The sequence below is a fragment of the Bacillus cereus group sp. BceL062 genome (assembly GCF_051780025.1).
Lineage (GTDB): Bacteria > Bacillota > Bacilli > Bacillales > Bacillaceae_G > Bacillus_A > Bacillus_A toyonensis.
This window is the reverse complement of sequence record NZ_JBPWGY010000005.1, coordinates 281,365-337,974: the sequence shown is the minus strand read 5'-3', so window position 1 is coordinate 337,974 and position 56,610 is coordinate 281,365. Positions and strand designations below refer to the sequence as shown.

Sequence of the window (56,610 nt, the reverse complement as noted above, 5' to 3'; positions counted from 1 at the left end):
AGTGACGGCGCAACATATGCCAATATTAATCGTATTCAAGAAGAGATTGATCACTTTGAAGCAGTAATTAGTAAAATAAATTGTCAAGTAATTGATGTATCGAATAAAGCGATTGAAGAAACAGCAAATATTATTGTGAATGCAGTGCAAAACCAAAAAATGTTTTAGCACATTTACCGAAGGTGAATGTGCTTTTTTCGCTCATATGAAATACGATACTTGTTGGATTAGTAATAGATTATAGCGGAGTGGTTATACTTATATTCTTCTGTTTTTTTATTATGTGAAAAGCATGGTTTAGTTATCCTAAAGTAGAAGACGAAAAAATAAAGGGATATGTAGCGTAGTTGAAGAAAATATATTATAATAAAAAATTGTGATAAAAACCTATATTTTACGTTTAGACTTTAATTTTTCAGAATAAACTAGGGATAGGATTTACAAAAAAGACATGTAATTACATTAAATCGACAAAATCTATACAAGAAAACGCACATTATGGAAGGATTCACAGAAGGGATGTAGAATACAGAAATATGCAAAACATCAATAACGTATTAGTTGATGCAGATGCATATCCCGTGAAGGATGAGATTGTGCAAGTTGGAACTGAATTTCATGTCGAAATTGTGTTTGTCGCATCGTATACTCATCGTTCAAGAAAACAGCAAGGCAATTGGATTTATGTAGATTCTGGACAAGATGAAGTTGATTTATATATATCAACTTGCAAAGGTAACAGATCTCATGATCATACAGTATATGAGGCTTGCTAGTCTTCTTGTAAAAAAGGTGTATATGTATTGTCTTCAAGAGGTGCATTTGTAATAGATGAGCATATGAATACAATTTTATATAGTAGTATGTATCTGCGAAGTTACGCAGACAAAGGGCCTATAGAAGAGGTCCGAAGTCGTTTACACAATGTGATCGACAATACTTTCTAACAAGTTTAGAAAAAATATTGTCGAATTATAAAGGAATTTTTTAATTTATATCGAATACAAAATACGACACGGAGATGGAGTTATGGGCAACAGAATTCCCGAAGAAGTTGTTGAACAGATTCGGACGTCATCCGATATTGTAGAAGTGATTGGTGAATACGTTCAACTTAGAAAGCAGGGACGTAACTATTTCGGCCTTTGTCCATTTCATGGTGAGAATTCTCCTTCATTCTCTGTTTCATCTGATAAGCAAATTTTTCATTGCTTCGGATGTGGAGAAGGTGGAAATGTATTTTCCTTTCTAATGAAAATGGAAGGACTTGCTTTTACCGAGGCTGTTCAAAAGTTAGGTGAAAGAAATGGAATTGCGGTTGCAGAGTATACATCAGGGCAAGTACAACAAGAAGACATATCTGATGACACTGTCATCATGCAACAGGCTCACGAACTTTTGAAAAAGTATTATCATCATTTATTAGTAAATACGGAAGAGGGAAATGAAGCACTTTCATATTTATTAAACCGTGGTATTACGAAAGAGATGATTGAGAAGTTTGAAATTGGTTATGCATCACTTGCTTGGGATGCTGCAACGAAAATTTTACAAAAAAGAGGTTTATCGCTGTCTAGTATGGAACAAGCCGGTCTTCTAATAAGAAGTGAGAAGGATGGTAGTCATTATGATCGCTTCCGTGGAAGAGTTATGTTTCCAATCCATACGTTACAAGGTAAGGTGATAGCGTTTAGTGGAAGGGCTTTAGGAGATGACACTCCGAAATATTTAAATAGCCCTGAAACACCGATTTTTCACAAAAGTAAATTGTTGTATAACTTCCACCAAGCAAGGCCGTTTATTAGAAAGCGTGGGCAAGTAGTCCTTTTTGAAGGGTATGCCGATGTACTAGCTGCGGTAAAGAGTGGTGTGGAAGAAGCTGTTGCGACAATGGGAACAGCTTTAACTGAAGAACAAGCAAAACTTCTGCGACGTAACGTTGAAACTGTTGTTCTTTGCTATGATGGTGATAAAGCAGGACGAGAAGCGACGATGAAAGCAGGGCAATTACTGTTAAAAGTTGGTTGCCAAGTGAAAGTCACATCCTTGCCAGATAAGCTTGATCCTGATGAATATGTGCAACAATATGGGACAACCGCTTTTGAAAATCTTGTGAAATCAAGTATAAGTTTTGTTGGTTTTAAAATAAATTATTTGCGTTTAGGGAAAAATTTGCAAGATGAGTCTGGCAAAGAAGAATATGTGAAAAGTGTTTTAAAAGAGTTGTCGTTGTTACAAGACGCGATGCAGGCAGAATCATATTTGAAGTCGTTATCGCAAGAGTTTTCTTATTCAATGGAAACACTTTTGAATCAATTGCACCAATATCGCAAAGAACAAAAGGTACAGCAAAAACAAATAAAGCAGGTTTCTAAGCCGTCTCAAGTTGTTCAAACAAAACCGAAGTTAACAGGTTTTGAAAGGGCAGAAAGAGAAATTATTTATCATATGTTGCAAAGTGCAGAAGTAGCCGTTCGCATGGAATCCCATATAGAAGATTTTCATACAGAAGAACATAAAGGGATTTTATATGAACTATACGCATATTATGAAAAGGGAAATGAACCTTCAGTCGGAACATTTTTAAGTTGGCTCTCTGATGAAAAGTTGAAAAACATTATCACTGATATTTCGACGGATGAATTTATTAATCCAGAATACACAGAAGAAGTGTTACAAGGCCATTTAGAGACGCTTAGACGTCATAAGGAAAAACTTGTAAAGATGGAAATCATCTTTAAAGTAAAACAGATGGAAAAAACAGATCCTGTAGAGGCTGCTAAATATTATGTAGCATATTTACAAAATCAAAAAGCGAGAAAATAGCTTTTTTGGTAAAGATTTAGTATAATGAATGTTTGTATCTCGCGTAAGGAGGGGAACAGATGGCTGACAAACCAGCTCGTTCTAAACAAATTGAAACTGAAATGACCCTTGAGCAAGTGAAAGAACAACTCACTGAGGTCGGAAAAAAACGTGGCGTTCTTACATATGAAGAGATCGCAGAACGCATGAATGGATTTGAAATTGAATCCGATCAAATGGATGAATACTATGAATATTTAGGTGAACAAGGGATTGACTTAGTTGGCGATAACGACAACGAAGAAGGTCCTAATAATCGCCAAATTACAAAAACGGAAGAAGAATTCGACCTTAATGATTTAAGTGTGCCACCAGGTGTGAAAATCAATGATCCTGTTCGTATGTACTTAAAAGAAATTGGTCGCGTTGACTTACTATCCGCTGAAGAAGAAATTCGACTTGCGACGCGTATTGAAGAAGGCGATGAAGAAGCAAAACGCCGTCTTGCGGAAGCGAACTTACGTCTTGTAGTAAGTATTGCAAAGCGTTACGTGGGCCGTGGTATGCTTTTCTTAGACTTAATCCAAGAAGGAAATATGGGTCTAATTAAAGCGGTTGAAAAGTTCGATTATCGTAAAGGTTTCAAATTTAGTACGTATGCAACTTGGTGGATTCGCCAAGCAATTACACGTGCGATTGCAGACCAAGCGCGAACAATTCGTATTCCAGTTCATATGGTTGAAACGATTAATAAGTTAATTCGTGTACAACGTCAATTGTTACAAGATTTAGGACGTGAACCATCTCCTGAAGAGATTGGTGAAGAAATGGATCTTGCGCCAGAAAAAGTACGCGAAATCTTAAAAATTGCACAGGAGCCAGTTTCTCTTGAAACACCAATTGGTGAAGAAGACGACTCCCATTTAGGTGACTTTATTGAAGACCAAGAAGCAACATCGCCTGCGGACCATGCAGCGTATGAATTGCTAAAAGAACAATTAGAAGATGTGTTAGATACACTAACAGATCGTGAAGAAAATGTTCTACGTCTTCGTTTCGGTTTAGATGATGGACGAACTCGTACGCTAGAAGAAGTTGGGAAAGTATTCGGCGTAACGAGAGAACGTATCCGTCAAATTGAAGCGAAAGCACTTCGCAAATTAAGACATCCAAGTCGTAGTAAGCGTCTTAAGGATTTCTTAGAATAGGCTAACTTTAAGTTTACTTCACTTTTGTGAAGTAAACTTTTTTATTTTGTTAATTTTTGTTAAAATTTAGCTATCGGCAACGATTACAATTTCTTGTAATTTATTTTACAGAATTGTCTTTTGATTTGCAAATGCTCATTTTTCGATTTTTCGATTAATTTTGTTTATTCTATACAAAAAAATATGTAGAAAAGCGAAAAATATGATGAGAAACGTTAATAATTATCGAAATAATAAGCGATATAACAATAAAAAACAATAAACTGAATTTATGGAATATTTTCAACAAGTGATAGTTTACTCTTTTCTGATAGAGCGTTTTCAAGTACAATGGAAATGACTGAATCATCTAACTATTTAGAGGTATAGAGGGGGGAGAAGAGATATGAAACGTAATCCGCTGATTCCGTTCGCTCTTATTGCAGCATTAGGTATTATCGTTATGTTTGTATTTTCATTTCAGGGGCTAAATAAATCTAAAGAGTTAGCTGATGCAAAAAATGGCGGGAAGCCAGCGCAAACAGCATCAAAGCCAGAGGATATTGTGAAGCAAAGCTGTACGAGCTGTCATGGTGATCAGTTACAAGGGGCGGTAGGGCCTAATTTACAAAAAATTGGTGGAAAACTTTCAAAGGATGAAATTAAAGAAATTCTTTCGAAAGGAAAAGGTAACATGCCGGCCAATTTAGTACCAGCTGATCAAGCGGCTAAAGTAGCTGATTGGCTATCTAAGAAAAAATAAGGTTCCATAAAACAAGCCTTTTGCTTTTGCAAAAGGCTTGTTTTTCTATACTTTCTAAAATACGATGAGTAATAGAGAATGGAATTGTTGTTATGGGCTTGCAACAACTACTATAAATTCATTATCATGGAGACAGACTGACAAGAGAAGGAGTAATGGAAATACATGAATGAAGTAAAGCTTTCAAAACGATTAGAAGAAGTTGTGCGCGAGATTCCAGTAGGATCTACAGTAGCTGATATTGGGTCGGATCATGCGTATTTACCGTGTTATACAATTATAAATAATATTGCTACAAAAGCAGTTGCAGGAGAAGTTGTAGATGGGCCGTTTCGTTCTGCGCAAGCAACTGTAGCTGAAAGTGGCTTACAAGATAAAGTGGACGTTCGTAAAGGGAATGGATTAGAAGTAATTACACCAGGGGAAGTAGATGTAATTACAGTTGCTGGTATGGGTGGAGCACTAATTCGTGACATTTTAGAAAGTGGTAAAGAAAAGTTAGAAGGTGTAACACGTTTAATTTTACAGCCGAACATTGCAGCACATCACATACGTGAATGGTTTATTGAAAATGGCTGGGAGCTTATCCGTGAGAAAATCGTAAAAGAAGACGGGAAAATTTACGAAATTTTAGTTGGGGAACGAGGAAATATTGCAGCACCTTACTCGGATAATAAACAAGCTGAATTATTTATGGGTCCATTTTTAATAAAAGAAAAAGGTGAGGCTTTTGTTGAAAAGTGGGAAGGAGAATTGAAAAACTTCCAAAATATCTTAAAACAATTAGAACGTGCAGCAGATTCTGAAGAGACAAAAACGAAACGTGTAGAAGTAGAAGCGAAAATGAAAATGATAGGGGAGATTTTATCATGAGTAAAATTCCAAATGGCCATGAGGTTATTTCTTTATTTGAAAGTATGTACCCGAAGCATTTAGCGATGGAAGGGGATAAGATTGGCCTGCAGATCGGGGCGCTTAATAAACCCGTGCAGCACGTATTGATTGCTTTAGATGTAACGGAGGAGGTTGTAGATGAAGCAATTCAATTAGGAGCGAATGTCATTATTGCGCATCACCCTTTAATTTTTAATCCGTTAAAAGCGATTCATACAGAGAAAGCGTATGGGAAAATTATTGAAAAGTGTATTAAGAATGATATTGCCGTTTATGCCGCTCATACAAATGTAGACGTTGCTAAAGGTGGAGTAAACGATTTACTCGCTGATGCGTTAGGATTACAAAATACAGAAGTATTAGCTCCAACATACGCAGAAGAAATGAAAAAAATTGTTGTGTTTGTGCCAGTAACTCATGCAGAAGAGGTTCGTAAAGCATTAGGAGACGCAGGTGCGGGTCATATCGGCAATTATAGCCACTGTACGTTCAGTAGTGAGGGAGCAGGCGCGTTTGTACCTCAGGAGGGAACAAATCCTTATATCGGGGAAACTGGGCGGTTAGAACGTGTGGAAGAGGTACGTATCGAAACGATAATTCCAGCTTCACTACAAAGAAAAGTTATGAAAGAGATGTTGGCAGCTCATCCATACGAAGAAGTGGCATATGATGTATATCCTCTTGATAATAAAGGTGAAACGTTAGGGCTTGGAAAAATAGGCTATTTACAAGAAGAAATGACACTTGGACAGTTTGCTGAACATGTGAAACAATCATTAGACGTGAAGGGCGCAAGAGTTGTCGGCAAGTTAGGTGATAAAGTGCGTAAAGTTGCTGTACTTGGTGGGGATGGTAATAAATATATAAACCAAGCGAAATTTAAAGGGGCAGATGTATATGTAACAGGTGACATGTATTATCATGTCGCTCATGATGCGATGATGCTCGGTTTAAATATAGTTGATCCAGGACATAACGTTGAAAAGGTAATGAAGCAAGGTGTGCAAAAGCAACTGCAAGAAAAAGTAGATGCGAAAAAATTCAATGTACAAATTCATGCTTCGCAGTTACATACAGATCCATTCACATTTGTATAAGAAAAATAAAAACCGTTGCTCATGTAGGCAACGGTTTTTATTATTGTTCTTTTTTCACTTTTACACGAGGTAAGATTTTTTGAAGTGGTACTTTTCGAATTCTTTCCCACGTAGCCGGATTCATTGGGTCATATTGATCTAAGAAAGCGATAACCTCTTTTGTAATTGGTGTTGGAGTAGAAGCACCTGCTGTAACAGCTACGTTTTCTACACCTTGTAGCCATTCTAATTGAATTTCACTTACATCCGCAACACGGTAAGCTTTCGTACCAGCAATTTCTTGTGATACTTGCGCTAAGCGATTCGAATTGTTACTTTTTGGATCACCAACAACGATTGTTAAATCTGCAACATCCGCTTGTTTAGCTACAGCTTCTTGACGAACTTGAGTTGCTAAACAAATTTCCTTATGGAATTCTGCTGTTGGAAATTTTTTCTGAATGTCCTCCATTAAATGTTGAACATCCCATTGACTCATCGTTGTTTGATTCGTAACTAAAATTTTATCCGTTGGGATTTCTAATGTTTCTAAATCATCCGCTCTTTCGATAAGGTGAACGATATCAGGTGCAATACCAACCGCGCCTTCTGGTTCTGGATGGTTTTTTTTGCCGATATAAATGACATGATATCCTTCAGCTTTTTTTGCTTCAATAAGGTCATGTGTTTTTGTAACATCTGGACAAGTTGCATCGATTGTCGTTAAACCTTTTTCTTTTGCACGTTGTTTAACTTCAGGAGAAACACCGTGAGCAGTAAATATAACAGTACCAGAATCGATTTGATCTAAAATATCTAAGCGACTTGGTCCGTCTAACGTAATGATTCCATCTTCTTCAAAAGCGTCTGTAACATGTTTATTGTGAACAATCATACCTAAAATATAAATAGGTCTCGGTAATGATTTATCTAATGCAGCGTTACGTGCAATTACCATTGCATCGACAACACCGTAGCAATAACCACGAGGGGAAATTTTAACAATTTTCATATGAGTAATCCTCTCCTTCTAAACAAGGGATACTTTTGTGCATAGTCCTTTACATTATAAAGGAGGAGAGGATAGAAAACAAAGGATTGTTACACATATAGTTTTGGTTTTGTTGCTATTTTTTGAACAGGCTCCTCTCGTACTTCTGTTTCTATGGCTGGCTCAATCACTATTTTTTTTCTTTTTCTTTTTTTTTGTGGAGGAGGGGGAGTTGCTACCTCAACCTTTTCTGTTAGATCTTCAGTTTGATCTTCTTCCGTACTTTTTCCAGAGGTGAGGATTTTAACAATGCTTGGTAGGTTACGCATAATGGGACCGTACTGTTCGACGACAGGGCTTACAGATTGAACGACTTGTGATACTTTTTCGATATTGTTTATCATATTAGTTGGATTCGAAATTAAATTCGAAAAAAAACTGCCGATGCCGCTGCTAGATGCTGCTGTAGTGGCTGCACCGCCGCGCGTTTCGTTTGATTCATACATTTGAGGGGGAATCATTTGCTCTGGATACTGCTGCATGTATGGTTGATATTGCTGTGAGTATTGATGCGGGTATTGTTGTTGGTATTGTTGTTGGTATTGTTGTTGATATTGTTGTTGATATTGGGGTGGCTGTTGTTGGTGCATCATTGGCGGCTGTCCTTCTATTTGTCGATAAGGCGGAACCATTTGCATGAAAGGTTCGGTGGGATCGTGTTTTTTAAAGAGTTTAGCAAGGAACCCTTTCTTTTTTTGTGCCATCGGTGGTAGTTGTGGAATGGGGTATGGTGTATAAGGTTGTTGGCCTGGATGTGGATACATTTGCCTTACGGGAGATTTTGGAAACATGTGAGAAATCCTCCTTTCTTCAGTTAGGTATATACACATACAATATGCAATAAGAGTGAAGAAGGTTAGTTTTTGAAGTAAAAACCTAAACTAAAGATGGATTTTACTTGTAGATTTCGATATAATGTAGACTTGACTGATTTGTGCGCGCAGTAGAAATTTAGAAAGAAGGTGTAACTTATGGCACAACAAACTTTTACACAGTATGATTTTAAACCATTTTTAATAGATGCAATTCGTGAACTACGCTTTACAGAGCCGACAGGAATTCAACAGAAAATTTTCCCGGTCGTGAAAAAAGGTGTAAGTGTAATTGGACAATCCCAAACAGGTTCTGGGAAAACACATGCATACTTACTTCCTACATTAAACAGAATTAATCCAAGTCGTGAAGAAGTACAGCTTGTTATTACAGCGCCTACTCGTGAGTTAGCACAACAAATTTACGAAGAAATCGTGAAATTAACAAAGTTCTGTGCAGAAGATCAAATGATTACAGCACGTTGTTTAATTGGTGGAACTGATAAACAACGATCGATTGAAAAGTTGAAAAAACAACCTCATATTGTAGTTGGAACACCAGGACGTATTAAAGACTTAGTAGAAGAAAAGGCGCTATTTGTTTATAAAGCGGATACTATTATCGTCGATGAAGCGGATTTAATGCTTGATATGGGATTCATTCAAGATGTAGATAAAATTGCAGCACGTATGCCTAAAAACTTGCAAATGCTAGTTTTCTCTGCAACAATTCCTCAAAAATTAAAACCATTTTTGAAGAAATATATGGAGAATCCAGAACATATTCATATTAATCCGAAACAAGTTGCAGCAGGAAATATTGAGCATTACCTTGTGCCTTCAAGACACCGTAATAAAATTGAATTAGTGAAAAATATGCTACTTCAATTTAAACCGTACTTAGCAATTGTGTTTACAAACACGAAGAAGAAGGCTGATGAAGTAGCCGATGGATTAGCTGAACGTGGGTTAAAAGTAGGGCGTATACACGGTGATTTATCACCACGTGATCGTAAAAAAATGATGAAACAAGTTCGTGATTTAGAGTTCCAATACATTGTCGCAACAGATTTAGCGGCACGCGGTATTGATATTGAAGGAATTAGCCATGTTATTAACTATGAACTTCCATCGGATTTAGATTTCTTTGTTCACCGCGTTGGAAGAACTGCACGTGCGGGTCATTCAGGGATTGCAGTGACAATTTATGATCCAGCAAATGAAGAAGCGTTAGATAGTTTGGAAAAACAACGTCATATCGAGTTTAAGCATGTAGATTTACGCGGAGATGAGTGGGCGGATTTAGGTGACCGTCGTCGTCGTAAGAGTCGTAAAAAACCAAATGATGGACTAGATGTTATGGCAACGAAAGTTGTTAAAAAGCCGAAAAAAGTAAAACCAAACTATAAGCGAAAACTTGCAACAGAACGTGACAAAGTGAAGAAAAAATATAGCAATAAAAAAAGATAAGGGATTTCCCTTATCTTTTTTTATCCAGCTATTTGTGAGATTCGTAATCAATATGGGTAGAAAAATATGGATTAAAGCTTCACTTAATCCAGTTCATTTAAATGAAGAGTATAGTCTGTTTAAATAGTCATATAAATTTGTGTAGTGCGTTTTTTGTGAACAAACAATTCACTACATATTTCTACAAATTATGCTATCATTATAACTATTGTATATTGAAGAGGTGATTGTATGTTAAAGATTGGATCTCATGTCTCAATGAGTGGTAAGAAAATGTTATTAGCAGCAAGTGAAGAGGCTGTTTCATACGGTGCAACGACGTTTATGATTTATACAGGTGCACCGCAAAATACACGAAGAAAACCAATTGAAGAATTGAACATAGAAGCAGGACGTAAACATATGGAACTGAATGGTATTAAGGAAATTATCGTCCATGCACCATATATTATTAACGTTGGTAATACGACGAAGCCAGAAACATTCCAATTAGGTGTAGACTTCCTGCGCATGGAAATTGAAAGAACAGCGGCATTAGGTGTTGCGAAACAAATTGTTCTTCACCCAGGAGCGCACGTTGGTGCTGGAGCAGATGCGGGTATTCAACAAATTATTAAAGGGCTTAATGAAGTAATAACGCCTGAACAGACGGTTAGCATTGCGCTAGAGACGATGGCTGGAAAAGGAACAGAGTGCGGTCGTAGCTTTGAGGAAATTGCAAAGATTATTGATGGTGTAAAATATAATGAGAAGCTATCTGTATGTTTTGATACGTGTCATACGCATGATGCGGGTTATGACATTGTAAATGATTTTGACGGTGTATTGAACGAATTTGACAAGATTGTTGGTGTAGATCGATTACAAGTGCTTCATATTAATGATAGTAAAAATGTGCGTGGGGCCGGAAAGGACCGTCACGAAAATATCGGTTTTGGTCATATCGGTTATAAAGCATTGCATCATATTGTACATCATCCGCAGTTAATGAACGTGCCAAAAATTCTTGAAACACCATATGTAGGTGAAGATAAAAAAGATAAGAAGCCACCATATAAATTAGAAATCGAAATGCTGAAAAACGGTACTTTCGATGAGGGGATTCTTGAAAAAATTAAAGCGCAATAAGGAGGGGGGTATCCCCTCCTTATTTTAGTAGTTGCTGAAATAAAGTGTTTACTTGTTGCGCGGTAGCAGGGGAAGTTACTTTTGCGATTTGTTTTAAGAGTTCTAGTCGCTCATTATTATCATAAATGTTAATATTCTTTCCTTTCATAAGTAAAACAATTTGATCAGCTTGTGCAGTTGTAATTGAAACTTCATATTCTTTACTATATTTCAATAACTCTTTTGTAGAAATATGATTTAATTTTTTATTCACAATTTGTTTAATGAGATTCATCGAGTTATCCTCCTTCATACGTTCTTCTATCGAAATATATGAGTGCGTAGCTTGTACATATTCTTATAGAGTTTCTTTTTTCATGAGGAAAAGAAGCGTATGTTATAATGTAAGGACAAAACTACAGAAAAAGAATATAAGGAGGACTTATGGAACAAAAGCAACATCGAAAAGAAAGCGTTATCCATCTCATTTATCGTTTAGTAATGATTATTTTTGGGGCAGCGTGCGCGGCGGTAGCGATTGAATTATTCTTAATGCCAAATAAAATTATTGATGGTGGAATTATTGGTATTTCTCTTATATTAGATTATCTTACTCCTAATATTTGGTGGTTAAGTTTTTCTACTTTAGTTGTTATCCTCAACATTCCGTTTATGTACTCTGGGTATAAGCAAATCGGAAAAACATTTATGTTATCCTCAGCATTTGGGATTGTAGCTTTAGCATTTATTGAATCGACATTACATGCTGTTCCACCATTTACAACTGAGCCCATTTTAGCAACAGTTTTTGGTGGCCTTATTTTGGGGCTTGGTGTAGGACTTGTTATACGTCATGGCGGATCAATGGACGGAACAGAAATTATGGGGATTTTATTAACGAAGAAATTACCGTTTTCTGTTGGTGAATTCGTAATGTTTGTGAACTTATTTATTTTTGCATGGGCAGCATTTGTATTTGGTGTCGAACAAGCTATGTATTCTGTTATGACGTACTATATTGCATTCAAAACAATTGATACGGTAATTCAAGGTTTAGATGAAACGAAAGCAGTTTTAATTGTATCAGATCAGTATGAGGAAGTATCAAATGCCATTTTGCATCGTCTCGGTCGTGGAACTACAAAGCTTGTAGCCAAAGGTGGTTACACGGATAAAGAAAAAGAAGTTATTTATGCAGTTGTAACGCGTTTGGAAGTGACGAAGTTAAAATCAATTGTGCATGAAATTGATGAAAATGCGTTTGTTACGATTATGAGTACACAAGAAACAAATGGTGGTAAGTTTAAATCAGCTATCCACTAAAAAGTTACTTGGAATATTTTTCGAAAGCAGAGAATTTTTCTCTGCTTTTTGTTATAATAGTAAGGTTTCTTGAAAAAATAGATATAATTTAGGCAGATTGGTTTACAACTATAATAAGCTGTACTATAATTCAAATAGATATAAATCGGAATCATTCTGAATTAAAATAGGTGAGATGCTATGAATAATATATTGGAAATAGAAGGATTAACGTTTCGATATGAAGATCGAAATGTGTTAGAAAATATTAATTTGCAAGTTCCGAAGGGAGCTTTTTTAGGTTTAGTTGGGCCAAATGGTTCTGGGAAATCCACTTTACTAAAATGTTTATTAGGCGTTTTAAAGCCTAAACAAGGGAGTATTCGCTTGTTTGGTGTTGATAGCAAGAAGTTTAAAGAATGGAACAAACTTGGCTATGTATCCCAAAAGGCAAATAGTTTCAACTCTGGTTTTCCAGCAACTGTTTTTGAAGTTGTGTCAATGGGGCTCGTTTCGAAAAAAGGTCTTTTTCGCTTTTTCACGAAAGACGACAAGGTGAAGGTAGAAAAGGCGATTGCTGATGTAGGGATGAGTGAATTTCAAGGTCGCAATATTGGAGAGCTTTCTGGTGGACAACAACAACGTGTATTTATTGCTCGTGCGCTCGTTAGTGATCCTGAATTACTTATTTTGGACGAGCCTACTGTTGGGATTGATGTGAAAAATGTGGAAAGTTTTTATGAGATATTAGAGGATTTAAACAAAAGGCTCGGGATCACATTGATTCTTGTTACTCATGATATGGGGGCTGTTACCGAGAAAGTAACACATGTTGCATGTCTAAACCAACATTTACATTTCCATGGGAATGTAAAGGAGTTCCGAGAGTTAGAAGATGCAGAAATGTCCGTCTTATATGGACATCATGTCCATCGTTTAAAACACGAGCATGAGCATCACGGGAGGATATAATGATACAAGATTTTTTACAATATGACTTTTTACGTAATTCTTTATATGCAGGTATTTTAATTGGACTTGTTGCACCGCTTATCGGTGTGTTTGTTGTTATTCGTCGTTTATCTCTTATTGCAGATGCATTAAGTCACGTGACGTTATCAGGTATTGCAGCAAGTTTACTACTTGAAAAAACAATTTTTACAGGTGGCTTTTTAAATCCCCTATATATGGGGATGATTTTCTCGATTGGGGGAGCGTTACTAATTGAAAAGTTACGAACTGTATATAAGCATTATCAAGAATTAGCAATTCCGATTATTCTTTCAGCAGGAATGGGAATTGGAGTTATTTTCATTTCACTTGCAAATGGATTTAACACAGACTTATTTAGTTATTTATTTGGTAGTGTAAGTGCTGTAACGAGTACGGATTTAATTATTATTGGGATTGTAGCAATTGTTGTTATTGCGACAATTATTTTATTATATAAAGAGCTGTTTTTATTATCATTTGATGAGGAATACGCAGTATCAACTGGTCTAAGGGCAAAGTGGATTCACTTTATCTTTATTATATTAGTTGCTCTTGTCATTGCAGTATCAATGCGTGTAGTAGGTGTTCTTCTCGTATCCTCATTAATGACGTTACCAGTTGCAGCAAGTATTCGTATTGCTAAAGGATTTAAACAAACAATTTTCTTTTCCATTTTATTTGGTGAAATTGCAGTAATTGGTGGAATGTTTGCTTCGTATCAACTTGATCTAGCACCAGGTGGTACAATTGTTATGATAGCAGTTCTTATTTTAATCGGTGCGATTTTATGGAAGAAGAAAAAAACTGCATAAAGTAGGGATAGGTATGAATCTAACAGAAGCTTTACGCCTAATGAAAGAAAAAGGATACAAACATACTGGGAAAAGGGAAGAGATGCTCAGATTATTTGCAGCTCACAATCGTTATTTAACAGCAAAAGACGTTTTAGAGCATATGAAGGATGATTATCCAGGTCTTAGTTTTGACACGATTTATCGTAACTTAACGGTTTTTGCTGAAATCGGCGTTTTAGAACAAACAGAATTAAATGGTGAAAAACATTTTCGTTTTACATGTTCCATTATGGAACATCATCATCATTTTATTTGTTTAGATTGCGGGGGAACGAAAGAGATTACTTCCTGTCCAATGGATTTTATGAATAAAGATTTTAACGGTTATGAAGTAACAGGGCATAAATTTGAAATATACGGCCGTTGTCCAAAATGTGCAAAATAAAAACTCGTCGGTTATATAACTGACGAGCTTTTTTGCATAAAAAAGAAGGTTGCTCACAAATATTGTGGGCAACCTTCTTTTTATTGTCCTTGTGTTTCTTTTTCTTTATCTCTTTCAGCAGCCATTTCAGCAGCAATTACATCGATTTCTTTTTTCAGTTCTTCTACCATTGTTTCTTCTGGTACTTTACGAACAACTTGCCCTTTACGGAATAATAATCCTTCTCCACGTGCACCGGCAATACCGATATCAGCTTCACGAGCTTCACCAGGGCCGTTTACAGCGCAACCAAGTACTGCAACTTTAATTGGTACTTGCAGTGTAGAAATATATTCTTCCACTTCGTTAGCGATGCTAATTAAATCAATTTCAATACGACCGCAAGTTGGACAAGAGATAAGTGTTGCTGCATTAGATGCAAGACCGAATGACTTTAATAGTTCACGTGCAACTTTTACTTCTTCAACTGGATCAGCACTTAATGAAATACGAAGTGTGTTTCCGATGCCTTTACTTAAAATTGCTCCAAGACCAGCGGCACTTTTTACAGTTCCAGCAAACAATGTGCCAGATTCTGTAATACCTAAATGTAATGGATAATCAAAAGCGCGAGCAGCTTTTTCATATGCTTCAATTGCTAAATTAACATCAGAGGCTTTCATAGATACGATAATATCGTGGAAATCTAAGTCCTCTAAAATTTTAATGTGATGTAGTGCGCTCTCAACCATGCCATCTGCAGTTGGGTATCCGTACTTTTCTAAAATGTGACGCTCTAATGAACCAGCGTTTACACCGATACGGATTGGAATGCCGCGCTCTTTTGCTGCATTTACAACAGCTTCTACTTTATGGCGACGACCAATGTTACCTGGATTGATACGTACTTTATCAATGCCACCTTCAATTGCTTTTAAAGCAAGGCGATAATCAAAATGAATATCAGCAACAAGTGGAATGTTGATTTGTTTTTTAATATCAGCAATAGCATTTGCTGCGCGTTCATCTGGAACGGCAACACGAACAACCTGACAACCAGCTTCTTCTAAACGTTTAATTTCAGCAACTGTTGCTTCAACATCATGTGTTTTTGTTGTTGTCATACTTTGTATAATTAATTCATTATTACCGCCAATTGTTAAATTACCGACTTTAACTGGACGTGTTTTTGTACGATGAGTCATTTCATTCACGAATAGATCGCTCTCCTTATAAAAGAAGTTTCTTATTTAGTCCCTCATATCAATGATAGTATACGTGATATAGGGCTATAGAAACCGAAGTGCTCGGTTTCACTTTTACTATTGTATCAGCGCCTTTATGTAATTGACAAGGATTAAGTGATCGCTTATTGATATAACGGGAATTTATAAGTCTTTCCAATTTGAATTTTTGTAGCAGATGTACTTTTATTTAATTGTTTAAAGTCATCAATTACCTTTTCAATAGAAGGGATTTTTTTCTTATTAATTTGTTCTGTAATCGAAAGAACGGTCTCACCAGTTTTTACTTCAATTGCTTTATAAGTAACATCTGTTTCTTCCTTTTTGCTTTGTTTTGTAGTTGTTTCTTCTTTTTTTATAGTTTGAGCAGCTGTTGTTTTTTTGTATGAACTTAACATCGGTAAAGTACCGATTTTTATATCGTAATAAAATATATAACCGAGAACAAGCACGAATAAGAATATACCTAATCTCTTCATATTCTTCACTCCTTTGCTAGGAATATATGCTTGTCCAAAAAAAAAATGCCTATTTAGGCATTTTTTATCGTTCTTATTTTTCTTTCGGTTGTGGAACTTCTTTAAGTGTTAAGTATAGAACAATTAAAACAACTGCGATATAAATGAATGTTGAACCAGGTACGACGATTTTAAATAAATCCATAATCATAAAGAAGATTGTTGGAATTGTGTAACTGTAAGCAGTTAATGTCCAAACTTGTTTGTAGGATAATTTACGTTGTCCGCTCATAGCAGAACCGATGAACGCAAGTAAAGTCACGCCTACAAAAGTAATGAATAATTGGAATAGGTACACTAAAAATCCGATAACAAATAATAAAATTGGATAGATACTATCGAATAGAGAAATAAAGTCTTGTAAATCTTTTTTCTCAAGAGATGCACCTAATAAGTCGTTATAGGAATACGTTTGTGTTTGACCATTTCCCATGGAGACTACTTTATCTTTTAAAACAAATAAACCCGTTTTATTTTGATATTTTTCTAAGTCTGTTGAATTTGGATCAAATACGAAAAGGGCATTGCCATCTTCTTTTTCGATAGGTTGATCAATATCTGCTGTTAGTTCGCCATTTTCAATTTTAAAATCAGGTAAATCTTTTTCGATTACTTTATTTACCATATTAACACCGTCTTGAATAACGCTACCGTACAAGAAAGTTCTTGGAATAGTAGTGATTAGGCAAAGAAGCATAATATACAAAATGGTTTTACCGATTTTTTGAAAACGGAAAAGCGCAATATCTTTAGGCGAATATACGCTTTTTGCTAGCTGTTTAAAAATGGACATAGATTCACTTCCTTTATGTATGTATAAAGTCATTGTAACGTAGGAATCTAGAGAATCTCAAGATATATTATATTTACATATAGTGGAGATAACTAAATTTCTTTTTAATAATTTTCTTCTTTTAAATGAGAAAAATACAATTGACACTTTTCTTTTTTATATGGTAAATTTATCTTACATTTCTTAAAGGATATATCCGATAGGAATTCAATTGTTTAATATGTTATTACATACATAATTATGGACCCTTAGCTCAGCTGGTTAGAGCAGACGGCTCATAACCGTCCGGTCGTAGGTTCGAGTCCTACAGGGTCCATACCCATTTCACATGTTTATTATGTCAGCAGGAAGCTTCCTTGTAGAAGGAAGCTTTTTTTACGGAATATATGAGCATTTTAATTGAAAAGAAGTGGGAATTTTGCTACTTTAATGATAGCAAGACAATGTGATTTATTTGTTTGCACCCTATGGCAATTAGGGTAGAATGAAGTTGTATGTCACACATATGGTGGCAATACATAAACTGGGAGGAATATAACAATGGCAAAACACGAATTACCAAACTTACCTTATGCGTATGATGCTTTAGAGCCTCACTTTGACAAAGAAACAATGAACATCCATCATACAAAACATCACAACACGTACATTACAAACTTAAACGCTGCTTTAGAAGGTCATGCAGAACTAGCTGACAAAAGCGTTGAAGAATTAGTTGCAAACTTAAACGAAGTACCAGAAGCAATCCGTACAGCAGTACGTAACAATGGTGGTGGACATGCTAACCATACATTCTTCTGGACAATTCTTTCTCCAAACGGCGGGGGACAACCAGTAGGCGAACTTGCAACTGCGATTGAAGCGAAATTCGGTAGCTTCGATGCATTCAAAGAAGAATTCGCAAAAGCTGGCGCAACTCGCTTCGGTTCTGGTTGGGCTTGGTTAGTAGTAAACAATGGTGAGTTAGAAGTAACAAGCACGCCAAACCAAGATTCTCCTCTAACTGAAGGTAAAACTCCAGTTATCGGTTTAGATGTTTGGGAGCATGCTTACTACTTAAATTACCAAAACCGTCGTCCAGACTACATCGGTGCATTCTGGAACGTTGTAGATTGGAACGCTGCTGAAAAACGTTACCAAGAAGCAAAATAATTATAATAATTATAGAAAAAAGCTAGGAGAATGCTCCTAGCTTTTTTCTATGCTTTCCTTTTACATAATTGGGCTTGTCTTTGGAAGACTAGAACATGAAGTAAAGGAGAGTTGTGTATGAAGTGGAAACATATAATTGGTGACGTTGAAGTGAATCGGGATTTAGTGTTATTGCTCCTTATTGGAGGTTTATACACGCTCGCAATTTCTTTATCGAATACGTTTGTTAATATTTATTTATGGAAACAAACACAAAATTATGTGAATCTTGGCTTGTATAATTTGGCCAGCGTTGTATTGCAGCCTCTCACATTTCTTATAGGTGGGAAATTAGCGAAACGTATTGACCGCTCAATCTTGTTACGAATAGGCGTAGGCACGTTAGCAATTTTTTTTATCGTTGTTTTAGTAGCGGGAAAAAGCGCTTCTCACTATATTTTATTAATGGGGGCTCTTTTAGGAGTCGGATATGGTTTTTATTGGCTCGCGTTTAACTTATTGACATTTGAGATTACAGAACCAGAAACAAGAGATTTCTTTAATGGGTTTCTTGGACTTCTTACATCCTTCTCTGGAATGATTGGACCGATAGCGGCAGGATACACAATTTCACGTATGGCAAAATGGAGTGGTTATACTGTCATATTCTTTCTTTCATTAGTGCTATTTGCAATTGCTGTCGTTTTAAGCTTTTTTTTATCTAAAAGAGAATGTGAAGGGCGTTATGAAATTACAAAAGTATTGAAAGAGCGACGGATTGATAAAAATTGGGGGAGAATTACACGTGCTCATTTTTTCCAAGGGTTGAGAGAGGGAACATTTATTTTTGTTATTTCAGTATATGTGTACTTAGCAACCGATAGTGAGCTCGCATTAGGGAAATATAGCTTAGTCAACTCCGCTGTATCATTTGTATGTTACTACTTAGTTGCTCGTATGTTAAAGAAAGAGTGGCGAAAAAAAGCGATTTTGCTTGGAGGCATTATTTTATATGCGGTCGTATTTTTAGTTATATTCAATGTTACATACACAAAATTACTTATTTATGCAGCATGTATCGCGATCGCATACCCTATTTTACTCGTTCCGTACGGGTCAATGACATATGACGTAATTGGTAGAGCGAAAAATGCGAGAGAGTGGCGTGTAGAGTATGTAGTTGTCCGGGAATTATGGTTAAATGCTGGAAGGATTTGTTCGGTTTTAAGTTTTTTATGTGCTGTGTTATTCTTTCCGCCTGAAAAAAGTTTACCTTTCTTACTATGTATTTTAGGTGCTGGACATTTTCTTATTTATTTTGCAGTTAAAAATGTCAAATATGATGAGGGGAATGTGGGGAAAACCAGCGTTGTAGCGCAAGAAACTACTCAGAATCAAACTGAACCAGAAGGTTAACTTATCGTTTGTTTTATGCTAAAATAGAAAAAGATGTAAGACAGCAGTGAGGACACCTGTATGAAGGTGTCCCTTTCACATTACATAGCTGTTGGTAGAGGGGGTTTGTATGAGCAAGAAGCAGAAACAACAAAAGAAAAAAACTCACGTTCCTTTTCGATTAAACGTGCTGTTTTTTTGCGTATTTTTAATGTTCTCCGCGGTTATTGTAAGGCTCGGATATGTACAAATTGTTCGTGGTGAGGAATATAAGAATGAAGTAGAGAAGAAAGAGAATTCAACGATAAGTAATCCTGTACCGCGCGGGAAAATCTTTGACCGCTATGGGCGACCTGTAGTAGATAATACAGCTGTTCGTACTATTACATTTACAAAAATGAAAGGATCAACTGCAGAAGATCGCTTAGAAACAGCGAAAAAATTAGCAGAGTTGATTGAAGTACCGACAGATAAATTAACAGATCGAGATAAAAAAGATTATTGGATTGCGATGCATAAAGAGGAAGCGAAAACAAAAATTACGAGTAAAGATCGTCAAGAATTGAAAGAGAACAAAATTGACGATAAAGAATTAGACGAGCGTCAACGAAGTCGTGTGACAGAAGAAGAGATTAATCAATTATCCGCAAAAGATTTAGAAATACTAGCGATTAAAAGTAAGATGGACGGCGGATATGCAATGACACCTCAAGTTATTAAAAAAGATGCTACAGAAAGAGAATATGCGATTATTAGCGAGAGCCTAGCAACATTACCAGGTGTAGATACGAATGTTGATTGGGATCGAAAATATACGTATGATGATTTATTCCGAAGTGTTCTTGGTGGGGTGTCGACGGCGGATGAAGGTTTACCGAGAGAAAGACTAGATTACTATCTTGTTCGTGATTATAATCGAAATGACCGAGTAGGGAAAAGTTATCTTGAACAGCAATATGAAGATAGCCTGCACGGTACGAAAGCAGAAGTGAAAAATATTACAGATAAAAATGGTAATATTTTGGAAACGATTAATGTATCGCAAGGACAAAGCGGTAATGACCTGAACTTAACAATTGATATGGAATTACAAAAGCGTGTGGAAGATATTCTTGCGAAAAACTTAATGAGATTTAAAGGAGCGGAACCTCTTTTAGATCGTGCTTTCGTTGTTATGACGAATCCGAAAAACGGTGAAGTGTTATCTATGGCTGGAAAACAGCTTGTTACGAATGATGAAGGAAAAACTGATGTGAAAGATTTCGCTTTAGGTACGATGACAAGCTCGTATCCTGTAGGTTCAACAGTAAAAGGTGCAACGATTCTGACAGGGTATCAAACAGGTGCAATTCAACCAGGATCGGTACAGTTAGATGAACCAATCAAATTAAAAGGTACACCGACGAAATCATCTTGGAAAACAATGGGGTATATTAATGATCTTACAGCGTTAAAAATGTCTTCTAACGTATATATGTTTAAAACAGCGATGAATATTGCTAATGTTCCATATGTGAGAGGTGGTACGTTAGATATAAAACAAAAATCATTTGATACGATGCGTTACTATTTCGGGCAGTTTGGATTAGGTGTAAAAACAGGAATTGATTTACCGAATGAATCTGCTGGTCAGATGGGTAGAACAGACAATATCCCAGGGTTTTTACTTGATTATGCAATCGGTCAATATGATACGTATACACCACTTCAATTAGCTCAGTATATTTCAACAATTGCCAATGGTGGATATCGTATGCAGCCGCAAGTTGTGAAAGAGATTCGTCAACCGGCAGTGAAACCGGAGGAAGTTGGAAAAGTTGTTCATTCGATGGAACCGAAAGTGCTAAATCGTATTGATATGCCTGAATCACAAATTAAACGTGTTCAAGAAGGATTTAGACAAGTATTTAACGATTCGGGTGGTACAGCTACAAAATACTTTACAGGTGCAAAATATAAAGCTGCAGGGAAAACCGGTACAGCTCAAACTGTGTATGGCGGAGATAAAGAGATTGGTAGAAATGCAAAAGGTGAGCGTGTTCAAGTTTATAACTTAACATTAGTAGGTTATGCGCCACTTGAAGACCCTGAAGTAGCATTTTCTGTTGTTGTTCCGTGGGTACATGATGATAAGACTGGTATTAATGGATATATTAGTCGTGAAATTATGGATGCTTACTTTGATTTGAAAAACCAAGAAATAAATGGTGAAGCTCCAAAAGATGCAAAAGATAATAAAAATGAAAAAGAAGATCAAGATGAGGAATAAAAAAGTTGTAAAAAAAGCACACTATCTGAAAAGATAGTGTGCTTTTTTTTATGGTTTATGCATATCGTGTAATAAATGTGGACAAGTATAAAATGTTGGAAAAAGCACGCGGTCTCACAAATGATAATTTTATATTGTGTATAGGGGGATAACTGTCTTATGGACTAATTAATTATCAGTGGAAATGAATAGCGGCTACTGATTAAACTTTTATCTTATGTTGATTCCTGTGGAACTTTACAAAACTTTTACAAACAATTAAAACCGAATTAATAGTTTAGCAGTATTCTTATATCTGTAATCCTGTTATTTCCGGTTACTTCTAGGAGGAAGAACACGTGAAATGGATGAGTGCATCGATTAAAGTTTTTATATTATCGACATGGTTCCTTTGTTTTGACATGTCTACTGCATTTGCTGTGAACGAAATGGGAGAAGTGAGAGTTGATGGATCCTCAACGGTTTTTCCTATTATAGAAGCAGTAGCGGAGGAATATACAAAGGAGCATCCAAACGTGAAAATTTCTATTAGTGTTTCTGGAACTGGAGGAGGATTTAATCGTTTCAGTAAAGGAGAAGTGGATATAAATAATGCTTCGAGAGTAATGAAACAAGTGGAAGAAAATGAAATGAAGAATAACTCCATTCAGTTTACACCCTTTGAGGTTGCTTATGATGGTCTTACGATTGTTGTAAATCGTCACAATACTTGGGTAGACAATATGACAGTAGACGAGTTACGTCTCTTATGGAGTGAAGATGGAAGAGAGAAGCGATGGTCGCAAGTTCATTCAACATGGCCACGTGCACAAGTGAAGTTTTATGCACCAGGTGTAGACTCTGGTACTTATGATTATTTTCAAAATGTCATCTTACAAAATCGTCGCATTGTAAAAAAAGTCTCTTTGTCTGAAGATGATCAAGTTATTATGCAAGGAGTAATGCATGATAAAAATGCCATTGCTTTTGTAGGATATGCTTATTATATGGCCAATCGAGATAGGGTGAAAGCGATAAAAGTGAACGGTGTATTTCCGACGAAAGAGACTATTCAATCAGGTGATTATAAGCCGTTATCTAGATCGTTATTTACTTATGTGAATGATGCATCTATCCGACAAAAAATAAATGTAGCAAATTATGTTGAGTTTATGATCAAACATGTTGGTAACCTCGCTGAAGAGGTTGGATATGTAAAATTACGAAAAGAAAAATATAATGAACAGCTGCGAATGTTAACAGAAATCAAAAGGTAATGTCAGGGTGGAAAGGGGTTTTCATCTTTGGCTCATAATGACAAAAGTCAAATTACATTTTCTGTACAACATTTGATTGAAAGAAATACAAAACAAAGAAAAAAAACGCAGCGAATCAATCAAATAGTTCCATTATTATTAAAAATAATTGCTAGTGTGTCTATTGTGACGACAATTGGAATTATTTTTACGTTGGCAAATGAAACAATGATGTTTTTTCAAAAAATATCATTATACTCCTTTTTGACGGAGAAAGAATGGTTACCATTTTTTGAAGATCCTAAATTCGGTATATTACCACTTATATGTGGAACAGTCCTTGTAACAGCAATCGCCATGTTTGTAGCAATTCCTATCGGTTTAGCGTGTGCTGTATTTTTGAGCGAATACGCTTCAAACGGTGCGCGAAAAATATTAAAGCCGATGTTAGAACTATTAGCAGGTATCCCGACAATTGTATATGGTTTTTTTGCATTAACAGTTGTCACGCCACTTTTACAACGAATGATACCGGATTTACAGTTTTTTAATGCAATTAGTCCAGGAATCGTGATTGGATTTATGATGATACCTACAGTTGCATCTTTATCTGAAGACTCGATGAGAGCTGTGGCGAAAGGAACGAAAGAAGCCTCGTTAGCGCTCGGTGCGACTCGGTTTGAGATGGTAAAACAAGTAGTGTTTCCCGCAGCTTTTACAGGAATTATGGCAGCGATTATATTAGCGGCTTCTAGGGCAATCGGTGAAACAATGATAGTTGTAATTGCAGCGGGATCCACACCGAATGTATCGCTGGATCCGACGCACTCTATTCAAACGTTAACAGCCTATATTGTGCAAGTGAGTTTAGGCGATGCTCCGCATGGAACGATTGCTTATTACAGTATGTATGCCGTAGGCGCAACGTTATTCTTGTTTACTTTTATAATGAACATCATTTCGCAGTATATTGTGCGCCGTTTTAGGAGGGTGACATAATATGCGAATGTTGAATCATAAAAAAATACAAGAAAATATGGCATCACGTTTTTTTAAAGATCGAATTTACAAATTGTTATTTTATATAGCAATTTTGTTTTCAATCGTAATTTTGCTTATTTTGCTTTTTCAAATTTTTGAAAAAGGGTTAAGCTATCTTTCAATAGATTTCTTTACAAACTTCGCTTCACGTAATCCGAAAGAAGCCGGGATTGCTGCAGCTTTGTCGGGGACAATATTATTTATGAGTATTGTTATACCGGTCTCGTTTATATTTGGAGTCGGGACTGCCCTTTATTTAGAGCAATATGCGAAGGAATCTATATTTAAAAAGGTAATAGAAATTAATAATCAAACGTTAGCAGGAGTACCTTCCGTTGTATTTGGATTACTTGGCTTAACTATTTTTGTATATGCTCTTCATTTAGGCGAGAGTATTGTTGCAGCGGCGCTGACGATGAGTTTGCTCGTCTTACCGACAGTTGTTGTAGCTAGTCAAGAAGCGATACGATCTGTACCAAGTTCATTATTAGAGGCTTCTTACGGATTAGGTGCTACGAAGTGGCAAACGATGTATCAAATTGTATTGCCGGTAGCTTTCCCAGGAATTATAACGGGTTGTACGTTAGCGGTATCAAGAGCAATTGGAGAAGCGGCACCGTTGTTAGTAATCGGAGCATTAGCGTTTGCAAATTATGTTCCATTTAGTATGTTTGATAGATTTACAGTTTTACCAATTCAAATTTTTAATTGGATGAGTAGACCACAAGAAGAATTTCAGTATGTAGCAGCAGCTGGGATGATTGTTTTGCTAGGTCTGTTACTCTTTATCAATATATTTGTCTTATGGTTACGAAATCGAAAATAAGTTGGAAGTGGATGAAAGGGGAATTCAAATGGTAGCAACAGTAGTAAATGTACAGGTGAAAAACGAAGAGAAAATCGAGACTGCTCCAAAAAAAGTAGTATTTGATACGAAAAACCTAAATTTATGGTATGGAGAAGACCATGCTTTAAAGGATATTAACTTAAGTATTCATGAGAATGAAGTTACAGCAATTATTGGACCAAGTGGTTGCGGTAAATCAACGTACTTAAAAACATTAAATCGTATGGTAGAGTTAGTACCGATCGTTCGAACTACAGGCGTGATTGAATATAGAGAACGTAATATATTTGATAAATCGTATCCAGTTGAAGAATTACGCACACATGTAGGAATGGTGTTCCAAAAGCCAAATCCATTTCCAAAATCTATTTATGAAAATGTAGCATATGGACCGAAAATCCACGGTGTTCGTGATAAAAAAACGTTGGACGAAATTGTTGAAAAAAGTTTACGCGGGGCAGCAATTTGGGATGAATTAAAAGATCGTTTGCATGATAACGCATACGGTTTATCTGGTGGACAGCAACAACGCTTATGTATTGCACGTTGCTTAGCGATTGAACCAGACGTTATTTTAATGGATGAACCAACATCGGCGTTAGATCCAATTTCGACGTTAAAAGTAGAAGAATTAATTCAAGAGTTAAAGAAAGACTTTAGTATTGTAATTGTAACGCATAACATGCAACAAGCAGCGCGTATTTCAGATAAAACAGCTTTCTTCTTAAGTGGGGAAGTTGTGGAGTATACAGATACAAATAAATTATTCACAACCCCTTCAGATAAGCGTACAGAAGACTATATCACAGGACGATTCGGTTGATATCGCTAGCAAGGCTAAGAGAAAATGCCCTCTTAACAGAGGGCATTTCTTATTTTTACCTCATTTTAATAGAGAATTAAAACTTCTCCTATCTTACTGCTTATGGCAAGTATAAGAGGTTAAATAGGAGATTTATATAAAATGGCACATAATATTGAGGGGGAAGAAACGATGGTAAGAGAACAGTTTCAGTGTGATTTAAAAACGTTACAGCAAAAGGTAATTGAGCTTGGTGAATTAGCAAAGGAAGCTTTATTAATTGCTATGGAAGGTCTGCATACAAGAGATGTAGAGAAAGCGTTAGAGGTCATTGATGGTGATTACCGCATGGATAATTTAGAAGAGGAAATAAACGATCTTGCTCTTATGCTTATTACGAAGCAACAGCCTGTAGCAAGTGATTTAAGAAGAATTTTTATCTCAATTAAAACAGCGACAGATTTAGAGCGTATTGCAGACCATGCTGTTAATATTGCGAAATCCACAATTCGTCTTGGGGAAAAAGAAGTAACAGTTAGTTTGCAAAATCTTGATGAAATGTTTGCGATTGCTCATAAGATGCTAAATTTAGCATTGGAAGCATACGAACAAGAAAATTTAACTTTTGCTAAACAAATTGCTGAGATGGATGATTCAGTTGATGAAATATATGGGAAGGCAATTCGTGAATTTATATCCTCGATCCCTGAACAACCAGAAGCTATTACACAAATTACACAATTATCCTTTGTTGCAAGATATATTGAGCGTGTAGCAGATCATGTTACAAATATTGCTGAGAATGTATTTTATTTAGTAAAAGGAAAGCATTATTTATTGAATGAATAGGAAGGAAAGTAGGTGATGAGAAATCACCTGCTTTTTTTAGTCAAAACATGACAAAAAAAGCTCATTGTTTCCTTTAGTTTATGATGATAAGATGTATCATAATATAATGGGAAAATTAGTATTATTGGTTTTTATTCAGTGCTTTTTTACTAAGTTAATAGTAAGCGCTTTCTTTGTTGTTTGAGGGTGATAAAAATAGCCCTTCTTATTAAAGTTTCATTTTATATGGAAGAAGATTATAAGTAGAGATTTTCCATAGCACAATGATTTGTTGAAACAATTAAGCTTATACTGCTAGTTCATGTGGGATAGAGAATATACATATGGTGTATGGATTTATTGAACATTATATAAGTGGAGGCTGAAGTATATGAAGGGGGTTATTTTAGCTGGAGGAAAAGGAAGACGCCTTAGACCATTAACATGTAATACTCCAAAGCCGATGTTGCCATTATTAGAAAAACCAGTTTTGGAATACAATATTGAATTGTTACGTCAGCATGGTATTCGTGAAATTGCAATTACAGTTCAATATATGAGTGCGGCCATTAAGCAATATTTTGGCGATGGTAGTAAATGGGGAGTTGACTTGTACTATTTTGAAGACTCCCCTCCACTTGGAACGGCAGGAAGTATTAAACAAGCGGAAAACTTTTTAGATGAAACATTTGTTGTTATAAGTGGGGATGCATTAACTGATTTTCGATTATCAGAAGGAATTGCGTTTCATGAACAAAAGAAAAGAATGGTAACTATGTTTGTAAAGGAAGTAGAAAACCCACTCTCATTCGGTTTGGTTGTAATGAACAAAGAACAAGAGGTTACACGATATATAGAAAAACCGAGCTGGAATGAGGTAATCTCCAATATTGTGAATACAGGGATTTATATTATGGAGCCAGAAATCTTTTCTTACATACCCCCCCGAGAATTTTTTGATTTCAGTCAAGATGTGTTTCCATTATTAGCAAATAAGAACGCGTTATTTGCATATTTGTCAGAAGGTTATTGGTTAGATATTGGTACATTTGATCAATATCGACAAGCACAATTTGATTTGTTAACGAAAAAATTGCAAGTACCTATTCCTTATACGGAAGTGTTACCGATGGTATGGATGGGAGAAGGTGTGACGATTGGAAAAGGGACGAAAATTCATGGCCCATCTTTTATTGGAGAAGGAGCAAAGATTGGTGCGGGGGCTGTAATTGAGCCGTACTCTATTATCGGGAAAAATAGTATTGTTTCAAGTTACTCTCATCTTCAAAAAAGTATTGTTTTTGCAAATGCTCACATTGGGGAGTATTGTGAGCTATTAGAAACGACAATAGGAGAGCATACAATGGTTGAAGATGACGTTACGTTGTTTCAAAAAAGTATTGTAGCGGATCATTGTCATATAGGGAAGAGTACGGTCATTAAGCAAAAAGGAAAATTATGGCCTTATAAGGCCATTGATAGTCATTCGATAGTAGGATCGGCTGGTGTTCAAGAAAGTGAAAAAAGCGCTGGCTGGTTACAAAAAAGCCGTATTGTAGGGAGAGGGAATGTTGAGATTACTCCGCAATTTATTGTAAAAGTGGCGATGGCGTATGGATCTCTTTTTGGAAAAGGGGAAAGCATACTAATTGGGAGTCAAGAACATATAGAAACAACTTCTTATAAAAATTTATTTTTACATGCTATTCATGGTATCGGGATTCATACGATGGAATGTAAAGAGATGAACGAGTCACTTTTTCAGTATAGCATTCATAATTTGCAATGTGCAGGTGGGGTTTTCGTTCAAGTGGAAAATGAAAAAGAAGTTGTTATAAAGCTGTATGGTAAGGATGGGATGCTGTTAACGTATAAGCAGCAAAAAGCAATAGAACAAGTATATATGTCCGAGTCGTTTTATTACGTATGTGAGAAAGAAATGGGACAAAATACGCCAGTCCACGTTTCTTTAAATGACTATATAGAAGCTGTATTAGAATGCATTGATATTGAACAAATACAAAAACAAAAGTTTCATCTTCTTATTAATAAGAGAAATGATATGTTACAACATTTACTTATGCTCTTTCTTCAAAGGCTTGGGTGCACAGTTACATGGATTTATGCGGGCGAACAAAAAGATCATGTGAAAGCTTTGATGAAATCAAGTAAAGCGAATATGGCGCTTATGTTTTCTGAGCAAGGAAATTATTTCGAGTTATATGATAATCATAGTAATATTTACCAAGGTACAGATTTTGAAGAAATAGATCTTCCTGACTTATTACTGGAATCAAAAGGGAATATTTACCCAATGTCTTTGAAATTAGGAGAATGTTACCTTCTATTTTATATACATGATGAAAAAAAGGCATTTCAAGTAAAGTGGAAACGAGATATTTTATATCGAATTGGAAAGTTATTCGAGTTAACAGCACTGCAAGAAAAGGCGTTTCTTAGCATAGTAGAGCAATCACCGCCGCTTTATTTACTTTATGATGAAGTTGTGTGTTCATGGAACGAAAAAGGGAAAGTGATGAGGAAATTATTGGCCGATATGGAAAGAAAGGAAGAAGGTATATTTGAAGGAGTGCAGTTCAAATATACCGAAAAAGAGTGGTCTTATATCGTTTCTGACACAAAACAACCAAAATTTTTGGTGTATTCACATGCTAGAAATCCAGTGATAGCAAGGGAAAACATGAAAAATCTTATAGAAAAAATTAGACAATATCAAAAGGTGTAGAATTTTTATTTTAAAAGTGGTATTATGGTATAGTCTGATTTAAGTTATTAGTACTGGAGGGAAATAAGAATGCGTGTGAATATTACTCTAGCATGTACAGAATGCGGAGATCGTAACTATATCTCAAAGAAAAATAAACGTAACAACGCTGAGCGTATCGAGCTTAAAAAGTATTGCAAGCGTGACAAGAAGTCTACGTTACACCGTGAAACAAAGTAAGCAGTAGGAATATTTTCCTACTGTTTCTTTTTTTATTCGATTCCTATATTAAAAGTGATACACTATCATCATAGAGTAAAGTGTCACTGTAGGGGGGCGAAGATGTGTGAAAGAAGAGAAAATACGTTTACGTAAACAAATAATAGAACACATGAATTCTTTATCGGAAGAACAGTATGCAACTTTATCAGAGCAAATCGCAGTTTCGTTGTATGCGCAAAAAGAGTGGGTTGAAGCTGAAACAATTGGAATCACTCTTTCAATGGAAAATGAAGTGAATACATATCCTATTATCGAAAAAGCTTGGGAAGAAGGAAAGAAAGTTGTAGTTCCGAAGTGTAATAAAGGAACAAGAACAATGTCCTTCCGGCAAATTAGTAATTTTGATCAATTAGAAACGGTGTATATGCATTTGCGTGAACCGATTCCATCGCTTACTGAGGAAGTGAATGCGGATGAAATTAACCTTCAAATCGTACCAGGCGTAGCTTATACAGAGCGAGGAGAACGGATTGGATACGGCGGGGGCTATTATGATCGTTATCTTGTGCATTATAAAGGGAAAACGCTATCATTAGCTTATGATTTTCAAATGGTAAAACAAATTCCAGTGGAACCATTTGATAAAAATGTAGAAAAAATTATTACAGAAAAAGGAACAATGGTTATAAATGGGCTTGTATAGACAAATAAAAATTGACGAGACTTTTTCTTCTTGATTATAATAAAATATGTGAACGTTTTCTTATTATAATTTTTTATAGTAAGTGAGCATAGAGGGTGATGAAATGGTATCTATTTATGATATTCAGCAATTGCTAAAGAAATTTGGTACGATTATTTATACGGGTGATCGAATTGCAGATTTGCAATTAATGCAAGATGAGCTACGTGAATTAAATCAGTCACAGCTAATCGATCCACAAGACTATCAAACAGCTTTATTTTTATTGAAGCAAGAAATTCAAAAAGAGCTAAATAAGAATTAGATAAAGGTAGGTAAGCAACATGGAAGAGAAATGGTTAGTTGGTGTTGACCTTGGTGGTACAACGATTAAATTAGCATTTATTAATGTATACGGTGAAATTTTACATAAGTGGGAAATCCCTACGAATACAAATGAGCAAGGAAAACATATTACACTTGATGTAGCGAAGGCAATTGATAAAAAATTAGAAGAGTTAGGCGAATTAAAAAGCAAGTTAATTGGTATTGGTATGGGAGCTCCTGGTCCTGTGCATGTGGCATCTGGAATGATTTATGAAGCAGTTAATTTAGGGTGGAAAAACTATCCATTAAAAGATTTACTAGAAGTAGAAACAGGGTTACCTGTTGTAATTGATAACGATGCAAACTTAGCAGCGCTTGGCGAAATGTGGAAAGGTGCTGGCGAAGGAGCAAAAGATTTAATTTGTATGACGCTTGGCACTGGTGTCGGTGGTGGTGTAATCGCCAATGGTGAGATTGTACACGGTGTAAGTGGTGCTGCTGGTGAGATTGGACATATTACAGTCGTTACAGAAAATGCTTTCCCATGTAATTGCGGAAAATCTGGTTGTTTAGAAACAGTAGCTTCTGCAACGGGTATTGTGCGTGTTGCTATGCAGAAAATACAAGAGACTGATAAAGAAAGCATGTTACGTTCTATGTTAGCAGAAGAAGGACGTATTACATCAAAAGATGTTTTTGAAGCGCACGGACAAGGTGATGAACTAGCAAATGAAGTAGTAGAAAAAGTAGCTTCTTATTTAGGATTAGCTGTAGCGAATCTTTCTAGTACGTTGAACCCAGAGAAAATTGTTATTGGTGGAGGCGTGTCTAAAGCTGGAGATGCACTATTAGAACCAATTCAAAGTTATTTCGAGCAATATGCTTTCTCACGTGCTGTAAAGAGTACGAAGTTAGCCATTGCAACACTTGGTAATGATGCAGGTGTTATTGGAGGAGCTTGGCTTGTAAAAAAGCACAAATACGAAGCGAAGATGATATAAGTTGTGAAATGTGAAAAGAGGAAGGGGGAAACCCTTCCTCTTTTTGCGTAAAATCTTGATGAAGAATAACATGTAAGTGAATTAAGCTGCTGGCGGATACCCGTTATATAGAACAGTCATGATCGTAAACCATCCGAAAACGAGTACAGTCGCAATTGCAAAGCCGCCTGCGAAAAAGTTCTTTTCGCGAAGTGTTCTAAGCGTAGCAAAAACAGCTAACAGAGTGACAAGCGTAAAAATAATAACAAGGCCCATACAATATCCTCCTCTGTCTACCTATTCTTAAATGTGAGTTTTTAGAATATTTACTCTTTTACATTGTACATGTTTTAAAAATGATTGTCGAGATAGCATCCTTTCTTTTCCTAAGAGAAAGAAATGTTGTATCATTAAAAGTAAGCTTAATAACTGGAGGAGATTTTCATATGAAATGGACACAAATGCCGTTAGGACCATTACAAACAAATGCTTATATTTTAACGAATGATCAAAATGAGTGTATTATCTTTGATCCTGGTCATGAAGGAGAGAAGCTCGTTACATATTTACAAGAAGAACAATTAAAACCACTGGCGGTTTTATTAACGCATGCCCACTTTGATCATATTGGTGCTGTTGATGCGGTAAGAGACGCTTTCCATATTCCTGTATACGTACATAAAGAAGAGGCAGATTGGTTAGGAGATGGAACTGTAAATGGCTCTCAAATTTTTATGATGAACCGTAGTATTACAGCTAAGCCAGCGGATCATATTATTGATGCAGAAGGTACATTAACAGTCGGTTCATTTAATTTTGAAATTTTTGAGACGCCAGGACACTCTCCAGGAAGTATTTCTTATTATAGTAAAGAGGCGAATGCAGTGTTCTCAGGAGATGTATTATTCCAAATGAGTATTGGAAGAACTGATTTACCTGGTGGAAGTTTTGCTGAATTAATTGGAAGTATTGAAGAGAAATTATTCGTATTGCCAGATGAAACAGCGGTGCTATGTGGACATGGTCCAGAAACAAGCATCGGTTTTGAAAAAGAAAATAATCCATTTTTACAATAAGGAGTCATTATGGGGATGGAGCTCATTTTAAGAGAATGGATGGGGAAAGAGAAAGATTATTCGATTTCATATAGTACGTATATGAACCTCGTATTGTATGCAGAAGGGCATGGCTATTATATGAAGGACCGTGAAAAGATTGGAAGACAAGGCGATTTTTTTACAAGTAGCAATGTATCCTCTGCTTTTGCAAAAACATTTGCTAAGTTTTTTATTCGTCTTGTTGAGAATGATGAAATCGCTCCAAATATTTGTGAGATTGGCGGGGGAACAGGAAAGTTTGCCTATGATGTTTTACAAGAATGGAAGCAATTATCTCCAGAAACCTTTATTGATTTAAACTATTCAATGATTGAAGTGAGCCCTTTTCATAGAAAATTACAACAAGAGAATCTGTGCTCATTTTCTAATGTATCGTATTATACATCTTATAGTAAAATGGGAGAGTCATTCGAAGGAATTCTTTTTTCGAATGAGTTATTTGATGCATTTCCTGTTGAAGTAATTGAGAAGAGAAATGGGATGTTGTATGAAGTACGTATTACGTATACAGAGGAAGGGAACCTTGCTGAAGTATGTAGACCGTTAGATAAAAGAATCGGTCGCTACTTACTGAAATATAACATTCATATTGCAGAAGGGCAGCGTTTTGAGGTGCCAATTGCGATGGAAGATTATATAAAAGGAATTGCAAAATGGTTTCAAAAAGGTATATGTATTACAGTTGACTATGGATACACAAAAGCAGAATGGACGTACCCTGCGCATCGAGAAGGAAGTTTACGTGGGTATTATAAGCATAAGTTAATACGTAATCCTTTAGCGTATCCAGGGGAAATGGATCTTACTACTCATATTCATTGGGATGAGTTAAAGGCGATTTTTAACCTTCAGGGAATGAGTGCAGTATGGCATAAGAAGCAATCTGATTTTTTGTTAGCTGCAGGAATATTAGAACAGCTTACGAGTCATCAAGATACGAATCCTTTTTCTGAAACTCAGAAACAAAATCGAGCAATTCGTTCTATGATTTTGAACGGAGGATTAGGGAATGCCTTTGATGTTGTTATACATACGAAAGACATACAGAATTTACATCTGAATCGGTATTTAACAATATAAAAAACAAGACACAGCATATTTCTGTGTCTTGTTTTTTAATACGACGTATGTAGTATTATATATTTCCTCTCATGATATATATTTATATTAAAGATATGAGATGAAAAATATAGAATACGTTCTTTTTCTCTGTTTATTAGTCCCTAACCTAATAATACGCGAACGAGTTGAATAATTGTTTCGTTTTCTACTTTGTAGTAAATTTCTAATCCTTTTCTTTCACTAGAAACGATTTTAGCACTTTTTAATTTTGCTAAATGCTGTGAAATTGTAGACTGTGGCATGTTTAAGCCAGTGTACATTGTAGAAACGTTGCTTGGACCACGCTCGATTAATCCTTTTACGATACATAAACGAACTGGGTGAGCAAGTACTTTCAATAATTCTGCATTGCTTTCATAAAGTTCTATTTCTTTTTGAAAGGTTTCTAACATGTTCTTTTCCACCTCCGTGTGAGCTGTTATACCATACTATACATACCAAAAAATTAAAGAAAAGAAAACAGTTGTTGCAGAAAAAATTTCCTAAAGTAAAGAAATTGTAAGAAAAGAGACCCTGATGTAAATAAAATGGATAAATTAGCACAGTTTTGTAAAATGACACTTTTGGGCGAAAATTTTGATGCGTTTTAAAAATTGAAAGATATAGATATATTTGTAACACAATTTTATCATGATTTTCTTATTCTTTCAAATGAATATACAAAATTTTTAAAATAATATGACAAAGGAATTATAATGCTATATATAGAATATAAAACAGGTTAAAAGAAGCCCGATGTAATCAGCTTTTTTATGAGGATAATGAGACACTTGAGTGTAGCTGATCAATCTTAGAATGATCAAGTCATTCGTCATTTATGCTAGAGCTCATCTTTTAGCAACTTTAAAAATCTGCGATTCCATATATTCTCATAAAAGTCAATTGTCTCTTTTGCGGACATAAATGGATTGTTTAATGTAGAAGTTATTTTAGGTGTCATAAAGTTTTCGTACCCTAGTCCGTGGGCAAATTTAATCGTAGCATCCATACAGTACTCTGTTTGGGCGCCACAAAATTCAATACGATGTACAGATAATTGATCTAAAATTTCTTTTAAGTTTGTTTTATAAAATGAATTTGCATGTGTTTTTCTCACAAAGAAATCTTGGTCTTGAACATCTAGATCAGTATGAATAGCCCAAAGTTCTTTTTCGGGTACTAAATCATCATCACAATGTTGAACAAAAATGATTGGTTTATTTGATTTCCTGTATGAAGAAATTCTTTTATTTACTTTTGTAAGCAAGTTTTGTAAATCAAATAAATGCTCTCCGCTATAACATACCCCATTTTGTAAATCGATAACGATTAAAATATCAGAACAAGTATCCATTATTTTTACCCCCTTTTATTTCTTAATATATCGATAAAACCATTATTTGTAAATAAGTGATGTGCTTTTATCCCACTATTTGTGGGAGGCGGGCTGCCCGTAAACGCCCGATTGGTGAAGGCTAATAATGAGTGGGAATGAACAAAACCCCCAATGATTAAATTTTTGTACAGAGATAATAAAGTAGTTTCATTTACAATAAAATTCTTTAAAAAACAATAAAGTTGTTTTATTATAATTGGGGTAGAGTCAAGAAAATACGCATTTACAACGATAAGTATTTTGATACAAGTCTTATGAGACATTATGAGGTCTAATTGAAAGGTGATTGGATTATGTACCGATAGGTTTTACTCTATTGAGATTGTGAAGTTTCCTACTTAAACTAACGGGGCAGGTTAGTTAGATAAAGGGATATTTGGATTAAGATAGATGTAAGTAGAAAAACTACTAAAGTAATAAGAGTTGCTTCAGTAAAATAAGGTATATTATATTTGTTGAATAGATTCTCTGTAAAGACAAGAAAAGTAGGTGAACAAAGTGGGCAAATATCAATTGGATTACAAAAGTCAGGTAGCTGTGGCAAAGTTTCATGAAAAACAGACGCCTGCCAAATTTGATAAAAAGCAGCAACTTGAAAAATTGCGTGCGGAGTATTTGAAAAAGAAGCAAAAACAAACAGATAAATAATATGTTTTGTTTGTCTGATTGTTTTGTATTCGGTGTAAACAAAAGAAAATAGGTAAGTTATTCATCGTTCAAATATATACAGGCTATTTTTTCAAACATCTTTCTTAATGAACTAACGCATGCGTTAGTTCATTAAGAATAAATAAAAAAGTCGATTCCTTGAGAGGGGAATCGGCTTTTTTTAATAAGTGATATTTCCGTAGCGTTGTAAATCCGCATTTTCCTGACGCTACCCCTCATTAGACTAACGAGGAGGATGGTTGAAGAAGACAAAAAAATTTGAGTACAAAAAGAAAAAATACTAAAAAGAAGATATGAAAACTTACTCTCATATCTTCTTTTCTCTCTACGCATTTACAGGTTCTTCTACATAAGAGAGGGCATTTTCAAAATCGGATATTAAATCGTTAACATTTTCAAGACCGACTGATAAGCGAAGTAATGAATTAGAGATACCTCTTTCATCACGAGCTTTTTGCGACAGTGCGGCGTGGGACATTTTAGCTGGGTAGGAAAGAATCGATTCGACAGCTCCTAAACTCACTGCAAAAACAGGTAATTTTACTTTTGATAAAAATTGGCGGAGTGCATCTTCTGACTGCAAAGTAAACGATAAGACCGCTCCAGCTGACGTTGCTTGAGATTGTTGAATATTGAATCCAAGATGTGTTTGTAATCCCGGATAATAGACATTTTGTACTTTAGCATGCTCTTGTAAATAGTGTGCAATTTTATTGGCATTTGCAGCTGAGTGCTCAAGACGTACATGTAATGTTTTTAGACCGCGAAGTACGAGAGAACAATCTTGAGGTCCTAAAATAGCGCCAAATGCATTTTGTAAAAATCCAAGCTTTTGAGCGAGTTCTGCATCTTTTACGACCGCTAATCCGGCAGTAACATCACTGTGACCAGCAATAAATTTTGTAGCACTATGAAGAACGACATCGGCGCCAAGATCAAGTGGCTTCTGGAATAATGGTGTCAAAAAAGTATTATCAACAAATGTAAGAGCACCAATAGATTTTGCGAGTTTAGAAACCTCGCGAATATCTGTTACTTTTAAAAGTGGGTTAGATGGTGTTTCTACATAAAAGAGTTTCGTATTCGATTTAATATTTTGCTTTATTTCTTCTAAATTGGTCATATCAACAAATGTATGTGAAACACCGTAACGGGAGAGTACTTCAGTTATAATTCGATAAGTGCCTCCGTATACGTCTTCTGAAATGAGAACGTGATCGCCTTGTGAAAGAAGGAGAAAAGCAGTAGAAATCGCTGCAATGCCTGAGGCAAAGGCGAATCCTTTTGTTCCGCCTTCTAATAAAGCAATGATATCTTCCAGAGCTTCACGAGTTGGATTTCCAGATCGGCTATAGTCGTATTTGCCAAAAGTATCTACATCAAACTGGTGAAATGTTGATGTGTTATAAATGGGAACGTTAACAGCTCCTGTTTGTGCATCGTGTTTATATTGGTTGTGTAGTAAGAGTGTATCTATAGAATAACTCATATTCTCACACCTTCTTTTACAAGTTTAATGGCTTGATTTAAGTCTTGAATTAAATCATTACTGTTTTCAATGCCGACGGAGAATCGAAGAAGACGATTACATACACCGTTCGCCGTTCTGATTTCTTCTGGAATATCAGCATGTGTTTGCGTTGCTGGATAAGTCATTAAACTTTCTACACCACCAAGACTTTCGGCAAATGTGATTAAGGATAAAGATTGTAAGAATGGATTAATCCAAGCTTCATCTTTAAGTCGGAATGAAATCATACCGCCTCTCCCTGGATAAAAGACATCTGTCACACCATCCTCATCATTTAAATAAGCAACAACTGCTTTCGCATTTTCTTCATGTTGTTTCATGCGAAGCGCTAAAGTTTTCATACCACGAATTAATAGCCATGAGTCAAATGGGCTTAAGACAGCACCGGAGGCATTATGATAATGAGCGATTTCCTCACAAAGTTCCTTTCCTTTTGCAACGACAAGTCCGCTTAATACATCATTATGCCCACCTAAATATTTCGTTGCACTATGAAGTACGATGTCAGCACCTTCTGTTAATGGCTGCTGTATATAAGGCGTGTAGAATGTATTGTCTACGATAAGAAGTAGTCTGTGTCTTTTCGCTACAGTTGCGACAGCGGCAATATCAGTAACTTGCATTAATGGATTAGTCGGAGTTTCTATGAAAATAGCCTTCGTTTCAGTTGTGATAGCTTGCTCAATTTGTTTAATAGATTGTGTATTTACGTATCTACATCGAACATTCCACTTTTTTTCGTGCTCGGAAAATAAGCGATATGTTCCCCCGTATAAATCTTCGGATACAATAAGTTCATCTCCAGAACGGAATAATGAAAGGACGAGGAGAACAGCTGCCATACCTGAACTACAGGCATAACCTTGTTGGCCATATTCTAAGTCTGCGATTGCCTGTTCTAAAAGACCACGAGTTGGATTTCCAGTTCGTGAATAGTCAAAGCCGGTAGATTTACCAAGTCCTTCGTGACGATAAGCGGTTGAGAAATAAACGGGTGGATTAACAGTTCCTGTTGTAGTTTCGCTACGATTTCCGATTTGTGCTAGTTTTGTTTCGATAGTTGACATGTAAAAATTCCTCCTTTTTAAATTGAACCAGTAGTTGAATATAAAATAAAAAAAGCCTTCTAAGAAGAAGGCTTTCGGATTGAATAGAGTCTTCTTCTCATCTGTCAAATCTTTCACAATTTGCTGGAATTAGCACCTTATTAACAAATGTTAATGGTTGCTGAGGCGTCATAGGGCCAGTCCCTCTACCTCTCTAGATAAGAATGTTCGTATGAAATTTTTATTATGTTTTTAACTTTACAACAAAAGTTAATTGAATTGCAACTTTATTTTAAATAATTTTTATTTTTCCGCAAGTGTCATTGACTTTTATATTTGTGCATGCTAAATTTATAAAAAATTAACAAACATTGTTAAAAGGGGAACGCATTTCCTTTTAGCTACATAAATAAAATAATAAAGACAACTCTTATTGAGAGCGGTGGAGGGAAAGGCCCTGTGAAACCCGGCAACCTTCAAACGAAATGTTTGAAACGGTGCTAATACCTGCAAAACGAATGTTTTGCATAATAAGAGGCGGAACAATTATGTCCCCCTCTTCAAAGTGAAGAGGGGGTTTTTATATTGATAGAAATGAGGGAGATTCGTGAAATTACTAGATTTATTATCAAAAGGAATTGTAATAGGTGATGGTGCGGTTGGAACGTTATTACATTCACATGGTTTGCAAAGTAGTTTTGAAGAATTGAATGTATCTGATCCAGACCTAATTATATCGATTCATAAACAATATGTAGCTGCTGGTGCAGATGTGATTCAAACAAATACGTATGGAGCAAATGAGGCGAAATTACGTATGTATGGCTTAGAAAATCAAGTTGTTCAAATTAATAAAGCGGCAGTGAAGCTTGCGAAAGCATCTGTTACAAACAGAAATGCAATTTTAGGAACAATCGGTGGTATGAAACATATCGGAGCTGTCACAACGACTGATATGGAGCGAGAATTTATGCTACTTGAACAGGCAGGTGCTTTACTAGAAGAACAGGTTGATGGATTACTATTAGAAACTTTTTACGATGAATTTGAATTACTTCATGCTGTTAAAGTATTGCGTAAGCAAACGAATATTCCGATTGTTGCTCAAGTAGCGTTACATGAAGCAGGTACGACTCAAAATGGAAATGATGTCAATGAAATATTAAAGCAGCTTATAGATTACGGTGCAAATGTTGTTGGATTGAACTGTCAACTAGGGCCACTTCATATGACGGAAGCTTTCAAAATGATATCGATTCCGCAGAATGGCTATTTATCAGCATACCCAAATGCAGGTCTCCCAAATTATGTGGAGGGACGTTACGTATATGAGGGAAGCCCAGCTTATTTCGAAGCGATGACACCAAAATTTATTGAGCAAGGTATTCGGTTATTGGGTGGTTGTTGTGGTACGACTCCAGAACATATTCAAAGTATGAAGCGCGCTGTTGCGAATGTTACACCTGTAATAGAAAAAGACACGATTCAAAGACCGAAAGTAGTTCATACACACGAGAAGCGTTCGAAGGCACAGGTTACTCTTGCGGAAAAGGCAAAAAAACAAACGACAGTTGTAGTGGAATTAGATCCGCCGAAAACGTTAGATACACAGCGGTTTTTTGAAGGAGCAAGAGCGTTAAAAAGAGCGGGAGCAGACGCTATTACTCTAGCAGATAATTCATTAGCATCGCCTCGTGTTTCGAATATGGCAATGGGTGCACTATTAACGAAGCACGATATTCCAGTATTGACACATTTAACGTGTAGAGACCATAACGTCATTGGACTACAATCTCATTTACTAGGTTTATCAGCGTTAGGTATGGAGGAAGTATTAGCTTTAACTGGTGATCCAGCGCGCGTTGGTGATTTTCCGGGAGCAACTTCTGTATATGATCTGTCCTCTATAGAGTTAATTAAAATGATTAAAGAAATGAACGATGGACGTTCCATTTTAGGGAAATCCATTGGACCGGCAACAAGGTTTTCAGTCGGAGGTGCTTTTAATCCTCACGTAAGGCATTTAAAAGCAGCGGTAAAGCGAATGGAACGAAAAATAGATGCTGGGGCTGAATATTTCTTAACACAGCCGATATATGATGTTGCTTTAATAGAAGAAGTATATGAAGCAACAAAACATTTGGAACAACCTATTTTTATTGGAATTATGCCATTAGTAAGTAAGCGGAATGCAGACTTTCTCCATTTTGAGGTGCCGGGTATTACTCTTCCTGAAGAAATAAGAGAGAGAATGGATGGACACGAAATGAAAGAGGCAGCTATCGAGGAAGGGATTCGTATTTCACAAGAGTTGATCGATGCAGCGATGAAATATTTTAACGGTATCTATTTAATTACACCATTTCTAAAATATGAAATTACAGAACATCTTGTTAAATATGTGAGAGAAAAGCAAGAAGTGAAAGAAGGTATTAATTGATGAAGTGTATAGAAGAAAAATTACAAAATAACATTTTAATATTAGACGGTGCAATGGGGACAATGATACAACAAGAGGACTTAACTGCGGAAGATTTCGGAGGAGAAGAGTACGAGGGCTGTAATGAATATTTAGTAGAAACAAGGCCGGATGTTATTTTAAAGATTCATAAAGCTTATATTGAAGCTGGAGCTGACATTATTGAAACAAATACATTTGGGGCGACAAATATCGTATTAAGTGATTATGAGCTGTCTCATTTAGATGAAGAACTAAATGAAAAGGCAGCACGATTAGCGAAACAAGCTGTTAAAGAAAGCGGGAATGAAGTATATGTTGCAGGTGCGATGGGACCGACAACGAAAGCAATTAGTGTTACAGGAGGAGTTACATTTGAAGAACTAATAGAAGCTTATACTAGGCAGGCGAGGGGATTATTAAATGGCGAAGTTGATGTGTTACTCGTTGAGACGAGTCAAGATATGCGTAATGTGAAAGCTGCTTATATTGGAATTCAAGCTGCTTTTGAAGAACTAAATAAAATTGTTCCTATTATGATCTCTGGGACGATTGAGCCGATGGGGACGACTCTGGCTGGGCAAACAATTGAGGCTTTTTACTTATCCGTAGAACATATGAAGCCATTATCTGTTGGATTAAACTGTGCGACTGGTCCGGAGTTTATGAGAGACCATATTCGTTCTTTATCTGATTTATCGGAGTGTTACATTTCTTGTTATCCAAATGCAGGTCTTCCTGATGAAGATGGACATTATCATGAATCGCCATCTTCTCTCGCTGAAAAAGTGAAGCGATTTGCTGAAGAAGGATGGATTAATATTATTGGTGGTTGTTGCGGCACAACACCAGAACATATAAGAGCAATGAAAGAAGCGCTAGCATCTCTTACACCGCGTGAGCAAAATGAACGAGCCGGACATGGAATTAGTGGATTAGAGGCGCTGCAATATGATGAGTCTATGAGACCGTTATTTGTGGGTGAAAGAACGAATGTTATAGGGTCACGTAAATTTAAACGATTAGTGGCAGAAGGTAAATTTGAAGAGGCTGCTGAAGTGGCAAGAGCACAAGTGAAGAAAAATGCTCATATTATTGATATTTGTATGGCAGACCCTGACCGTGATGAAATAGAAGATATGGAAAAATTCTTATCAGAAGTTACAAAAGTGTTAAAAGTACCGATTATGATTGATTCAACAGATGAAAATGTAATGGCGAGAGCACTTACTTATATTCAAGGGAAAGCTGTTATTAACTCTATTAACTTAGAAGATGGAGAAGAGCGTTTTGAAAAGGTAACGCCACTGCTTCGCAAGTATGGTGCCGCAATTGTAGTTGGGACAATTGACGAAGATGGTATGGCAGTAAGTGCTGAAAGAAAACTAGAAATTGCGAAAAGAAGTTATGAATTATTGACGACGAAATATGGTATACGCCCGTCAGATATTATTTTTGATGCACTTGTATTTCCAGTAGGGACAGGTGATGAAGAATACATCGGTTCAGCGGCAGCGACGATAGAAGGAATTCGACTTATTAAAGAAGCGTTACCAGAATGTTTAACGATTTTAGGTGTGAGTAATATATCATTTGGTTTACCACCAGCTGGACGTGAAGTGTTAAATTCTGTCTTTTTATATCATGCAACGAAAGCAGGATTAGATTATGCGATTGTTAATACTGAGAAATTAGAGCGCTATGCGTCAATTCCAGAGGAAGAAAAACGTCTTGCAGATGCATTATTATTTGAAACGACGAAAGAGACGTTAGAAGAATTTACGAATTTTTATCGTGTTGCTAAAAAGAAAGAGGTTGTTGTTCAAGAAACATTAACGCTTGATGAGCGACTAGCCAACTATATTGTAGAAGGTACAAAGCAAGGATTACATGAAGATTTAAGTCTCGCGCTGACAGAGGGAAGAAAACCTTTGGATATTATTAATGGTCCACTTATGACAGGAATGGATGAGGTGGGACGATTATTTAATAATAATGAACTTATAGTTGCTGAAGTATTGCAAAGTGCTGAAAGTATGAAAGCTGCTGTAAGTTATTTGGAGCCGCATATGGAATCTAGCGATAGTGCGAAAAAAGGAAAAGTATTATTAGCGACCGTTAAAGGGGACGTACATGATATTGGGAAAAATCTTGTTGAAATTATTTTATCAAATAATGGATATGAGATTATTAATTTAGGAATTAATGTTCGTTCGGATCGAATCGTTCAAGAAGTGCAAGAAAAAAAACCTGATATTATAGGTCTTTCTGGCTTGCTAGTAAAATCAGCACAACAAATGGTAACAACTGCTGAGGATTTAAAAGCGGCGAATATTGATATTCCAATTGTTGTTGGTGGTGCAGCGTTAACGAGAAAGTTTACAGATAATCGTATTTCTCCATCGTATAAAGGGCTCGTATGTTATGCGAGCGATGCGATGACAGGTCTTGATATTATTAATAAGCTTCAAAAAGAAGAAGAGCGTGAGAAGATGAAACAGGATAAAAAAGAACGTCATCTTCATATCGTAAAAAAAGAAGAGAAGAAAGTGGAAATTCCAGCAGTAATTGAACCATTACCAAAATCAGAGGTTATGGTGCCTGATTCAACAAAACGAATTGTATTACGAGATGTTCCTGTCTCACATCTTGCCCCATTTTTAAATAGACAAATGTTACTTGGACATCACCTTGGATTAAAAGGAAATGTGAAGAAGCTTTTGAAAGAGGGGGATAAAAGAGCGCACGAATTAAATGATTTAATAGACGAATTATTGGTGGAAGGACAATCTTGGTTAAAACCGAAAGCAGTGTATCAATTTTTCCCAGCGCAAAGCGATGGACAAAACATCGTAATATATGATCCAGAAGATCATACGCGCGTAATAGAGCGTTTCACATTTCCTAGACAAGGAAAAGCACCATACCGTACTTTAGGTGATTATTTGCGCCCTATTGGAGATGAGATGGACTATGTCGCTTTCTTATCTGTTACTGTTGGGGAAGGAGTTCGGGATATTGCTGAGGAGTGGAAGGCGAAGGGAGATTATTTACGCAGTCATGCAATTCAATCGTTAGCGCTTGAATTAGCAGAGGGGCTTGCTGAAAAAACACATATGCTCATTCGTGACCGCTGGGGCATTCCAGATTCACCTGAACTGACGATGGAAGAGCGTTTCCGTACGAAATATAGAGGAATACGTGTGTCATTTGGTTATCCAGCATGCCCAGAACTTGCGGATCAAGAAAAATTGTTCCGTCTAATTCATCCAGAGGAAATAGGTATTTCATTAACGGAAGGATTCATGATGGAACCAGAAGCATCAGTAACGGCTATGGTATTTTCTCACCCTGAGGCAAGGTATTTTAGTGTACTATAGTGTAGAAGGGGGAGACGTATGAAGAAAATAGTCTTTACAGGTGGCGGTTCGGCAGGGCATGTAACACCTAATTTAGCCATCATTCCATATTTACAAGAACAGCATTGGGATATCTCTTATATTGGTTCTCATCAAGGGATTGAGAAAGCGATTATAGAAAAAGAGGGCATTCCGTACTATAGTATTGCGAGTGGAAAGCTACGTCGTTATTTTGATTTGAAAAATATAAAAGATCCTTTTCTTGTAATGAAGGGGGTTATGGATGCGTATGTAAGGATTCGAAAACTAAAACCGGATGTAATTTTTTCAAAAGGTGGTTTCGTATCTGTACCAGTCGTAATTGGAGGATGGTTAAATAGAGTGCCAGTTTTATTGCATGAATCCGATATGACACCAGGACTAGCAAACAAAATTGCGCTCCGTTTTGCTTCGAAAATATTTGTTACATTTGAGGAAGCAGCGAAACATTTACCGAAAGAAAAAGTAATATATACGGGAGCTCCTGTACGTGAAGAAGTGCTAAAGGGAAATCGTGAAAAAGGTTTAGCGTTTTTAAGTTTTTCACGTAAAAAGCCGGTTATTACAATTATGGGTGGAAGTTTGGGTGCGAAGAAAATCAATGAAACAGTTCGAGAAGCGTTACCAAAACTTCTTAAAAAGTATCAAATTGTTCACCTTTGCGGAAAAGGTAATCTTGATGAAAGCTTACAAAATAAAGAAGGATATAAACAATTTGAATATATCCATGAGGAGTTACCAGACATATTAGCGGCAACAGATTTTGTTATTTCACGTGCGGGATCCAATGCAATCTTTGAGTTTTTAACATTAGAAAAGCCAATGGTTTTAATTCCCTTATCAAAATTTGCTAGTCGTGGAGATCAAATTTTAAATGCAGAATCCTTCGAAAAACAAGGTTATGCCTCAGTATTGTACGAAGAAGATGTTACTATGAATTCTCTTATAAAGCATGTCGAAGAGTTAGATCAAAATAACGAGGTGTATAAAAGGGCATTAAAGAAATACAATGGAGAAGAAGCGATTAAAACTATTATTAAACATATTTCAGAGGCATGATTATACAATCATGTCTTTTTTAATAGGATGAAAGATTCCAAGAATTGATATTTTTATGTTACAATAACAAATGGTTAGTAGGGAAATTCCAATTGATTAAGCGTGAAAATACGAATGGATTAGGAGTGACTGTGTTGGAGCTAAGTCTCTATGAAAATACTGCACTTATTATATGCTTTGTGTTGTACGTTGGTAGTGTGATTGTTTATATTTCAAGGAAATTTTCGCAAGAACGAGAGCTTGAAAAATCAGAAATAACAGCAGAACTAGAAATGTTAGCTGATGAAAGTTATAAAAAACAAAAAATAAAAGAAGACCATGAAGCAACCCATCATTTAAACGCAAATAAGTTCTAAAGATGGGGATTTTTTTTGATGTCGTTCTTTATTATATCTATAGCAAGTAACGCTAAAAGGAGTTTCCCCATACATATTTAAAGGATGAACATAAATGAAATTTTATATAGCATCGGGATTTCAAAATAAACACATTGTTCGTTTTGTATCAGGCCAGTTAAAAGAAGCAGGATGGCACCATACATATGATTGGACAAAAAACGAAAGAGCAGTTAATCAAGAACAATTAAGAGAAATTGGTGAGGCGGAAAAGAATGCTATAAAGGAAGCCGATGTCTTTTTACTTATATTAGATGGTGGAAATGGAAGTCATACAGAGTTTGGAATGGCCATTGCACTAGAGAAAAAAATATATATGTATCATGAAGGAAATTCGCTGCAAACAACATTTTACCATTTGCCAGAAGTACATATTTTTGAAGGGAATGCAGAAAAGTTTGTAGCTCACGTTATGAATAATGTGGATGTTTAAAAGGTTATAAAGATAATCTTTTGGGTACAGTGATGATAAGGAAAGTATATAAAGGAGCTATATAATATGAAATTAGAAAATGGTTGGGAAACAAGTTTTTTAGAAGTGGTACAAAAGAGTGAATTTAAGAAAGATGCGCTTCTTAGTCAATTGCTTTTTGCAGATAGTGAAGAAGTAGAAGAGCTTACTGATGATTACGGATATGAAGAGATTATTGAACGCGAACATGATGATGAATTAGCAGAAGTTTTAGGCGAAGAACTATTCAGTGAGATGGAGCGATACGTATTCTTATCTTCACAACCAGAAGAGAAACTGATTTTATTCGTAAATGGATTAGGTTTTCATGTGTTAGATTGGATCGTGCTTCTTGAAACAGAATTTGGTGTTGATAGTGCAAACTTTACATCAGATGCTGTGAAGATGTTAGAAAAGCGTTTCAGACAGTTTCCATACATAGAGGATAAGACGATTTTTGATATGACGTTTGGAGAAGCGATGGATGTATTAGAATCCATTACAGGATTACAACTGAAGGAAAAGATGAACGTATAATGAAAAAAGAACGTGAGGATATCACGTTCTTTTTTTTACATAATAATAATTTTATCATCTAGTTTTGTCTGCCCAGTAAGAAGTGCGTTTAAATATTCCACTTTTCTTATACAAGCTTGTATATGTCTTTCAACCTCTTGTAACTCTGCTTGATGATGTGTTTCAATTGGATGAATTTGTACGTTAAATTTTTCAAATTGACTACTATATGTTATTTCTGCATAGCCGCTCATAATATCCGTTTCGTTATAAAATAAAAATTGTTTCGTTTTGTCACAGAATGATACATCCTGAAAGCCATATACTTTTAATGCGTCAATTACTTTTTTTATTATTTTTGTATTCATTTTTTAACCCTCTTTACGAAGTTCTACTTTTATATTATAACATAAAAAATTACATAGAAAGCGCTTCCAAGTGTATTTTATTATAAACTTTACGTTTCAATCATAAAAATGAAACAAAGAAAAAATAATTGTAAAGAAGGAAGGACTCTTTTATTGTTTCGTCATATATATAGAGAAATAGTGCAATGAAAGGAAATTTTCCGAGGTGGAGATTGTATTTCCAATTTGAGCGCAGTAAAAGAGGTGAGAATCTTGAACTTTGATATTGTAGGGCAAAAAGCATATATAAAAGATGGACCGCATCGGAACCGAATTGGAATTGTAAAGAAAAACGAAGAACAATTAAAACCACACTTCGCTATTATAATTGGAGAACAAAGTATTGATGTCGAGCTAAAGGATATCGTGTTAGTTGGAGTGGACGTAGGACAATTTCATAAATGGTGCGAGCAGAATGGTTATTTGTGAAAAGGACGGGCTGTGAGATAATGAAATATATTTGAGAAAAGAGAATATGTTATTGTATTCTCTTTTTCTATGTGTAAGGAGACGGAAATGAAGTATAAAGAACGAGATTTTACATTGGAATTGAAAGAGAAAATTCAATGTATGGAAAAGGAGATAGAGCGAATATCACTTAAACTTTTTAGAGAGTATGCGCATTTATATATTGAGAAAAGTATGGAATTAGACATTGGATTCGAAAGAAAAAAAGAGGATCCCTTTGAAACGGGGTATTATTCATCAGTTTCTATGGCGATAGTAAATGAAGAAGGTGAGATGATTGACTTTTATATCATTCCAATTTGGAAATGTGAAAATATCCTTTTAGGAATGCTAACTCAATCAAGAATTTGGGGGAGTAAGAAAGTAGGAGAACTTGTTGATTATTCTTATTATGAGATTGAGGAGGAGTTAAAAGAGCAACTAGAAGAATGCTTGGAGTGATACTTTTCAAGATGGGATGTAAAAAAAGACGCTAACAGTTTTATGTTAGCGTCTTTTTCTTATTATGAAGCAATTTCACCAGTTTTTGTATCATCTTGATTGTACGTATCTTGATCTAATTCACCAAGCCATTTACTAGAAATAAGACCTGCTGTCATAGAACCACTTACGTTAAGAGCTGTACGGCCCATATCGATTAATGGTTCAACCGAGATAACAAGAGCGACAATGCCAATTGGTAAGTTCATTGTAGATAGTACGATTAATGCTGCGAATGTTGCACCGCCACCAACACCGGCAACACCGAATGAGCTAATAGCAACGACAGCGATTAAAGTTAAAATAAATTGTGGTTGTAACGGATCAATTCCTACAGTTGGAGCGACCATCATTGCAAGCATTGCTGGATAAATACCTGCGCAACCGTTTTGACCGATAGATACTCCGAATGAAGCTGCGAAGTTTGCAATCCCTTCGGAAATACCAAGCTTTTCTTTTTGCGCTTCAATATTTAATGGCATTGCACCAGCACTAGAGCGAGATGTGAATGCAAATGTTAATACAGGGAATACCTTTTTCAAATATTGAATTGGATTTAAACCAGATAGAGCGATTAATAATAAGTGAATAACGAACATTACGATAAGTGCTACGTAAGACGCTAACACGAAGTTACCAAGTTTTAAAATAGCATTTATATCGCTACCAGCAACTGTTTTTGCCATAAGAGCTAATACGCCGTATGGAGTAAGGCGTAAAATTAATGTTACCATACGCATTACGATTGCATATACAGCATCAAGCATCTTCTTAAATAACTCTGCTTGTTCTGGATATTTTCGTTTTACACCTATAAAGGCAATGCCGATAAAGGCTGCAAATATTACGACAGAAATTGTTGATGTTGGACGAGCACCTGTTAAATCAAGAAATGGATTTGTAGGTAATAGCTCTAATAATTTGTCTGGAATTGTTGTCTTTTCAATAGAAGTAAATCTTTCTTCAACTAGTTTCAGACGAGCAGATTCTGCATCACCTTGTTGTAGGCCTGTTGCTGATACATCAAATCCTGCACTTGCAGCGATTCCGACAGCTGCAGCAATTCCTGTAGTAAGAATTAAAATTCCGATAATAAGGCCACTGATTTTACCAAGATTTTTCGTTAATTGTAATTTTGTAAAGGCTGAAATAATAGATACTAAAATAAGTGGCATAACGATCATTTGAAGCAATTTCACATAACCGTTACCGATTAAGCCAAACCAAGTATTTGATTCAATAATTACTTTAGAAGTAGGCTCATAAATAAATTGTAATATAAGACCAAATAAAATTCCGACTCCTAAAGCAGTAAATACACGTTTATTAAAAGATACATGCTTACGTTGCATATAATATAATACGCCGACTAAAATGAGCATGACTGCAACGTTAATTCCGACAAGCAGTGTATTCATGTTGATTCCCCCTAATTCCAATCTGTTATATAGAATATAAATTAATAAAACCTATAAGTCAACTAGGAAATTCCGCGATTAAAAAAAAGATGGCAAATTGCCATCTTTTAATGTCCAGCCCCAGGGACAAGTAAAAACGTCGTGTAGTATGTAAATCCTATGAAGAAAACAGTTAAGTAGGCCCCAAATACGTATATATACATACGCTCTGTTAATTTTAAATAACTTAAAAGTACGAAGAAACCTGTTTGTCCTAAAAATAGTAGTGCAGCCTGTTGCATATCCCCTACGTAAAACATAACCGAGAAAATTCCAGTCCAAAAGCCGAGAACGCGAAACATGCGCTCCATGCCATCTCCCTCCTTTTCTAGAAAAAGTAAACCTCTCCTCATTATAGTTTATTTTTCTTACTATTGTAAATATTCGTTCATATAAAAAGAAGCCAATTATAATTGGCTTCTTTTTATATGAGAAATTAAATTGTTAATTTATAATTACAAGATTTACATCCATCTAGTAGACTATCATTTCGTGTTAATTCCATGTTAGGGAATAGGATTTCAAAAATCCCTTTCATCATATCCCCATGCATATTACAAATTTCAGCTGGGTGATGAACAGCAACTTCTTTAAATGGACAATTGTGTACATCATAGAAAATTTTTGTTCCATCTGCACTTAATTCAAATGCAGGTGATAAACCAGCTGTTGAGAAAGCTTCTTTTGCAATTTGAACTTTTTGTTCTACTGTTAAGTCTTCTTCACTCACATTTAAGCGGTGCATATGTTGTTGCATTAATTCTGCTCCGAATTGTTTTCCTGTTTCGTATAGCGCTTTTTCACCAGCAGCTCCAAGGCTAAGGAGAGAATTGAACGCTATTTTTGCTAATAATTGATAATCACGGAATGGAAATTGCAATTGGATAACATCATCAGATAATACATATAATCTGCTTGGTCTTCCACCCTTTCCAGTTTTCTTTGTTTCAGATTTAAGCATATGAACATCTTCTAACTTAGATAAATGTAAGCGTGCTACGTTTGGATGAATGTCAAACTCATCTGCAATTTCTTGTACAGTTACGTAACTATGTTTTTGAGAAATATATTTATAAATGTAATAACGAGTTGGGTCAGATAATACACCTGTAATTTTTAAAGCTTGTTCCATTAGGATCTCCACCTTTATCACTTTATCCAAGATAATAACATTATAATACAGATAAACTTCCATATAGGTAATTTCAGACAATAATTCGGAAATTGTTCATAATTTCACAAACATAATTTTCCTTTTTATTCTGATGAAAATACAAAAGTCCCAATTTTTATTGTGCATTTTTTCATGCTATATACATAGTGAGGAGGGAAAATGATGAATGGAATTGAAATTTTTGCGAATACAATTTTGAAAGAAGCGTGTAGGGTACAAGCATCGGACTTACATATTGTGCCCCGGCAGAAGGATGTAGCGGTTCAGCTACGTATAGGAAAAGATTTAATTACGAAACAATGTATTGAAAAGGAGTTTGGAGAAAAACTTGTTTCGCACTTTAAATTTTTGGCATCCATGGATATAGGAGAGAGGCGGAAGCCACAAAATGGTTCATTGTATTTACAAATTGATGGACAAGAAGTGTATTTACGTCTTTCAACACTTCCGACTGTATATCGAGAAAGTCTCGTGATTCGCCTTCATTTACAAGCATCTGTGCAGCCGTTATCTCATCTTTCGTTATTTCCAAGTACGGCGGAAAAACTCCTCTCTTTTTTACGTTATTCACACGGTCTACTCGTATTTACTGGACCGACTGGTTCTGGGAAGACAACGACAATGTATGCATTATTAGAGGTAATTAGAAAAAGGAAAACACGTCGAATTGTAACACTTGAAGACCCAGTTGAAAAAAGAAAAGACGATTTATTACAAATTCAAATAAATGAAAAAGCAGGTATCACATATGAGGCTGGACTAAAGGCTATTTTACGCCATGATCCAGATATTATATTAGTTGGTGAAATCCGAGATGAAGAAACAGCAAAAATAGCTGTAAGAGCAAGTTTAACTGGACATTTAGTAATGACGACCCTGCATACGAATGATGCGAAAGGAGCGATACTCAGATTTATGGATTATGGCATAACGAGGCAAGAAATTGAACAATCTTTATTGGCTGTAGCTGCACAGCGACTTGTTGAATTAAAGTGTCCATTTTGCAGAGGAAAGTGCTTAATTTTATGTAAATCAATGCGGCAAGTAAGACAAGCAAGCGTTTACGAGTTGTTAGATGGATATGATTTGCAACAAGCGATTAAAGAAGCGAACGGAGAATGTGTTACGTACAAACATGAAACATTAGAATCTTCGATACGAAAAGGGTATGCTTTAGGATTTTTAGAAGAAGATGTTTATGTTTAAGAAAACATGGAGTTTAAGTGAGCAATTAGTATTGTTGAAACGATTAGGAGAACTATTAGAAAAAGGATACTCCCTTTTGCAGGCACTAGAATTTTTACGGTTTCAATTACCCATAGAAAAGAAAGTACAATTACAGCATATGATTGAGGGATTAAAAGAGGGGAGAAGTCTACACGATTCGTTTCATCAATTAATGTTTCATCAGGAGATGTTAAGTTATTTATTTTATGCTGAGAAACATGGTGATATTTCTTTTGCATTGCAACAAGGGAGCGCACTTCTTTATAAGAAGGATAAGTATAGGAAAGATATGATGAAAATAATGCAGTATCCTATGTTATTAGCATTCTTTTTAATGATTATGCTTGCTGTTTTCAATCTCTTCTTATTACCGCAAGTTGAAATGGTGTATAGTTCATTTGGTTCTACAGCGCCGCTATTTACAGAACAAATTTTAAGTGCAATTAAACGAATACCTTACATTATTTTTAGCGGTATTCTTATCTTTATTATTGGATGTAGCGTATATTTGTTTTATTTTCGGAAACTCCCACATATTGAACAGGTAAAAATCATGCTTCGTATTCCTCTCATAAAAGTATTTCTTATTTTAAAGCATTCGCATTATTTCTCCACTCAATTGAGTGGTTTATTGTACGGCGGACTATCGGTGCTCGAAGCACTCACAATAATGATGGAGCAAAAATATAATCGATTTTTTCAGTATGAAGCGGCCCGAATTGAACGGCAATTAATTGCAGGAGAATCGTTACAATCTATCATTGCTAAAAGTGGTTATTACGAAAAAGAACTTTCTTATATTATTACGCATGGACAAGCAAACGGTAATTTGGCAGTTGAATTAGAGGACTATAGCGATCTTGTTATAGAAAAGATGGAACAAAAAATGAAACGTATGTTAGTTATCATTCAACCGATTTTATTTACATGCATTGGAGGAATAGTTGTTCTTATGTATTTAGCGATGATTATGCCGATGTTTCAAATGATGAATTCCATTTAGGAGGCATTTACATGCAGAATGAGGAAGGATTTACTTTGTTAGAGATGTTATTAGTTATGGTTGTTATAACTGTATTATTACTATTAATTATTCCGAATGTAGTGAAGCAGCGCTCATCAGTTCAAGGAAAAGGATGCGCAGCCTATGTGAAATCTATAGAAGCGCAAATACAGATATATCAATTACAGCATAATAAAATTCCTTCGTTAAAAGAGCTAAGTGACGAAAAATATATTACAACTCATAAGTGTCCGAATGGTGAATCTATTCATATTTCAGATGATGGCACAGTATCAATCGGGACATTGTGAAACAAAAAGGATTTACTCTTTTAGAAATGTTGCTCGTTTTATTTGTAATTTCTGTCTTAAGTATGATTACGTATTTTAATGTTCATTCATTATATGAAAAACAAAAAGTTGAACAATTTTTGAGCCAATTTTCAAATGATATTTTGTATATGCAACAATTAGCGATAAATCGTCAGAAATACTATACGCTACGGTGGTATAAAGAGAAAAACACGTATTACATTGAGGAGTCAGGTACGAATCATTTTATTGTGTCGAGAGACTATGATAACGATATACAAATTGATTTGCATACATTTCCAAATCCGATGACATATAATCCGAGCGGAAATATTAATAGAGGTGGTACAATTTTACTTTCGTATCGAAGTTATAAATATGAGATTGTATTTCAGCTCGGGAGAGGGAGATTTACGTATCGTGAAATATCAAAAAGGATCCATAATGGCTGAAATGCTTGTATCGTTAAGCATACTAATGATGGCGGTATCGGTACTGCTGCCGCAAACAGTATTGGTCATGCAAGAAAGAAAAAATATACAACTCCGCTATAAGGCATTCGTATTATTAAAAAAAGAAGCAGCTTTATATATGTATGAGAATGAGGAAGTGCGAGTAAAAGAAAAAATTATAAACGAACTTGTATATTACACATATTGGGGAGGAAGTGAAGTGTGTACTATGTGGAAAGATGTGAAGGGAAGAATGATGGAACAATGTTTTTATGTGGGAGGAAAAATAAATTAGAAGTTGGATTTACATTAATAGAAATGATCGTATGTTTGTTTCTAGTATCCCTGTTCTTTTTACTTTTACCGAGTCTTCATTTTATCGGAATGGAGAATAAACACTCAAAAGGATTAAATGAGTGGGAGTGGGATGTGTTTTTAGGCCAAGTACAACTGGAGTTTCGTGAGGTATCGTTTGGGGAACATATAATGGCCCTTGAAAATAAAGGTAGTATTTTACGCTTCCGTTTGCGTAATGGGGATGAAGTGATATATGAAAAAGTGAATAATCATCTTATAAGAAAAGTGAATATGCGTGGAAGGGAAGTTATATTACAAAAGGTTGGCAATGTTTTGTACAAACTAACACCTCATGTGCTCTTTATAAATATGAAAGATACTAGTGGGAAAATACATGAAGGTGTAGTTGTAAGATATAGCGAAATGGAAATAAAGGAATGAAAAAACAAGATGGATTTACAATGCCAGCAACAATCATTTTTTTAATTTTATTAACCTCTTTTTTTGTATACGAAACGAATATGTTGCTTTCTGATAAAAAATTTTATACTGAAATAGAGCAAAAATTTTTAGTGGAAGAGTTGATTAATCGAGCTATTGCAGATATAAAAGTAGACTTACAGAAAACAGAAAGAGATGGTACCTTTTTCTTTCCATATACAAAGGGGAAAGTGAGTGGAAAGTACGAATTTGAAAATGATATGATTCTCGTTTCTTTGCAGTGCGAGACAAAACAAAGAATTTTCTATACGGTGAGCTTTCGGTATAGAAAAAATGATGAGAAAATATTTGATTGGATAGAAGGATGACAGGTAAAGTATGCTGAGTAAAACCATGAATTTCCATTGTGAAGAGCTTCAATTTCTTTTGGGAAATGGATAAATATAACGATCAAAAGTTTAAATTTTCTCAAAAAAGAGAAAGGTAGAAAGAATATGATATATTCATGCTATCCAATCATTTTTTTTTAGGGAGAATAGGGAAATGACAAATAACAATCAAATAGGTGAAAATAAAGAACCAACTATTTTTGATCATAAAGGAAATACGATTATGACAGAAGATAGGGAAATACAAATTATTTCGAAATTCGAAGAACCTCTTATCGTCGTATTAGGAAATGTAATAAGTGACGAAGAATGCAACGAATTAATTGAAATGTCTAAAAATAAAATAAAACGTTCTACAATTGGTTCAGCACGTGATGTAAATGATATCCGAACAAGTAGCGGCGCATTTTTGGAAGAGAATGAACTTACTTCGAAGATTGAAAAACGTATTTCATCTATCATGAATGTTCCGGTGACGCATGGAGAAGGATTGCACATTTTAAATTATGAAGTGGATCAACAATATAAAGCGCACTATGATTATTTTGCGGAACATAGTAGATCAGCTGCTAATAATCGTATTAGCACGCTTGTAATGTACTTAAATGATGTAGAAGAAGGCGGAGAAACGTTCTTCCCGAAATTAAATCTTTCTGTACACCCTAGAAAGGGAATGGCAGTATACTTTGAGTATTTTTATCAAGATCAATCACTAAATGAGCTTACGTTACACGGAGGGGCACCTGTAACGAAAGGCGAGAAATGGATTGCAACGCAGTGGGTGAGAAGAGGTACTTATAGGTAAAAGCGAGTATGTTACGTTTTGTTCTTCTTAGTATAAGAAGAACAAAACGTTTTTTATTAAACAAAGTAGCATCTTTCGTTATAATAACAATTAATACATGACGATTGAGAGGACAGAAAATGAAATCTATATACATAACCGGCTATATGGGAGCTGGGAAAACAACAATTGGAAAAGCGTTAAGTAAAGAACTGCAAATGGATGTTGTAGATACAGATCAAAAAATCGAAGAGAAGCAAGAGAAGGCAATTCGAAATATTTTTGCAGAAGAAGGCGAAATAACTTTTCGAGAATATGAAAGTGAGATGTTACGTTCACTACCAGTTCATAATGCAATCATTACAACTGGTGGAGGGATTATTGAGCGAGTGGAAAATCGAAAGTGGATGAAAGAGAACGGGACTGTCGTGTATTTATATTGTGATCCGCATGTAATTGCAGAAAGGCTTCGTGAAGATACGACACGTCCACTATTTCAGAAGAAAGATATAGAGGCATTTGTAACGAAATTCGAATCGCGCCGAGCGTATTATGAAGAGGCACATATTCATATCGACACGACAAATAAGTCAGTAAAGCAAATTATGAATGAATTAAAGGAAAAGATTAATGAATAAAAAAGTGGACATACTAATCAAGTAGAGGTGATGATAATATGTCTACTAATGATTATGTTCGCTTTGTGACGCAGCAGTTTGTGTCATATATGGATGCACCAAAAGAAGATCGTAAACAAAAGAAAGAACAACGCCGCTCTGAAAAAGAGCCATTTTTAAATAAATGGTTTGGTGTTATGCCGCTTAGTGCAGCTTTATTTTATCGAAACGTAAAAAATAAAAGGAAA

Annotated in this window: 62 protein-coding genes, 1 tRNA gene and 2 riboswitches (2 of these 65 cut by a window edge); of the genes, 48 read left to right on the top strand and 15 right to left on the bottom strand. The window is 35.6% G+C overall.

From position 1 onward, the window contains the following. The 7 genes from ACS2MN_RS15085 to ACS2MN_RS15055 form a co-directional block, all read left to right on the top strand. Positions 1 to 168 carry the end of a pyruvate, water dikinase regulatory protein gene (locus ACS2MN_RS15085; protein WP_000368950.1) on the top strand. The gene continues 645 nt to the left of window position 1, outside the view, so the window shows 168 of its 813 coding nt (coding positions 646-813); its start codon lies off the left edge, out of view; its stop codon occupies positions 166 to 168. A gap of 368 nt (positions 169 to 536) precedes the next feature. Then, the gene (locus tag ACS2MN_RS15080) at positions 537 to 776 is read left to right on the top strand and encodes a DUF188 domain-containing protein (RefSeq protein ID WP_002044942.1); all 240 of its coding nucleotides are present in this window, start codon (positions 537 to 539) and stop codon (positions 774 to 776) included. A gap of 253 nt (positions 777 to 1,029) precedes the next feature. Then, complete coding sequence (dnaG, locus tag ACS2MN_RS15075) at positions 1,030 to 2,826, top strand: DNA primase (RefSeq protein WP_000528230.1); 1,797 nt, start codon at positions 1,030 to 1,032, stop codon at positions 2,824 to 2,826. A gap of 59 nt (positions 2,827 to 2,885) precedes the next feature. Further along, on the top strand, positions 2,886 to 4,013 hold the full coding sequence (gene rpoD / locus ACS2MN_RS15070) for an RNA polymerase sigma factor RpoD (protein ID WP_000764067.1): 1,128 nt from the start codon (positions 2,886 to 2,888) through the stop codon (positions 4,011 to 4,013). Between the two features lie 385 nt (positions 4,014 to 4,398). Then, positions 4,399 to 4,755, top strand: coding sequence for a cytochrome c550 (gene cccA / locus ACS2MN_RS15065; RefSeq protein WP_000828143.1), 357 nt, complete (start codon positions 4,399 to 4,401; stop codon positions 4,753 to 4,755). Between the two features lie 165 nt (positions 4,756 to 4,920). Then, entirely contained in the window at positions 4,921 to 5,628 is a 708-nt protein-coding gene (locus ACS2MN_RS15060; protein WP_001006556.1) for a tRNA (adenine(22)-N(1))-methyltransferase, read from the top strand. Beyond that, positions 5,625 to 6,746: a Nif3-like dinuclear metal center hexameric protein gene (locus ACS2MN_RS15055; protein WP_000036259.1), complete on the top strand. Its 1,122-nt coding sequence runs from the start codon at positions 5,625 to 5,627 to the stop codon at positions 6,744 to 6,746. Before ACS2MN_RS15060 ends, ACS2MN_RS15055 begins: the two co-directional genes overlap by 4 nt. Before the next feature lie 40 nt (positions 6,747 to 6,786). Here the strand turns inward: ACS2MN_RS15055 and ACS2MN_RS15050 are convergent, their stop codons facing one another. Then, complete coding sequence (locus ACS2MN_RS15050) at positions 6,787 to 7,737, bottom strand: 4-hydroxy-3-methylbut-2-enyl diphosphate reductase (RefSeq protein ID WP_000706652.1); 951 nt, start codon at positions 7,735 to 7,737, stop codon at positions 6,787 to 6,789. Positions 7,738 to 7,826: 89 nt separating this feature from the next. Next, positions 7,827 to 8,567, bottom strand: coding sequence for a VrrA/YqfQ family protein (gene vrrA, locus ACS2MN_RS15045; protein WP_000484181.1), 741 nt, complete (start codon positions 8,565 to 8,567; stop codon positions 7,827 to 7,829). 180 nt (positions 8,568 to 8,747) lie between these two features. Between vrrA and ACS2MN_RS15040 the strand changes: the two genes are divergently transcribed. Further along, on the top strand, positions 8,748 to 10,058 hold the full coding sequence (locus ACS2MN_RS15040; protein WP_000068687.1) for a DEAD/DEAH box helicase: 1,311 nt from the start codon (positions 8,748 to 8,750) through the stop codon (positions 10,056 to 10,058). 231 nt (positions 10,059 to 10,289) lie between these two features. After that, a complete protein-coding gene (locus tag ACS2MN_RS15035; protein WP_000912463.1) occupies positions 10,290 to 11,186 on the top strand; it encodes a deoxyribonuclease IV in 897 nt (298 codons plus the stop codon). 19 nt (positions 11,187 to 11,205) lie between these two features. Here the strand turns inward: ACS2MN_RS15035 and ACS2MN_RS15030 are convergent, their stop codons facing one another. Continuing rightward, positions 11,206 to 11,460, bottom strand: coding sequence for a DUF2624 domain-containing protein (locus ACS2MN_RS15030; protein ID WP_001048958.1), 255 nt, complete (start codon positions 11,458 to 11,460; stop codon positions 11,206 to 11,208). Positions 11,461 to 11,609: 149 nt separating this feature from the next. Here ACS2MN_RS15030 and ACS2MN_RS15025 point away from each other — a divergent pair, with 149 nt between their 5' ends. From ACS2MN_RS15025 to ACS2MN_RS15010, 4 genes are all read left to right on the top strand, one after another. Next, on the top strand, positions 11,610 to 12,488 hold the full coding sequence (locus ACS2MN_RS15025; protein WP_000435957.1) for a YitT family protein: 879 nt from the start codon (positions 11,610 to 11,612) through the stop codon (positions 12,486 to 12,488). Positions 12,489 to 12,668: 180 nt separating this feature from the next. Continuing rightward, entirely contained in the window at positions 12,669 to 13,439 is a 771-nt protein-coding gene (locus tag ACS2MN_RS15020; protein WP_001059667.1) for a metal ABC transporter ATP-binding protein, read from the top strand. Beyond that, positions 13,439 to 14,272 carry a metal ABC transporter permease gene (locus tag ACS2MN_RS15015; RefSeq protein WP_000613814.1) on the top strand — a complete coding sequence of 278 codons (834 nt, stop codon included), beginning with the start codon at positions 13,439 to 13,441 and terminating at the stop codon, positions 14,270 to 14,272. The genes ACS2MN_RS15020 and ACS2MN_RS15015 overlap by 1 nt, the downstream gene beginning before the upstream one ends. A gap of 13 nt (positions 14,273 to 14,285) precedes the next feature. After that, on the top strand, positions 14,286 to 14,699 hold the full coding sequence (locus ACS2MN_RS15010; protein WP_001054515.1) for a Fur family transcriptional regulator: 414 nt from the start codon (positions 14,286 to 14,288) through the stop codon (positions 14,697 to 14,699). A gap of 80 nt (positions 14,700 to 14,779) precedes the next feature. On the opposite strand, the gene ispG is transcribed toward ACS2MN_RS15010, so the two are convergent. The 3 genes from ispG to yqgB form a co-directional block, all read right to left on the bottom strand. Beyond that, a complete protein-coding gene (gene ispG, locus ACS2MN_RS15005) occupies positions 14,780 to 15,883 on the bottom strand; it encodes a flavodoxin-dependent (E)-4-hydroxy-3-methylbut-2-enyl-diphosphate synthase (RefSeq protein ID WP_180250243.1) in 1,104 nt (367 codons plus the stop codon). A gap of 164 nt (positions 15,884 to 16,047) precedes the next feature. After that, the gene (locus ACS2MN_RS15000; RefSeq protein WP_000825413.1) at positions 16,048 to 16,401 is read right to left on the bottom strand and encodes a hypothetical protein; all 354 of its coding nucleotides are present in this window, start codon (positions 16,399 to 16,401) and stop codon (positions 16,048 to 16,050) included. 73 nt (positions 16,402 to 16,474) lie between these two features. Next, positions 16,475 to 17,233 (bottom strand): protein YqgB, encoded by a 759-nt coding sequence (gene yqgB, locus ACS2MN_RS14995; RefSeq protein ID WP_000021677.1) that lies wholly within the window; start codon positions 17,231 to 17,233, stop codon positions 16,475 to 16,477. Positions 17,234 to 17,475: 242 nt separating this feature from the next. On the opposite strand from yqgB, the gene ACS2MN_RS14990 reads away from it, so the two are divergent. The 14 genes from ACS2MN_RS14990 (at position 17,476) to glcK (ending at position 31,738) form a co-directional block, all read left to right on the top strand. Continuing rightward, positions 17,476 to 17,549: transfer RNA gene (locus ACS2MN_RS14990), tRNA-Ile, on the top strand. Positions 17,550 to 17,773: 224 nt separating this feature from the next. After that, a complete protein-coding gene (gene sodA, locus ACS2MN_RS14985; RefSeq protein WP_001052031.1) occupies positions 17,774 to 18,385 on the top strand; it encodes a superoxide dismutase [Mn] in 612 nt (203 codons plus the stop codon). Positions 18,386 to 18,502: 117 nt separating this feature from the next. Beyond that, the gene (locus tag ACS2MN_RS14980; RefSeq protein ID WP_097958085.1) at positions 18,503 to 19,780 is read left to right on the top strand and encodes an MFS transporter; all 1,278 of its coding nucleotides are present in this window, start codon (positions 18,503 to 18,505) and stop codon (positions 19,778 to 19,780) included. Positions 19,781 to 19,889: 109 nt separating this feature from the next. Beyond that, complete coding sequence (locus ACS2MN_RS14975; RefSeq protein ID WP_000039002.1) at positions 19,890 to 22,028, top strand: peptidoglycan D,D-transpeptidase FtsI family protein; 2,139 nt, start codon at positions 19,890 to 19,892, stop codon at positions 22,026 to 22,028. 338 nt (positions 22,029 to 22,366) lie between these two features. After that, positions 22,367 to 23,284 carry a PstS family phosphate ABC transporter substrate-binding protein gene (locus ACS2MN_RS14970; protein ID WP_000871832.1) on the top strand — a complete coding sequence of 306 codons (918 nt, stop codon included), beginning with the start codon at positions 22,367 to 22,369 and terminating at the stop codon, positions 23,282 to 23,284. A gap of 27 nt (positions 23,285 to 23,311) precedes the next feature. After that, complete coding sequence (gene pstC, locus ACS2MN_RS14965; protein ID WP_000940899.1) at positions 23,312 to 24,262, top strand: phosphate ABC transporter permease subunit PstC; 951 nt, start codon at positions 23,312 to 23,314, stop codon at positions 24,260 to 24,262. 1 nt (position 24,263) lies between these two features. Further along, positions 24,264 to 25,130, top strand: a complete 867-nt coding sequence (gene pstA, locus ACS2MN_RS14960; protein ID WP_001242538.1) for a phosphate ABC transporter permease PstA — start codon at positions 24,264 to 24,266, stop codon at positions 25,128 to 25,130. Between the two features lie 28 nt (positions 25,131 to 25,158). Then, positions 25,159 to 25,974: a phosphate ABC transporter ATP-binding protein gene (pstB, locus tag ACS2MN_RS14955; RefSeq protein ID WP_000226684.1), complete on the top strand. Its 816-nt coding sequence runs from the start codon at positions 25,159 to 25,161 to the stop codon at positions 25,972 to 25,974. A gap of 171 nt (positions 25,975 to 26,145) precedes the next feature. Continuing rightward, positions 26,146 to 26,802, top strand: a complete 657-nt coding sequence (gene phoU / locus ACS2MN_RS14950) for a phosphate signaling complex protein PhoU (RefSeq protein WP_033657342.1) — start codon at positions 26,146 to 26,148, stop codon at positions 26,800 to 26,802. Between the two features lie 370 nt (positions 26,803 to 27,172). Continuing rightward, positions 27,173 to 29,527, top strand: coding sequence for a sugar phosphate nucleotidyltransferase (locus ACS2MN_RS14945; RefSeq protein WP_000679283.1), 2,355 nt, complete (start codon positions 27,173 to 27,175; stop codon positions 29,525 to 29,527). Positions 29,528 to 29,596: 69 nt separating this feature from the next. Continuing rightward, a complete protein-coding gene (gene rpmG, locus ACS2MN_RS14940; protein ID WP_001265616.1) occupies positions 29,597 to 29,746 on the top strand; it encodes a 50S ribosomal protein L33 in 150 nt (49 codons plus the stop codon). Between the two features lie 106 nt (positions 29,747 to 29,852). Next, positions 29,853 to 30,431, top strand: a complete 579-nt coding sequence (locus tag ACS2MN_RS14935; RefSeq protein WP_000656840.1) for a 5-formyltetrahydrofolate cyclo-ligase — start codon at positions 29,853 to 29,855, stop codon at positions 30,429 to 30,431. Between the two features lie 103 nt (positions 30,432 to 30,534). Beyond that, positions 30,535 to 30,735: a YqgQ family protein gene (locus tag ACS2MN_RS14930; RefSeq protein WP_000253699.1), complete on the top strand. Its 201-nt coding sequence runs from the start codon at positions 30,535 to 30,537 to the stop codon at positions 30,733 to 30,735. A gap of 19 nt (positions 30,736 to 30,754) precedes the next feature. Beyond that, a complete protein-coding gene (gene glcK / locus ACS2MN_RS14925) occupies positions 30,755 to 31,738 on the top strand; it encodes a glucokinase (RefSeq protein ID WP_000391710.1) in 984 nt (327 codons plus the stop codon). Positions 31,739 to 31,819: 81 nt separating this feature from the next. Here glcK and ACS2MN_RS14920 read toward each other — a convergent pair whose 3' ends face one another. Further along, positions 31,820 to 31,993: a DUF2759 domain-containing protein gene (locus ACS2MN_RS14920; protein WP_000524850.1), complete on the bottom strand. Its 174-nt coding sequence runs from the start codon at positions 31,991 to 31,993 to the stop codon at positions 31,820 to 31,822. A 170-nt stretch (positions 31,994 to 32,163) separates the two neighbouring features. On the opposite strand from ACS2MN_RS14920, the gene ACS2MN_RS14915 reads away from it, so the two are divergent. Both ACS2MN_RS14915 and ACS2MN_RS14910 read left to right on the top strand, forming a co-directional pair. Then, positions 32,164 to 32,793, top strand: a complete 630-nt coding sequence (locus tag ACS2MN_RS14915) for an MBL fold metallo-hydrolase (protein WP_000872319.1) — start codon at positions 32,164 to 32,166, stop codon at positions 32,791 to 32,793. A gap of 9 nt (positions 32,794 to 32,802) precedes the next feature. Beyond that, on the top strand, positions 32,803 to 33,915 hold the full coding sequence (locus tag ACS2MN_RS14910; protein WP_198130230.1) for a class I SAM-dependent methyltransferase: 1,113 nt from the start codon (positions 32,803 to 32,805) through the stop codon (positions 33,913 to 33,915). A 143-nt stretch (positions 33,916 to 34,058) separates the two neighbouring features. Here the strand turns inward: ACS2MN_RS14910 and ACS2MN_RS14905 are convergent, their stop codons facing one another. Both ACS2MN_RS14905 and ACS2MN_RS14900 read right to left on the bottom strand, forming a co-directional pair. After that, positions 34,059 to 34,349 (bottom strand): ArsR/SmtB family transcription factor, encoded by a 291-nt coding sequence (locus tag ACS2MN_RS14905; RefSeq protein ID WP_000894375.1) that lies wholly within the window; start codon positions 34,347 to 34,349, stop codon positions 34,059 to 34,061. A gap of 428 nt (positions 34,350 to 34,777) precedes the next feature. Then, positions 34,778 to 35,290 carry a cysteine hydrolase family protein gene (locus ACS2MN_RS14900; protein WP_000379183.1) on the bottom strand — a complete coding sequence of 171 codons (513 nt, stop codon included), beginning with the start codon at positions 35,288 to 35,290 and terminating at the stop codon, positions 34,778 to 34,780. Positions 35,291 to 35,830: 540 nt separating this feature from the next. On the opposite strand from ACS2MN_RS14900, the gene ACS2MN_RS14895 reads away from it, so the two are divergent. Continuing rightward, positions 35,831 to 35,980, top strand: a complete 150-nt coding sequence (locus ACS2MN_RS14895; protein WP_000521653.1) for a hypothetical protein — start codon at positions 35,831 to 35,833, stop codon at positions 35,978 to 35,980. Positions 35,981 to 36,326: 346 nt separating this feature from the next. Here ACS2MN_RS14895 and metC read toward each other — a convergent pair whose 3' ends face one another. Together metC and metI are read right to left on the bottom strand one after the other, a co-directional pair. Continuing rightward, the gene (gene metC / locus ACS2MN_RS14890) at positions 36,327 to 37,490 is read right to left on the bottom strand and encodes a cystathionine beta-lyase (RefSeq protein ID WP_000122267.1); all 1,164 of its coding nucleotides are present in this window, start codon (positions 37,488 to 37,490) and stop codon (positions 36,327 to 36,329) included. Further along, complete coding sequence (gene metI, locus ACS2MN_RS14885) at positions 37,487 to 38,599, bottom strand: cystathionine gamma-synthase/O-acetylhomoserine thiolyase (protein ID WP_000103906.1); 1,113 nt, start codon at positions 38,597 to 38,599, stop codon at positions 37,487 to 37,489. The genes metC and metI overlap by 4 nt, the downstream gene beginning before the upstream one ends. A 94-nt stretch (positions 38,600 to 38,693) precedes the next feature. Then, positions 38,694 to 38,803: riboswitch (SAM riboswitch) on the bottom strand. A gap of 202 nt (positions 38,804 to 39,005) precedes the next feature. Further along, positions 39,006 to 39,115: riboswitch (SAM riboswitch) on the top strand. Between the two features lie 70 nt (positions 39,116 to 39,185). Between metI and ACS2MN_RS14880 the strand changes: the two genes are divergently transcribed. The 6 genes from ACS2MN_RS14880 to ACS2MN_RS14855 all read left to right on the top strand — a co-directional run bounded on the left by ACS2MN_RS14880 (position 39,186) and on the right by ACS2MN_RS14855 (position 46,876). Continuing rightward, the gene (locus tag ACS2MN_RS14880) at positions 39,186 to 41,018 is read left to right on the top strand and encodes a bifunctional homocysteine S-methyltransferase/methylenetetrahydrofolate reductase (protein WP_088055278.1); all 1,833 of its coding nucleotides are present in this window, start codon (positions 39,186 to 39,188) and stop codon (positions 41,016 to 41,018) included. Further along, a complete protein-coding gene (gene metH / locus ACS2MN_RS14875; RefSeq protein WP_000649705.1) occupies positions 41,018 to 44,416 on the top strand; it encodes a methionine synthase in 3,399 nt (1,132 codons plus the stop codon). The genes ACS2MN_RS14880 and metH overlap by 1 nt, the downstream gene beginning before the upstream one ends. Before the next feature lie 18 nt (positions 44,417 to 44,434). Next, positions 44,435 to 45,493, top strand: coding sequence for an undecaprenyldiphospho-muramoylpentapeptide beta-N-acetylglucosaminyltransferase (locus tag ACS2MN_RS14870; RefSeq protein WP_000724784.1), 1,059 nt, complete (start codon positions 44,435 to 44,437; stop codon positions 45,491 to 45,493). 95 nt (positions 45,494 to 45,588) lie between these two features. Beyond that, positions 45,589 to 45,849, top strand: a complete 261-nt coding sequence (locus ACS2MN_RS14865) for a DUF3966 domain-containing protein (protein WP_079519680.1) — start codon at positions 45,589 to 45,591, stop codon at positions 45,847 to 45,849. Between the two features lie 94 nt (positions 45,850 to 45,943). Further along, positions 45,944 to 46,321, top strand: a complete 378-nt coding sequence (locus ACS2MN_RS14860; RefSeq protein WP_000675237.1) for a nucleoside 2-deoxyribosyltransferase — start codon at positions 45,944 to 45,946, stop codon at positions 46,319 to 46,321. 66 nt (positions 46,322 to 46,387) lie between these two features. Then, the gene (locus ACS2MN_RS14855) at positions 46,388 to 46,876 is read left to right on the top strand and encodes a hypothetical protein (protein ID WP_000764241.1); all 489 of its coding nucleotides are present in this window, start codon (positions 46,388 to 46,390) and stop codon (positions 46,874 to 46,876) included. Between the two features lie 35 nt (positions 46,877 to 46,911). On the opposite strand, the gene ACS2MN_RS14850 is transcribed toward ACS2MN_RS14855, so the two are convergent. Beyond that, complete coding sequence (locus ACS2MN_RS14850) at positions 46,912 to 47,223, bottom strand: hypothetical protein (protein ID WP_001092835.1); 312 nt, start codon at positions 47,221 to 47,223, stop codon at positions 46,912 to 46,914. A gap of 252 nt (positions 47,224 to 47,475) precedes the next feature. On the opposite strand from ACS2MN_RS14850, the gene ACS2MN_RS14845 reads away from it, so the two are divergent. Continuing rightward, positions 47,476 to 47,691 (top strand): DUF3912 family protein, encoded by a 216-nt coding sequence (locus ACS2MN_RS14845; RefSeq protein ID WP_001008324.1) that lies wholly within the window; start codon positions 47,476 to 47,478, stop codon positions 47,689 to 47,691. Positions 47,692 to 47,778: 87 nt separating this feature from the next. Further along, positions 47,779 to 48,171: a hypothetical protein gene (locus ACS2MN_RS14840; protein WP_346994369.1), complete on the top strand. Its 393-nt coding sequence runs from the start codon at positions 47,779 to 47,781 to the stop codon at positions 48,169 to 48,171. 62 nt (positions 48,172 to 48,233) lie between these two features. Here the strand turns inward: ACS2MN_RS14840 and ACS2MN_RS14835 are convergent, their stop codons facing one another. From ACS2MN_RS14835 to ACS2MN_RS14825, 3 genes are all read right to left on the bottom strand, one after another. Next, positions 48,234 to 49,628: an L-cystine transporter gene (locus tag ACS2MN_RS14835; RefSeq protein WP_001094345.1), complete on the bottom strand. Its 1,395-nt coding sequence runs from the start codon at positions 49,626 to 49,628 to the stop codon at positions 48,234 to 48,236. A 107-nt stretch (positions 49,629 to 49,735) separates the two neighbouring features. Further along, positions 49,736 to 49,978 (bottom strand): DUF2626 domain-containing protein, encoded by a 243-nt coding sequence (locus ACS2MN_RS14830; RefSeq protein ID WP_000440717.1) that lies wholly within the window; start codon positions 49,976 to 49,978, stop codon positions 49,736 to 49,738. A 125-nt stretch (positions 49,979 to 50,103) separates the two neighbouring features. Beyond that, positions 50,104 to 50,799, bottom strand: coding sequence for a helix-turn-helix transcriptional regulator (locus ACS2MN_RS14825; RefSeq protein WP_000434113.1), 696 nt, complete (start codon positions 50,797 to 50,799; stop codon positions 50,104 to 50,106). A 204-nt stretch (positions 50,800 to 51,003) separates the two neighbouring features. On the opposite strand from ACS2MN_RS14825, the gene comGA reads away from it, so the two are divergent. The 10 genes from comGA to ACS2MN_RS14775 form a co-directional block, all read left to right on the top strand. Beyond that, the gene (gene comGA, locus ACS2MN_RS14820) at positions 51,004 to 52,047 is read left to right on the top strand and encodes a competence type IV pilus ATPase ComGA (RefSeq protein WP_346994367.1); all 1,044 of its coding nucleotides are present in this window, start codon (positions 51,004 to 51,006) and stop codon (positions 52,045 to 52,047) included. Next, positions 52,034 to 53,071 carry a competence type IV pilus assembly protein ComGB gene (comGB, locus tag ACS2MN_RS14815; RefSeq protein WP_043322361.1) on the top strand — a complete coding sequence of 346 codons (1,038 nt, stop codon included), beginning with the start codon at positions 52,034 to 52,036 and terminating at the stop codon, positions 53,069 to 53,071. The genes comGA and comGB overlap by 14 nt, the downstream gene beginning before the upstream one ends. Before the next feature lie 11 nt (positions 53,072 to 53,082). Further along, positions 53,083 to 53,382 (top strand): competence type IV pilus major pilin ComGC, encoded by a 300-nt coding sequence (comGC, locus tag ACS2MN_RS14810; protein ID WP_346994365.1) that lies wholly within the window; start codon positions 53,083 to 53,085, stop codon positions 53,380 to 53,382. After that, entirely contained in the window at positions 53,379 to 53,834 is a 456-nt protein-coding gene (gene comGD / locus ACS2MN_RS14805; protein ID WP_000810402.1) for a competence type IV pilus minor pilin ComGD, read from the top strand. Before comGC ends, comGD begins: the two co-directional genes overlap by 4 nt. Beyond that, positions 53,827 to 54,129: a hypothetical protein gene (locus ACS2MN_RS14800; protein WP_000829526.1), complete on the top strand. Its 303-nt coding sequence runs from the start codon at positions 53,827 to 53,829 to the stop codon at positions 54,127 to 54,129. The genes comGD and ACS2MN_RS14800 overlap by 8 nt, the downstream gene beginning before the upstream one ends. Then, complete coding sequence (gene comGF, locus ACS2MN_RS14795) at positions 54,099 to 54,572, top strand: competence type IV pilus minor pilin ComGF (protein WP_438894715.1); 474 nt, start codon at positions 54,099 to 54,101, stop codon at positions 54,570 to 54,572. The genes ACS2MN_RS14800 and comGF overlap by 31 nt, the downstream gene beginning before the upstream one ends. Continuing rightward, complete coding sequence (comGG, locus tag ACS2MN_RS14790; RefSeq protein ID WP_000743703.1) at positions 54,569 to 54,940, top strand: competence type IV pilus minor pilin ComGG; 372 nt, start codon at positions 54,569 to 54,571, stop codon at positions 54,938 to 54,940. The genes comGF and comGG overlap by 4 nt, the downstream gene beginning before the upstream one ends. Before the next feature lie 175 nt (positions 54,941 to 55,115). Beyond that, complete coding sequence (locus tag ACS2MN_RS14785) at positions 55,116 to 55,766, top strand: 2OG-Fe(II) oxygenase (RefSeq protein WP_098806571.1); 651 nt, start codon at positions 55,116 to 55,118, stop codon at positions 55,764 to 55,766. A 119-nt stretch (positions 55,767 to 55,885) separates the two neighbouring features. Beyond that, positions 55,886 to 56,383: a shikimate kinase gene (locus tag ACS2MN_RS14780; RefSeq protein ID WP_000836652.1), complete on the top strand. Its 498-nt coding sequence runs from the start codon at positions 55,886 to 55,888 to the stop codon at positions 56,381 to 56,383. Between the two features lie 38 nt (positions 56,384 to 56,421). Continuing rightward, on the top strand, positions 56,422 to 56,610 hold the 5' portion of the coding sequence (locus ACS2MN_RS14775) for a YqzE family protein (RefSeq protein ID WP_000106086.1). The gene runs 12 nt beyond the window's last position; only the first 189 of its 201 coding nucleotides appear in the window; it begins with the start codon at positions 56,422 to 56,424; the stop codon falls past the right edge of the window.

What these genes read in the sequence shown, in the direction of transcription:
- ispG (WP_180250243.1), bottom strand. Translation starts at nt 15,883, where the DNA reads ATGACTCATCGTACAAAAACACGTCCAGTTAAAGTCGGTAATTTAACA.
- comGG (WP_000743703.1), top strand. Translation starts at nt 54,569, where the DNA reads ATGAAAAAACAAGATGGATTTACAATGCCAGCAACAATCATTTTTTTA.
- ACS2MN_RS14980 (WP_097958085.1), top strand. Translation starts at nt 18,503, where the DNA reads ATGAAGTGGAAACATATAATTGGTGACGTTGAAGTGAATCGGGATTTA.
- ACS2MN_RS14785 (WP_098806571.1), top strand. Translation starts at nt 55,116, where the DNA reads ATGACAAATAACAATCAAATAGGTGAAAATAAAGAACCAACTATTTTT.
- comGC (WP_346994365.1), top strand. Translation starts at nt 53,083, where the DNA reads ATGCAGAATGAGGAAGGATTTACTTTGTTAGAGATGTTATTAGTTATG.
- ACS2MN_RS14840 (WP_346994369.1), top strand. Translation starts at nt 47,779, where the DNA reads ATGAAGTATAAAGAACGAGATTTTACATTGGAATTGAAAGAGAAAATT.
- ACS2MN_RS15040 (WP_000068687.1), top strand. Translation starts at nt 8,748, where the DNA reads ATGGCACAACAAACTTTTACACAGTATGATTTTAAACCATTTTTAATA.
- comGA (WP_346994367.1), top strand. Translation starts at nt 51,004, where the DNA reads ATGAATGGAATTGAAATTTTTGCGAATACAATTTTGAAAGAAGCGTGT.
- ACS2MN_RS14835 (WP_001094345.1), bottom strand. Translation starts at nt 49,628, where the DNA reads ATGAATACACTGCTTGTCGGAATTAACGTTGCAGTCATGCTCATTTTA.
- ACS2MN_RS15015 (WP_000613814.1), top strand. Translation starts at nt 13,439, where the DNA reads ATGATACAAGATTTTTTACAATATGACTTTTTACGTAATTCTTTATAT.
- vrrA (WP_000484181.1), bottom strand. Translation starts at nt 8,567, where the DNA reads ATGTTTCCAAAATCTCCCGTAAGGCAAATGTATCCACATCCAGGCCAA.
- pstB (WP_000226684.1), top strand. Translation starts at nt 25,159, where the DNA reads ATGGTAGCAACAGTAGTAAATGTACAGGTGAAAAACGAAGAGAAAATC.
- cccA (WP_000828143.1), top strand. Translation starts at nt 4,399, where the DNA reads ATGAAACGTAATCCGCTGATTCCGTTCGCTCTTATTGCAGCATTAGGT.
- comGF (WP_438894715.1), top strand. Translation starts at nt 54,099, where the DNA reads ATGTTTTTATGTGGGAGGAAAAATAAATTAGAAGTTGGATTTACATTA.
- ACS2MN_RS14910 (WP_198130230.1), top strand. Translation starts at nt 32,803, where the DNA reads ATGGGGATGGAGCTCATTTTAAGAGAATGGATGGGGAAAGAGAAAGAT.
- ACS2MN_RS14780 (WP_000836652.1), top strand. Translation starts at nt 55,886, where the DNA reads ATGAAATCTATATACATAACCGGCTATATGGGAGCTGGGAAAACAACA.
- comGB (WP_043322361.1), top strand. Translation starts at nt 52,034, where the DNA reads ATGTTTATGTTTAAGAAAACATGGAGTTTAAGTGAGCAATTAGTATTG.
- ACS2MN_RS14800 (WP_000829526.1), top strand. Translation starts at nt 53,827, where the DNA reads ATGGCTGAAATGCTTGTATCGTTAAGCATACTAATGATGGCGGTATCG.
- rpoD (WP_000764067.1), top strand. Translation starts at nt 2,886, where the DNA reads ATGGCTGACAAACCAGCTCGTTCTAAACAAATTGAAACTGAAATGACC.
- metI (WP_000103906.1), bottom strand. Translation starts at nt 38,599, where the DNA reads ATGTCAACTATCGAAACAAAACTAGCACAAATCGGAAATCGTAGCGAA.
- ACS2MN_RS14855 (WP_000764241.1), top strand. Translation starts at nt 46,388, where the DNA reads ATGAAATTAGAAAATGGTTGGGAAACAAGTTTTTTAGAAGTGGTACAA.
- ACS2MN_RS14945 (WP_000679283.1), top strand. Translation starts at nt 27,173, where the DNA reads ATGAAGGGGGTTATTTTAGCTGGAGGAAAAGGAAGACGCCTTAGACCA.
- rpmG (WP_001265616.1), top strand. Translation starts at nt 29,597, where the DNA reads ATGCGTGTGAATATTACTCTAGCATGTACAGAATGCGGAGATCGTAAC.
- phoU (WP_033657342.1), top strand. Translation starts at nt 26,146, where the DNA reads ATGGTAAGAGAACAGTTTCAGTGTGATTTAAAAACGTTACAGCAAAAG.
- ACS2MN_RS15080 (WP_002044942.1), top strand. Translation starts at nt 537, where the DNA reads ATGCAAAACATCAATAACGTATTAGTTGATGCAGATGCATATCCCGTG.
- sodA (WP_001052031.1), top strand. Translation starts at nt 17,774, where the DNA reads ATGGCAAAACACGAATTACCAAACTTACCTTATGCGTATGATGCTTTA.
- ACS2MN_RS14860 (WP_000675237.1), top strand. Translation starts at nt 45,944, where the DNA reads ATGAAATTTTATATAGCATCGGGATTTCAAAATAAACACATTGTTCGT.
- ACS2MN_RS15060 (WP_001006556.1), top strand. Translation starts at nt 4,921, where the DNA reads ATGAATGAAGTAAAGCTTTCAAAACGATTAGAAGAAGTTGTGCGCGAG.
- ACS2MN_RS14830 (WP_000440717.1), bottom strand. Translation starts at nt 49,978, where the DNA reads ATGGAGCGCATGTTTCGCGTTCTCGGCTTTTGGACTGGAATTTTCTCG.
- ACS2MN_RS14905 (WP_000894375.1), bottom strand. Translation starts at nt 34,349, where the DNA reads ATGTTAGAAACCTTTCAAAAAGAAATAGAACTTTATGAAAGCAATGCA.
- ACS2MN_RS15010 (WP_001054515.1), top strand. Translation starts at nt 14,286, where the DNA reads ATGAATCTAACAGAAGCTTTACGCCTAATGAAAGAAAAAGGATACAAA.
- glcK (WP_000391710.1), top strand. Translation starts at nt 30,755, where the DNA reads ATGGAAGAGAAATGGTTAGTTGGTGTTGACCTTGGTGGTACAACGATT.
- ACS2MN_RS14915 (WP_000872319.1), top strand. Translation starts at nt 32,164, where the DNA reads ATGAAATGGACACAAATGCCGTTAGGACCATTACAAACAAATGCTTAT.
- ACS2MN_RS14930 (WP_000253699.1), top strand. Translation starts at nt 30,535, where the DNA reads ATGGTATCTATTTATGATATTCAGCAATTGCTAAAGAAATTTGGTACG.
- ACS2MN_RS14825 (WP_000434113.1), bottom strand. Translation starts at nt 50,799, where the DNA reads ATGGAACAAGCTTTAAAAATTACAGGTGTATTATCTGACCCAACTCGT.
- ACS2MN_RS14975 (WP_000039002.1), top strand. Translation starts at nt 19,890, where the DNA reads ATGAGCAAGAAGCAGAAACAACAAAAGAAAAAAACTCACGTTCCTTTT.
- ACS2MN_RS15025 (WP_000435957.1), top strand. Translation starts at nt 11,610, where the DNA reads ATGGAACAAAAGCAACATCGAAAAGAAAGCGTTATCCATCTCATTTAT.
- ACS2MN_RS14900 (WP_000379183.1), bottom strand. Translation starts at nt 35,290, where the DNA reads ATGGATACTTGTTCTGATATTTTAATCGTTATCGATTTACAAAATGGG.
- metC (WP_000122267.1), bottom strand. Translation starts at nt 37,490, where the DNA reads ATGAGTTATTCTATAGATACACTCTTACTACACAACCAATATAAACAC.
- ACS2MN_RS15020 (WP_001059667.1), top strand. Translation starts at nt 12,669, where the DNA reads ATGAATAATATATTGGAAATAGAAGGATTAACGTTTCGATATGAAGAT.
- ACS2MN_RS15055 (WP_000036259.1), top strand. Translation starts at nt 5,625, where the DNA reads ATGAGTAAAATTCCAAATGGCCATGAGGTTATTTCTTTATTTGAAAGT.
- yqgB (WP_000021677.1), bottom strand. Translation starts at nt 17,233, where the DNA reads ATGTCCATTTTTAAACAGCTAGCAAAAAGCGTATATTCGCCTAAAGAT.
- pstA (WP_001242538.1), top strand. Translation starts at nt 24,264, where the DNA reads ATGCGAATGTTGAATCATAAAAAAATACAAGAAAATATGGCATCACGT.
- ACS2MN_RS15000 (WP_000825413.1), bottom strand. Translation starts at nt 16,401, where the DNA reads ATGAAGAGATTAGGTATATTCTTATTCGTGCTTGTTCTCGGTTATATA.
- dnaG (WP_000528230.1), top strand. Translation starts at nt 1,030, where the DNA reads ATGGGCAACAGAATTCCCGAAGAAGTTGTTGAACAGATTCGGACGTCA.
- metH (WP_000649705.1), top strand. Translation starts at nt 41,018, where the DNA reads ATGAAGTGTATAGAAGAAAAATTACAAAATAACATTTTAATATTAGAC.
- ACS2MN_RS15030 (WP_001048958.1), bottom strand. Translation starts at nt 11,460, where the DNA reads ATGAATCTCATTAAACAAATTGTGAATAAAAAATTAAATCATATTTCT.
- ACS2MN_RS15035 (WP_000912463.1), top strand. Translation starts at nt 10,290, where the DNA reads ATGTTAAAGATTGGATCTCATGTCTCAATGAGTGGTAAGAAAATGTTA.
- ACS2MN_RS14850 (WP_001092835.1), bottom strand. Translation starts at nt 47,223, where the DNA reads ATGAATACAAAAATAATAAAAAAAGTAATTGACGCATTAAAAGTATAT.
- ACS2MN_RS14920 (WP_000524850.1), bottom strand. Translation starts at nt 31,993, where the DNA reads ATGGGCCTTGTTATTATTTTTACGCTTGTCACTCTGTTAGCTGTTTTT.
- ACS2MN_RS14870 (WP_000724784.1), top strand. Translation starts at nt 44,435, where the DNA reads ATGAAGAAAATAGTCTTTACAGGTGGCGGTTCGGCAGGGCATGTAACA.
- ACS2MN_RS15050 (WP_000706652.1), bottom strand. Translation starts at nt 7,737, where the DNA reads ATGAAAATTGTTAAAATTTCCCCTCGTGGTTATTGCTACGGTGTTGTC.